We start from the raw sequence: 56,273 nt of genomic DNA, 5'->3' as shown, positions 1-56,273 counted from the left end.
AGGCGTAGACGCGGCGCCATTCCGTTTTCATGTCCACGACCGTCCAGCCGCTGCGGCGCGCTTCGTCCAGCGCACGGTCCAGCCGGCCGATGTCGGAATCGCGGTCGTAAGCCCATTCGCGCTGGGCGTCGGTGTGGTGGACGATGCCAGCAAAGCGCTTGCCGGGGCCGGCGGCGGTCCACTGCAGCATCTGCAGGTCCCCGTCCGAGTTGCCGAACGCCAACAGCGGGCGCCGGCCGATGTAGCGCTGGATGGCCACCGGCTTGCCGGGGCCGTCGTCGTTGAATTCCAGCTTGCCCTGGCGCCACAGCACGGGCTGGCCGCCGCGCTGCTCGAACGTGGTGACGAAGCTGCTGCCGATGACCTGTTCGGGCGGTATGCCGTAGGCGGCCTGGGCCCAGGGGCGCATGAATTCCGTTTCGCCGCCGGACACGATGTAGGTCTTGAAACCCTTCGCGCGCAGGTAATCCAGCAATTCGCGCATCGGCGCATAGGTCATCGCGGTATAGGGCTGGTTGAAGCGCGGGTGCCGGGCGGTGGCCGTCCATTGGGTGACGCTTTGGGTGAAGTCGTCGACGCTCATCTGCGTGTGGGTGGCGCCGATGATCTTGAACAGGCCCGCCTGGCCCGACTTGGCCAGGGCGGCCTTATCGCCTTCGATGGCCGCCTTGAACGGCTGGCGGGTCGCCCATTCGGGATGCTGCGGCGCCATGGCCTTGATGCGGTCCAGGGCGAACAGCACCTGGAAGTACAAGGGCTGTTCGGACCACAGCGTGCCGTCGTTGTCGAACACGGCAATGCGCGCGTCGGTCGCCACGAAGTCGGGGCTGCCCGGCTGCGTCACGGCCTGCACGAATTCGAGGATGGCAGCGCGCGACGGCCCCTCGTTCCAGGAGGGCAGTTCCGCGGCGGGCGTCGCCGCTTTCTGGGGCGAGGCGCAGGCAGCCAGCAGCAACATCGCCGCGATGCCGGCCCATCGTGCCGCCCAGCGCCATGCCCGCCGTTCAAGGGTCGCTTGCATCATGCACTCCCATGCGCCTCGCGGCGCGGTTGCGGTTCGCCAGGCGCTTGCGGATTCAACGCGTCGGGCAAGGAATAAGGGGCAATCGGCCTGCGCCGCGTGCGCCAGGTGCGTCGCCAGGCACGCGATGCGCGGGACAGCGCGTGGCGCCACGCTGCGTTCTTGGACGGTTCGGCATAGGCGCCCCGCAACGCATCGGCCGCCGTGCGGCGGGCGTCATCCCCCAAGGGCGCCACGCCCGAGCGCACGTCGGGCGCGGCGGCCGCCAGGCGCAGCCAGCGATAGAAGGCGCTCAACGAGGCGGTCTGGCCGCGCGCCTCGCGCTGCCAGGCGCGCCAATGCCAGGCTTCGCTCGCGCGTCTCGCCGCCAGCGCGTGTTGGACACGCTGGCGCGATCGGCTGCCCAGCCGCCGCCAGCGCGGCCCGGTCAGCCACACCACGACAATGGCCGCCAGCAGCGCCGCGCCCCATTGCAACCCAGCCGCCGGAATCACCCAGCGCAAGCCATGGCGCAGGTGGGCCAGGTCATCGGCCAAGGAGAATGGCGGCGCTGCCGTGGGCGCGGCAGCGACGGTGAATTCGCGGCCAGGCAGCTCCGCCTGCGCCGGCTGACCGGTGGCCTCATCGCGCCACCGCAGGGTGATCGCCGGCAGGCGGTAGGTACCGGCTTCCTGTGCCACATAATCGGCGCGGTCGACGCGTTGCCCACCCAAGAATTGGCCACGGCCGTCGTTCAGCGGCGTCACCAGGGGCTCAAGCGGATAGCGTTTGAATCCCGGCACGTCGGGCATGACGGCCGCGGACAGCATCAGCGCGGGCACGCCGGGCGCGCGCTGAGTGATGGAGCGCGTGACGCGGCCGCCGACCACCAGCGGATCGGGCGCCAGCGAAAAGTCTTGCGATACCGTCAGCTGGGTCGATACCAGGCCGGGCGCTTCGGTCGCGGCCGGCGCAGCCACGGCAAACGTCAGGGCTTGGCTCGTTCCTGACGCGATCTCGTTGTGCGGTCCGACCTGGGCGGTCACCGCCAGCTCCGGCACCTGCACGGCGCCCGCCGCCGTCGGGCTGAGCAGGTAGGTGTAGCGCAGCCCGCTGTAGGCCACGCCATCGATGGTGTCGCGCCGCAATTCGCCCTGCCCCGTCGGCGGCGTGACCGCGATGCCCGGCAGGTTCAGCGCGGGCAACTGCGGCGGCTGCGTGAACCAGGTGGACGTCATGACATCCAGGTGCAGTTGCAACGTCGTGCCGATGCGCACCTGGGCCGGCGCTTGCAGGCTGGCGGTCACGCGCAAGGCGGGCGCGGGCTGGGGCTGGGCCAGCGCGGGTTGGGCGAACGCAATGCCGAATAGCGCCAGCGCCAGGAAGCACGCCAGGTTGCGCCACGGCCAGGGTCCGCGCCAGGTCGTCATGGGCGGACCCCCGCGGCGTTTGTGGCGGCATCTTCCACCGCGAACCGGCCGCGCAGGAACCGGGCTGGCGACAGTGTCAGGTTGTTGAGCCATTGCTCTTCGGACGCCGCCTGCGCCACGGGTGCGGCGGCCTTCTGGCCCTGCTTGGCAGACTTGTCGGCGATGGTCTGGTCGGGCCGCTCGGCCTGGTCACCCTGAGCCTCCTGAGTCATCGACGCCAGCAGTCGCTCGACGATGCCGCGGTTGACCAGGGCGGCGTCCCAGCCCGGCGCCAGGGCCAGCGCACGGTCGTAGGCGGCCAACGCGGCGTCGTACTGACGCAGCCGTGTCTGCGTGTTGCCGACGTAGAACTGACTTTGGGCGCTATCCACCTTGGAAAACGCGGCGAGCGCGGTGGGGTAGTCCCCGGCCTGGTACGCCGCCCGGCCTTTCCAGTACGGGTCCTGGAAGTGTTGCGCGGCGGCGTCGTAATGGCCTTGATCGAATGCCAGGCGGCCTTGCTGGTCCGGGGTCAGGAAGGCATCGGCCAGCGGATTGGCGCGCGTGTCGGCGGGCGCGGCCAACGATACGGCCACCAGCACGGCGGCCGTCCAGCCGACATTCCAGCCACGCCGCACTGCCAGCAACGCCAGCAAGGCCAGCGGCCAGCACAGCCAATAGCCAGCGTCGCGCCAATGAATGGCGCCCGACCGGGCATCCTGCACCGCCTGGAAATGCTGCTGGGCGTGCAGCGAAATCCAGTCCAGGTCGTCGGGGCTGCGCGTCAGGCTGCCCAGCGGCGCACCTGCGGCGCTGGCCAGGCCCCGCAGCGCAGCCTGATCCAGCCCGGTCTGCCCCACGGCCATCACCAGCACCTGCAGGTCATCCGCTTTCTGCGCGCCCTGACGCACCGCGTCGAACTGGCTGGCATCTGCGCCGTCGGTGAGCAGCAGCAAGGTACCGCCGGCACGTTCGGCCGCCAGCACTTGCGCTGCCAGCGCAATGGCGCCGGCCGCATCCCTGCCCTGCGGCCCGATCAGGTCCGACGCCAACGCCTGCGCAAACAGGTCCAGCAGATGCGTGTCGTCCGTGGGGGGCAAGACCAGGTGGCTGCTGCCGGCATAGGCGATCAGGCCGGTCTTGGCGCCCGCGCGCCGGGCGGCCAGGTCGCGTACCAGGTGCTTGGCCGCTTCCAGCCGCGACGGCGGCACGTCGGCGCCGTCCATGGACGGCCCCAAGGCCACCGCGGCGATCAGTGGCGCCACGTTGTCCAGGAAATCGGGCTGGTCGCGCTGCCACGCCGGCCCGGCCGCGGCCAACGAACCGACGGCCAGGATGGCGGCCAGCGCATCGATGGGACGCGGCCCGCGGCTGCCCGGCGTGCGCACGAGCAGGTACGGCAGCAGCGCGGGCGCGATCCGGCTGCCCCGGCCGGCGGCGTCCCGGTCGCCCCGGCCGGACCCCCATGCCAGGGCGGCCGCCAGCAGGCCCAGCAGCCACCACGGGCGCAGGAAATGAAAGGCGCTCAGGTCGACGTCCATGAGGCCTCCTGGTTGGGTACCCGCCGGTCGGCGCGCGGGCGTCGGCCCGCCAGCGCGGCAATGCCGTGCCAGGCTATCAACAGGGCCAGCGCCAGGCCAAGCGGCAGCCAGAAATAGTCGCGCTTGGGTTGGTGCCGCAGCGTATTCACTTCCTGCGGGGTAATGCGGTCCAGCGTGGCGTACACCGCCTGCAGGCTGGCCAGGTCCTGTGCCTTGAAGAATTGCCCGCCCGTCGTCCGGGCAATGCCCTGCAGCACATTGAAATCCACCCGGTCTTCGCCGGTGGCGGCCGGGTCGCCGATGCCGATGGTGTGCACCGTGATGTGATGCCGGGCGGCCAGGGCCGACGCGCGCGCGGGCGGCACGGCGCTGCCGGTGTCGTTGCCGTCGGTCAGCAGGATCAGCACTTTGTCCCGTTCCTTGGCCGCATCGAGCATGCGGATGCCCAGCCCGATGGCATCGCCCAGCGCCGTGTTGGGCCCCGCCATGCCGACCTCGGTGCGGTCCAGCAGCAGGCGCAGCGCAACGTGGTCTTCGGTCAGCGGCGCTTGCGGATAGGCGCCCGTGCCGAACACGATCAACCCCAGCCGGTCGTTCGCCCGTTTGTCGATGAAGTCGGCCACCACCGCTTTTACAGCCCGCCAACGACTTTGCGCCCGCCCCTGCGGGTCGTGGAAATCGGCAGTGTCCATCGACTGCGAGATATCGACGGCCAGCAGCAAGTCGCGCACCGCCTGCGTGTGCGTCAGCGGCGGCTCGACCCACTGCGGTCGCGCCAGCGCCAGCACCAGCAGCAGCCACACGGCCACGTTCAGCCAGAGCTGGCCGCGCCGGATGCGCACGCCAGGCCGCGACGGCGTCTGGCCGGTGAGCGTGGCGACGGTATCGAAGAACGGCACGCGCAACGCGCTGCGGGGCTGCACATAGACTGGCAGCCAGCGATAGGCCGCCAGCGCCAGGGGCGCGGCGGCGAGCAGCCAGGGGTAATCAAGGCGCCACATGGTGATTCACCATCCAGGCACGACAGGACTGGATCAACTGCGCCAGCGCGGCGCGGTCCAATTGACGAACGGCCTCGTCCGGCGCATAGGCCAATTGGGTCAGCAACTGCGGCGCGTCGCCTGGGAAGCTCTGCCCCGCGCCGCGTTCCAGGTACGCAAGCCAGGCTTCGCTGCCCAGCGGCGCCACCTGGGCGCGCGCCGTGGCGGGTTGCGCCGCCAGCGCCGTGCGCTTGAGCAAGGCCGGCAGGCCGCGCGCCGCCAAGGGGTCGCTGGCCGCGTCCCGCGCCAACTGCTTCAACGCCGCCAGGCCTTGGCGCCGATAGCGGTTGCGGCGATGGCGGCGCCAACCGGCCAGTGCGGCCCAGGCGCCGCCGGCCAGCAGCAACAACCCCACCACGGCCCACCCCCAGGTTTGCGGCCAATAAGACACGGCGGGCGGCAGCGGCAGCTCCTGCAATTGATCCAGGCCGGGCAGCGCGTCGCTCATGGCCGCGCCCCGTTCGGACCGACCCCAGCCGGCATCGCCACCTGCTTGCCGAGTTCGCGGCGCAATTGCACGCGTTCGTCGTCCGCCGTGTCGATGGACAGCAGCGGCACGCGGCTGCGGCGCAGCAGTTGTGCCACCTGCAGCAGGCGGCCGCTGAAGAAATCGGCCAGCGGCTGCCTTTCTCGCCGGCGGCCCACGGCAATCTCCAGCTGCACTTCGCCTTGGGTGACCACCATGCGGCCGGCGCTGGGCAGCTGCTGCGCCATGGGATCGAACACCAGCATCGCCAGCACGTCATTGTGGGCGGCCAACAGGCGCAGCGCGCGCAGCGTGTCCTCGTCGGCGCCCGCGAAGTCGCTGATGACGCAGACCAGGCAATCATGCGGCGCGGTGGCCAGCGCGCCGCGCAGCGCGGCGTTCAAGCCTTGTGCGGCAGGCACATCGGGGCCGTCGGCCGACAACGCCGCGTTGGCGCGCGCCACCTCGGCCAGCAACGCGCGTACCCGGTCGCGGCTGCGCAGCGGCTTGAACGCCTTGATGCCGTGGTCGTCGAACACCAGTCCGCCGACGCGGTCGCCGCCCCGATAGGCGATCCAGGCGGCCAGCGCCGCCAGCCGGGCCGCGACGGCGCATTTGAAGGCGCGCACGGACCCGAAGTACATGCTCATGCGCTGGTCGACCAGGATCAGCGCCGGCCGGTCGCGCTCTTCGGTATAGGCGCGCACCAGCGGCTTGCCATAGCGCAACGAGGCGCGCAGGTCCAGGCGCCGCAGGTCATCGCCGGCCGCATAGCGGCGCAGTTCCGCGAAATCCAGCCCCCGGCCGCGCAAGCGCGATCCGTGCGGCCCGGCCAACACGCTGCTCAAGGGCTGCCGGGCGGTGAACGACAGTCCGACCGCCGCCGCTTCCAGGGCGATCAATTCGGCCAGCGGTGGATGGACGGGATGCGGCGCGGGGCTCATGGCGCTTCCTAGGCCGGGACAGCCACGACGTCCAGCATCCGGTCGATGACCTGATCGGCGGTGACGCCATCGGCCACGGCGTCATAGGACAGGTGCAGGCGATGCCGCAACACCGCGTGGGCGACGGCGCGCACATCGTCCGGCGTGCTGAAGTCCGCGTCCGCCAGCCAGGCATGGGCCCGGGCGGCCCGATCCAGCGCAATCGCGCCGCGCGGGCTGGCCCCCACCTGTATCCAGCGCGCCAGGTCGGCGTCATAGTCGCCGGGCCGCCGCGTGGCGTTGACCAGATCCACGGTGTAGCGGTCCACGGCGGGCGCCACGCGCACGGCGGCCGCGGCCTGGCGGCAGGCCAGCAGCGCGTCCTGCGTCAGGCGCGCGTCGTCGGCTTCGCCGGCCGGTTCCGGCGCGCTACGCAAGAGCGCCAGCATGGCCATCTCGTCCTCGGCGCTGGGATAGTCCAGCCGGATCTTCATCAGGAACCGGTCCATCTGCGCTTCGGGCAGCGGATACGTGCCTTCTTGCTCGATCGGGTTCTGCGTGGCCAGCACCATGAACAGCGCGGGCATCCTGCGGGTGTGGCCTCCCACGGTGATCTGCCGCTCTTCCATGGCCTCGAGCAGCGCGGACTGCACCTTGGCGGGCGCGCGATTGATCTCGTCGGCCAGGATCAGGTTGCCGAACAGCGGGCCGGGCTCGAACGCAATCTGGTTGCGCCCTTGCGCGTCCTGGCGCAGCACGTCGGCACCGGTGATGTCCGACGGCAGCAGGTCGGGGGTGAACTGAATGCGGCTCATGTCCGCCGCCAGGTGCCCGGCCATGGCCTTGACCATGCGGGTCTTGGCCAGCCCGGGCAGGCTTTCGAGCAGCACGTGCCCGTCGGCCACCAGGGCGATCAGCAGGTGGCGCACCACCTGCGCCTGACCCAGCACGTCTCGGGAAATTGCCGCTTCCAACGCCAGAATGCCATTGCGCAACGCCATCGGTATCCCTTCGTCAAACGCACACCTGTACGGGTCGCCCGGGCTGCGGGCGAGGCATCAACGGCTGGCGAGGCGTCCCGGGCGGGACTGGGCCTGCTTCCATTGGTCGGGCGTCATCACCGTGCGAAAGCCCAGGTGCGACATGCCGTTCAATGGATCCGTGCCGCGCCGGGCGCTGGCCCGGTAGCTGATGCAGTACGTGTCGCTGCACAGGAATGAGCCGCCGCGCGTCACCCGCTTGGGGGCTGACACGGGAACGTTGGCGTCATCGGGATCAAAGCTGTCGGCCGGGCCGGCGGGGTCCTGCGGCGGCTGGCGGTATTGCGCCTGGATGCGGAACGCATCCGCGCGATACCAGTCGGCGGTCCATTGCCACACATTGCCGGCCATGTCGTACAGGCCATACGCGTTGGGCGGAAAGCTGCCGACGGGCGTCGTGCCCACCTGGATCTTCTCGTCCTTGACCACCGGAAACGGCTGCTGCTGTTGCGTGTCCCAGATATTGGCCATGGGCTTGCCTTGCGGGCTCAGTTCATTGCCCCAGGCATAGGTGGCCTGTTCCAGCCCGCCGCGCGCGGCGAATTCCCATTCCGCCTCGGTCGGCAGGCGCTTGCCGGCCCATTTGGCGTAGGCCTGCGCGTCTTCGTACGACACCTGCACGACCGGGTGGTCGTCCTTGCCGTCGATGGAACTGCCGGGGCCTTGCGGATGGCGCCAGCTGGCGCCCGGAATGAAGCGCCACCAGCGGCTGTAGTCGCGCAGCGAGACCTCGGACGCCGTGCCGACAAAAACCATGGCGCCAGGCACGAGCAACCGGTCGTCGGGGCGTGGGGTGCCCGGCGGAAGCTGGACCTTCAGGTCTTCCCAGCGCGGTTTCTGCTCGGCCGTCGTGACATACCCGGTGGCGTCGACGAAACGGCGGAATTCCGCGTTCGTCACATCATGGGTGTCCATCCAGAAACCGCTGACGCGCACGCGATGCGGCGGCAATTCATTGGGCTGCGACAGTTTATGGTCGTTGCCCATGCGGAATTCCGCCCCGGGAATCCAGGCCATGCCCGCCGGCCCCTGCTTGCCGTCACCGAGCGTGACGGTCGGCGCACCGGGCTGTGAAGGGGTGCCGGTGCTGGCCACATAGGCGCCCAGGGCGCTTGCGCCAAGCAGTATCCCAACCACCGTTAAACCGACTTTCAGTTGTTGCTTCACGTGCCCCTCCGTACTTCCGTGGAAAATAAACGGGGCGCTCTGGCCGAGCGCTTTTGGGTATCACGAATGGCTTATCGCTTTGAAGCTGAAACAGGACTGCGTCTGGCGGGTCCGGGTTGCGTTGCATTAATGCCGAAATGGCTGCCCACATTATCTGAACGGCAAATGGCAAGGCTGACTTTTGTTAGCGCTCGCAACGCGGGGCATTTTCGGGAATACCCGGGTTTTCCGAGAGAGAATATTGGAAAATTCGGGATTATCTGAATTATTTAGTAACCTTAATAATGCGAATACTGCGCCGGGGTGATCGGGATTATCTGGTGCGGCGATACGGGAGGAATGTGCGGATTATCTCTGCGGCGTGCCGTGCCAGGCTTGCGCCAGCCGCAGATGCGATTGCACCCGGTCTTCGTGGCGATGGGCGTTGGTGGTGACGATCAGTTCGTCGGCCTCTGTGGCGCGCACCAGCGTTTCCAGGCCCTGCACGACGGTATCCGCATCGCCGACGAATTGGGTGCGCGTGCGGTCCTGCACCAGGTCGGCTTCCAGTTCGATGCCTTGGGCTTCTTCCGGCGAAAGGTAGCGCGTGGCGCCCTCGCCCCGACGGATACCCTGCACCCAGGCGCCGTACGGCCTGGCGATGCGCTCGGCGTCGGCGGCATCGCGCCCCACCACCACATCGGCCGATATCATCAGGTAGGGCCGGGCTTGCGTGGTCGACGGCACGAACGCGCGGCGATACGCGTCCACGGCCTGTAGCGCAGTCGCCGGGCTGACGTGGTAATTCACCGCGAACGGCAACCCAAGCCGGCCGGCCAATTGCGCGCTTTCACCCGCCGACGACCCCAGCACCCAGGTCTGCAGCGCGGCGCCCACGCCCGGCGTGGCCTGCACGCGGCTGCCGTCCGCTGCCGCATAGGTGCCGGCCAGCAGGGCAAAGAGCGCATCCACGGCCGCCTCGAATGGCAAGGGCTGCGCCTGCGGTTGCAGCAGGATGGCTTCGCGGGCCAGGCCGCGGCTGGCGCGTTGCGGACGGGAGACCGGCGGCGCGGGGATCAGCAGGCCGTTGATGACGCGATCGCCTTGCGTCGCAGGGGTTGCCTCGCTGGGCGCCGCAGCGGCGGTGCCGCCCGCTGGCTCCCCTGCCCCGCCGGCCTGGGGCGCGGCGCGCCTTGCCGCGGCCAGGCCACGGCCCAATCCCAGGTCGATGCGGCCGGGATGCAAGGCGTCCAGCGTGCCGAAGGCCTCGGCAATGGCCAACGGCGTGTGGTAGCCCAGCAACGTCGCACCGGACCCGACGCGCAGTCGCGTGGTCACGGCGGCGACCTGCCCGATGACGATCGGCGCGGCCGAACTGGCAAGGCCTTCGGACAGGTGGTGTTCGGCCAGCCAATAGCGGAGGTAGCCGGCTTGTTCGGCCCGGCGCGCCAGGTCGACGGTGTTGCTCAGCGCCTGGCGGGCGTCGGACCCCGACGAGATCGGCGCCAGGTCCAGGATGGACAACGGCACGCGCGCCGGGCGCCGGGCAGCCCGGGAGAGAGCGCCGCTCATGCCGGCACCGCCTGGGTCGCCAGGCCCAGATGATCTCGCAGCGTGGTGCCGGCGTAGTCTTGCCGGAACACGCCCTTTTCCTGCAGCAACGGCACCACGCGATCGACGAACTCCTCGATGCCGCTGGGGATCAGGTGCGGCACCAGGATGAAGCCGTCGGACGCGTTCTGCTGCACGTAGCGGTTCATCTCGTCGGCCACCTGAGCCGGCGTGCCGACGAATTGCTGGCGGCCGGTGACCTTGATGATCAGGTCGCGGATGCCCAGGTTTTCACGTTGGGCCAGTTCGCGCCATTGACGCGCGGTGGCCAGGTTGTCGTCGTGTTGGCGGGTGCGGCCCTTGGCGACCGTGGCGGCAGACACGTCGGGATCGAAGTCCGGCAGCGGCCCGTCGGGATCGAAGCCGGACAGGTCGCGGTTCCACAGCTGCTCCAGCAGCACGATGGCGGTTTGCGGGCTGACCTGCTGGCGGCGCACCTCGGCATGGCGCGCGGCGGCGTCTTCGGGGGTGTCGCCTAGCACGAAGCCCACGCCGGGCAGGATCTTCAGGTCGGCCTCGGCGCGGCCGTACCTGGGCAGGCGCGCCTTGACGTCGGCGTAGAAGGCCTGGCCCTGTTCCAGCGAGCCGTGGCGGGTGAAGATGGCGTCGGCGCTGCGGGCGGCGAATTCCCGGCCCTGGCTGGAATCGCCGGCCTGGATGATGATCGGATGGCCTTGCGGCAGCGGCGGCACGTCCAGCCGGCCGCGCACGTTGAATTGCGCGCCCTGGTAGTCGAAGGCGCCATGGCCGTCGTCGCCGCCGTCCCAGAGATGCCGCGCCAGTTCGACGAATTCGCGGGCGCGTTCATAGCGCTGTTCATGCGGCAAGTAGGCGCCGCGGCGAAAATTCTCGCCGGTGAACGCGCCTGGCGAGGTCACCACGTTCCAGGCCGAACGGCCGCCGGACACGTGGTCCAGCGTGGCCAGCTGGCGGGCCAGGTTGTAGGGCTCGTTGAAGGTGGCGTTCAGCGTGCCGGCCAGGCCGATGCGCTCGGTGACCGCGGCCAGCGCCGCCAGCACCACCAGCGTATTGGGCCGCCCCACCACGTCCAGGTCGTGCAACTGGCCGCGCTGTTCGCGCAGGCGCAGGCCTTCGGCCAGGAACACAAAGTCCAGCTTGCCGCGTTCGGCGGCGCGAGCAAAGCGCTCGAAGGATTCGAATTCGATCTGGCTGCCTGCTTGCGGGTCGCTCCAGACCGTCATGTTGTTCACGCCCGGGAAGTGCGCGCCCAGGATCACTTGCTTCTGTGCCATGGTCAACGGGCTCCTTGGCCGGCAGTCGCGTAGCGGTTGGTGGCGGTGGCCAGCCCGAGACGGCCGCGCAGGGAAATCGGCGGGAATGACGCTTCGATGTCGGCTGCCGCCGCCAGGCCGGCGTCTTGCAGCAAGGGCAACAGCACGTCGGTCACGACGGCTACGTCGCGCCGTATGTCGCGCGGGTGCAGACGCACACCGGCGAAGCCGGCGTCGCGCCAGGCCAGAATGCGACGGGCCAGCGCCTGGGCGGTGTGGGGTGCGTCTTCCCGTCCTGCCCTTGGCGCCGCCGCGTCGGCGGCGTCGTCGAACGAAACGCGCACATCCACGACGTAGCGCAGCGGCGCCAGATGGCGCCCGGCCTGCTGCTGGGCGCCGTCCAGCGCCTGGCGCTGCGCCGTCCACGCGGCCGAGTCGGCGGGCTCGGGCACGAAGAGAATGTCGGCATGCCGGGCGGCCCAGGCCAGGTCGCCGTCTTCGCGCCAGGTTACGGCGACGGGCGGCTGCCCTTGCGGCGGCCGCGGCACGATGGACGGGCCGCGTATCGACAAGGTCGGCGTCTTCACGTCCACGTAGTGCAGCTTGTCGCGATCGACGAAACGGCCCGTGGCCACGTCGCGGATGATGGCGCCGTCTTCCCAGCTGTCCCACAGCCGCCGCACGCCGTCCACGGCGCCTGCGGCATCCTGGTACAGGCCGTCGCGGGTCAGCGGCAGGCCATAACTGTCGGCGCCGGCATGGGCGACGGCGGCGTCGACGTCCGGCTGCGCGGGCACGACGGGCAACAGCCCCGCCCTGCCCCGCGTCACGTAGTCCAGGGTGGCGATGGCGGTGGACACATGGAAGGGTTCGGTGGTGCTGACCACCACAGCCGGAATCAGGCCGATGCGGCGCGTGGCCGGGCCGATGCGCGCGAGCAGCAGCGTCGCATCCAGCGGGCTTTGGCCGGGTGAGCCGGAGCGGGCCCACAGGTCTTCAAAGGTGGCGAAATCCAGGCCTGCCTCGTCGGCCTGCCTGATGGCGTCCAGCCAGGGACGCCACGCCTCGGTCGTTTCGGCGGCCGCAACGGCGTGCACACGGATGTCGCTGCCATCACGCGGCGCGGACGGCCCGCCGTTGAACGCCAGGCCGATGGAAAAAGGATTGGGTAGGGTCATGGTGTTGCGGCCTCAAGCCGCCAGGTCCAGGGTCAAGGGCGCAGGCGCGGCAACGGCCGGCAGCGCGTGGCGGCCGCCCGGCGTGTCGCCCAGCAGCGCCTGCGTGTAGGGATGGGCGGGCCGTTCGAACACCTGCTCGACCGGCCCCTGCTCGGCCACCTGGCCGCGCCGCAGCACGACCACATGGTCGGAAATCTGTCGCACCACGGCCAAGTCGTGCGACACGAACAGATAGCTGACGCCCAGGTCGGCCTGCAGGCGCTGCAGCAGCGCCAGGATGCGCGCCTGAACCGACACGTCCAGCGCCGAGACGGGTTCGTCCAGCACCACCAGCTCGGGTTCGATGGCCAGCGCGCGGGCAATCGCCACGCGCTGGCGCTGGCCGCCCGACAGGCGGTTGGGCCGGTCGTCCAGCAGGTCGGGGCTGAGTTCGACCGCGTGCAGCAGTTCGGCCGCGCGTTCGCGGCGCGAGGCCCGGTCGCCCAGGCCGAAGGCGTGCAAGGGCTCGGTAATGATGGCTTCCAGCGTGAAGCGCGGGTTCAGCGAGGCATACGGATTCTGGTAGACCACCTGCACCCGTCGGCGAAAGTCCTGCAACTGGCCGCGGCTGAGCCGGGTGACGTCGCGGCCGTCGAACCACACCTGGCCGGCGTCGGGCCGTTCCAGGCACAGCGCGATGCGCGAGGTCGTGGACTTGCCGGACCCGGATTCGCCCACCAGGCTGGTGGTGCCGTGGCGCGGCACGTGGAACGACACGCCGTCCACCGCCCGCATCTCGCCGAAGCGTTTGACCAGGTTTTGCACCACCAGCAGCGGCGCATGCCCGGGAGGCCTGGCCGGCGCAGGCTGGCCGCCCTGCCGCAAGCCGGGCGCGGCGGCCAGCAGCGTTTGCGTATAGGGATGCGCCGGTCGGTCGCGCAAGGGCCGGGCCGCGCCGGTCTCGACGATGCGGCCGCCCTGCATCACGGCCACGCGGTCGGCGCGGTCGAACGCCACGCCCAGGTCATGCGTGATCAGCAGCACCGCGATGCCCTTGCGGCGCACCAGCGCTTCCAGGTGGTCCAGCACCTGCCGCTGCACCGTGACGTCCAGCGCGCTGGTCGGCTCGTCGGCAATGATCAGCGCGGGCTCGTGCGCCACGGCCATGCCGATCAGCACCCGCTGGCGCATGCCGCCGGACAGTTCGTGCGGAAAACTGCGCGCCACCCGTGCGACATCGGCCAGGCCCACGTCGGCCAGAATGCCGGGCACGCGGCGGCGCGCCTCGGCCTTGGACACGCCGTGCACGGTCAGCGCCTCTTCCAGCTGCGCGCCGATGCGCTTGACCGGGTCCAGCGACAGGCCCGGGTCCTGCGGCACGAAGCCGATGCGGCGGCCACGCAGGTCTTGCCAGACGGACTCCGGCGCATGGGCCAGTTCCACCCCTTCGAGTTCGATGCTGCCGCCGCGCCGCTGGGCGTTATCGGGCAACAGGCCGATCAGGGCCGCGGCCGTGGTGGACTTGCCGGAACCGGATTCGCCCACGAGCGCGACGATCTCGCCCGGCTGGATGGCCAGGGACACGTCGTTGACGGCAGCGCGCCAGGCGCCAGTCGCGGCGTCGCGGTAGGCGACGTCCAGGTGGTCCAGGGCCAGCACCGGGCCAGCGTGGGGGGCGGTCATGACGATTCTCCCAAGTCCTGCGCGTGGCGGGCGATCTGGTTGGCCGACAGCACCACCGCCGCGACCACCATGCCCGGCATGGTCGTGTACCACCAGGCCGCCGCGATGTAATTGCGGCCTTCGGCAATCAACAGCCCCCATTCCGGCGCGGGCGGCGGCGCGCCAAAGCCCAGGAAACTGAGCGAAGACACGGCCAGCACGGCGGCGCCGAATTCCAGCGCGGCCAGCGCCAGCACGGGGCCGGCGGCGTGCGGCGCGATGTGGCGCAGCAGGATGCCGCGCGTGCCCACGCCCGAGGCCACCGCGGCCTCGACGAACACCGCGCCGCGCCAGCGCAGCACTTCGCCGCGCATCAGGCGTCCGAACGTAGCCACGTACGAGAGCCCCACGGCAATGGCGATGTGGACGGTGCCAAAGCCCAGCACGGTCACGATCGCCATCGACAGCAGCAGCGTCGGAATCGCCATCAGCACGTCGGTGGCGCGCATCAGCACCGCATCGACCCGCCCGCCCAGGAAGCCGGCCAGCAGGCCGATGGCCCCGCCCAGGAACAGTGCGATCAGCACGGCCAACGCGGTGGCCTGCAGCGACGTCGACGTGCCATGGACGGTGCGTGCATAGATGTCGCGGCCCAGGTGATCGGTGCCGAACCAGTGGCTGGCCGACGGCGCCAGCAGCGCGTCCTGGGGCACGCCGCGCAAGGGGTCGGCCGAGGTGAAGGCCTGCGGCGCCAGCGCCCAGCCCAGCACCAGCACAATCACGGCCAGGCTCAGCGCCAGCATGGGCTTGGCCCGCAGCGTCGCCAGGAACGCCCACAGGCGGCCAGGGCGTGCGCCGGGCCGGGAAGCCAGGGTTTGCGTCGTCATGCCAGCGCCCTCGCCCGGTTGCGGGTGATGCGCGGGTCCAGCAAGGGATACGCCAGGTCCACCACCAGGTTGACAATGACGAACACGGCGGCCGCCAGCACCACCACGCCCTGCACCACCGGGATGTCCTTGACCGCCACGGCACCCTGCGCCAGCCGGCCGATGCCTTCGCGCGAAAACACGGTTTCCGTGACGACCGAGCCGGCCAGCAGGTTGCCCATGAGCACGCCCGTCATGGTCAGCACGGGGATCGTGGCGTTGGGCAGCACGTGCGTGAACAGCAGCCGCCGGCGCGACAAGCCCTTGGCCCGCAAAGCCGCCACGAAGGGCTGCCCCCACACGGCCGACAGCGAGCGCGACAGCACCTGGGCCACGGTGGCGGCGGTGGGCAAGGCCAGCGTGGCCGCCGGCAGCACCAGCGATTGCCAGCCTTCGTTGCCCATGGCCGGAAACACCGGCAACGTGAACGACAGCCATTGCAGCAGCAACAACCCGACCCAGAACGTGGGCAGGCACACGCCCAGCGACGGCGCCGCCTGCAAGGCCGAACGCAGGCGCGGATGACGCGCCGAACTGGCGGCCAGCGCCAGGCCCAGCCCCAGCACCAGGGCGGCCGCCAGCGCACTGAGCGCCAAGGCCGCCGTGGCCGGCGCGGCCTGCGCCAGCATGGCCGACACCGGCTGCCCGGTCTGGATCGATACGCCCAGGTCCAGCCGCAGCGCCTGCCACAGCGCGATGCCGTACTGCACCACGAGCGGCTCGTCCAGGTGGTATTGGGCGCGCAGCGCCGCCACCTGGGCCGGGTCGACCAGGCTGGCATCGCCCTGGTTCAGCATGATGCTGACCGGATCGCTGGGCAGGATGTACAGGATCGCGAACGATACGGTGTAGGCCGCCCACAGCACGAAGGCCGACTGGGCGGTGCGGCTCAGGGCATAGCGCCAGGCATCCGTCCCGGCAGCGGCCGGCAACACGGTCTGCGTCATGCGGCCTCCCTACTTCTGCAGCCAGGTGTCGTAGAACTGCAGCCGCGACGAGGCGTCGTAGTGCAGGCCCTGGACGTGCTTGCCCGTGGCGCCCACCGTGGCCAGCTCCACCAGCGGAATGGCGTGGCCGTCGGCCACCAGCAGCTCGGCGGCGCGGGCGATCAGCTGCTTGCGCTGGGCCGGGTCCTGCGCGGCGGCGGACTGCGCCAGCACGGCATCCACCTCCGCCGGCGCGCGGAAGTTGACGTTGCGGCCACTGGCCAGGAACACGGTGCGCAGGATGTCCGGGTCGGCGCGCGTCAGGTTGTAGAACTGGATCGGCATCTTGCCCGTGTCGCGAATGGCGTTGACCTGGCCGATGACGCTTTTCTTCAGTTGCAGGTCCACCCCGATCTCGCGCAGCTGTTGCTGGATCAGTTCCAGGTAGGTGACCGACTGCCAGTATTCCAGCCGCACCGTCAGCCGTTCGCCGTTCTTTTCGCGGATGCCGTCCTTGCCGGGCAGCCAGCCGTCGTCTTCCAGCAGCTTGATGGCGCCCTTGGGGTCGTAGGCCAGCGCCTGCGACTGGTCGACATACGATGGCGTGGTCTTGGCCAGCACCGACGTCGCCGGCTGCTGGTAGCGCGACAGGATGGTCTGCAGTTCGGGGCGGTTGATGCCCTTGACCAGCGCGCGCCGCACGGCCGGCGTCGCCCACAGGGGCAGCGATTCGTTCGGGAAGAAGCTGTACACCAGCCCCGGATTGCTGCGTGCCAGAATAGGCAGGCCTTGCGCCAGCAGCACCTTTTCGTCCTGCGGCTGCACGCTGGTGTTCACATCCACCTGGCGCGACAGCAGGCTGCCGTTGCGCACGCCCGATTCCGGAATGATGCGAAATTCAATGCCTTCCAGGTAAGCCTTGTCGCGATGCGTCGCCAACGACGACGGCCAGGCGTAATCGTCGCGCCGTTGCAGCTTTGCGCCCTGGTTGTGCGTGAACGAGGTCAGCACGAACGGCCCCGACCCCACCACCTGGCCCTGGCAGCGTTCTTCGTACGACCTGGCCAGCGTGGCCTTGGACAACAGGCCCAGGCTCATCGTCGACGTGGCCTGCAGGAACTGGGCGTTGGGTTCCTTGAAGACGACCACCACGGTATGCGCGTCCGGCGCCTCGATGCGGTCCACGCCGGCCAGGTAGGTCGACGCCAGCGAGGCGCGCGCACCCATCTTCACGATGCCGTCGAAATTGGCCTTGACCGCATCGGCGTCCAGCTTGCTGCCATCGCTGAAGGTCGCGCCGTCGCGCAGCACGAAGGTGAAGCGGCGGTTGTCCTCTTCGGCCTTCCAGCTCGTGGCCAGCCACGGCACGATGTTGCCCGTCTCGGGGTCCTGGTCGGTCAACGAATCGGTGATCTGGCGGCCGATGTTCAGCGCCGTGTTGTTGCCGGGCTGCTGCGGATCGACGCAAGCGGGGTCGCCGTCCAGCGCCACCTTGAGAATGCCGCCGTACTGCGGCGTGGCGCCATGCGCGGGGGCCGCCACCAAGGCGAAGACCGCCGCGCACAGCGCTGCGCCGACCGGGGCGGCCCACCGGGGCGCGGATGCATCCCGGTGCGGATTCATCAAACTGGCTGTGCTGCGCTGCATTACCCTGATTCCTTGTCTTGAAAGTGAAGCAATCCACTCTAAACAGGGCCGGGGCCGCGGCTAAATACATTCTGCGGATTTTCAAATCCGGCAGAAACTAATGCCGGGAAACGCAGCAGCCGTCGCGGCACTTACCGCGACGGCTGGCCCGCACCGCTTCAAGCGGTTCGTCGCGACGCCGCCAGCCGCTGCACCACCTCCAGCAGGCGGTCGATTTCATCAAAGGTGTTGTAGAACGCCAGCGAGGGCCGCACCGTGGTCTCGACGCCGAAACGGCGCAGGATCGGCTGCGCGCAGTGGTGCCCGGTGCGCACCGCGATGCCCTCTTCGTTCAGTGCATGGCCGACTTCTTCGGTGCTGTAGCCGTCCAGCACGAACGACATGACGCTGGCCTTGTCCGCGGCCGTGCCGATCAGCCGCACGCCCGGGATGGCGCCCAGCCCGCGCGTGCCGTAGACCAGCAGGTCGTGTTCGTAGCGGCCGATGTTCTCGATGCCCAGGCGGCTCACGTAGTCCAGCGCGGCCCCCAGGCCGACGGCGTCGGCGATGTTGCCGGTGCCGGCCTCGAACTTGTTGGGAATCGGCTGGAACACCGTTTTCTCGAAAGTCACGTCGGCGATCATGTTGCCGCCGCCCTGCCACGGCGGCATGTCTTGCAGCACCTCGCGCTTGGCCCAGACCACGCCGATCCCGGTCGGCCCGAATATCTTGTGTCCGGAAAACACGAAGAAGTCTGCGTCCAGGGCCTGGACATCCACCGCCAGGTGCGAGACCGACTGCGCGCCGTCCACCAGCACGCGCGCGCCGGCCCGATGCGCCAGGTCAATGATCTGCTTGACGGGCGTGACGGTGCCCAGCGCATTGGACACCTGCGTCACGGCCACGATGCGGGTGCGGTCGTTGAGCAGCTTCTGGTATTCATCGAGCCGCACCTGGCCGCTGTCGTCCACCGGAATCACGCGCAGCCGTGCGCCGCGGGCGGCGGCCAGTTGCTGCCAGGGCACGATATTGGCGTGATGCTCCAGGTGCGACACGATGATCTCGTCGCCCTCGCCCACGTGTTGCGCGCCCCAGCTCTTGGCCACCAGGTTGATGGCTTCGGTGGTGCCGCGCACGAAGATCACCTCGTTTACGTCGGGTGCGTTGATGAAGCGCCGCACCCGTTCACGCGCACCTTCATAGGCGTCCGTGGCGCGCGCCGCCAGTTCGTGCGCGGCCCGATGGATGTTGGAGTTTTCATGGGCGTAGAAATACGCGATCCGGTCGATCACGCGCTGCGGCTTGTGGGTGGTGGCGGCGTTGTCGAACCACACCAGCGGACGGCCGTTGACGCGTTCCTGCAATATCGGGAAGTCGCGCCGCACGGCGTGCACATCGAAAGGCGGATGCGCGTCGGCGCCGGCCTGGGGCGCCACGCGCGCCTGGGGATGCGCGGGCGTGGTGTAGCCGCTGGGCAGCACCACGGCGTCAACGAAGTAATAGCGCGCGTCCGCCGTGGGCGTGGCGGGGGCCGATAGCGGCGCCGCGGGCGGTGCCGCGCGGGGCGGCGTCAGCGGCAGTCCGGCCAATTCGTCGCTGATCCGGGTGTCGCCCAGCACATTCGGCGATGCCGCCGGGTCAGGCGCCGGCTGGCCATGCCCTGGCGTCAGGAAGTAGTACGGCGGCGGCACGCCCGTCGCGCCCGCGCCGAAGCGGGGTTCGTACGCCGGCACCGTCGCCACGACGCTGTCGGGCGCGCCATTGCCCGCTGGGGCATGCGGCAGCAAGGCCGGCGCGCGATGCGCCAGCGACGGCAGTTGTGCCGGAGACGCCGGCACCAGGTTGGCGCCCGGCGCCACGCCTTGCGGAATCGGCGTGCCTGGCACGCTGGGGCCCAGGCCCGCCGGGCTGACCAGCGGCGAGCCTGGCGGCGCCACGTTCAACGGCGCCTGCACCCCGGGCGGCACCGGCGCGGGCGGGGTGACGCCCACCGCCTGCCCCGGCAGCGCCGTGAAGAAGGCATTGGCCAGGCGCGCCAGTTCGCCCGGGTCGATGGGCGCTTCCGGGGCGCCCGGCACTGCGCCGGAAAGCGCGGCGAAGCGCGCAGAAGAATCGGCTTGAGCCATCGTGCCGCCTACTTGTAGGTATCGGGATAGTCGTGGTACTTGCCGATCTCGACCTCGTCGAGCACCGCCAGCGCATCATCGGCCAGCAGGGCCAGCGAGCAATACAGCGAGATCAGGTAGGACGCGATCGCGTGGTTGTTGATGCCCATGAAGCGCACCGACAGGCCCGGGCTTTGCTCGCCGGGCAGGCCCGGCTGGTACAGCCCGACCACGCCCTGGCGCTTGTCGCCCACGCGCAGCAGCAGGATCTTGGTCTTGCCGTCGGCCACCGGCACCTTGTTCGAGGGAATCAGCGGAATGCCGCGCCAGGTGATGAATTGCGACCCGAACAGGCTGACGGTAGGCGGCGGCGTGCCGCGGCGGGTGGCCTCGCGGCCGAAGGCAGCGATGGCCAGCGGGTGCGTCAGGAAAAAGGCCGGTTCCTTCCAGACGCGGGTCAGCAATTCGTCCAGGTCGTCGGGCGTGGGCGCGCCGGTCAGCGGAAAGAGGCGCTGCTCGTCGGTCACCTGCGACAGCAGGCCGTAATCGGGGTTGTTGATCAGCTCGCTTTCCTGGTTTTCCTTGATGGTTTCGATCGTCAGGCGCAGTTGCTCCTTGATCTGGTCGTGCGGGCTGCTGTACAGGTCCGAAATGCGGGTGTGCACGTCCAGCACGGTGCTGACAGCGTTCAGGAAGTACTCGCGCGGCTGCTCGTCGTAGTCCACGAAGGTGCGCGGCAACTGGTTTTCTTCTTCGCGCGCGGTGCACGTGACTTTGATGTTTTCGGGATTCTTGACCTTGTTCAGGCGGTAGATGCCCGCTTCGACCGGTACCCATTGCAGCAGATGCGTCAGCCAGCGCGGGCTGATGGTGGAGAGCTGGGGTACGGTCTTGGTCGCATTGGCCAACTGCCTTGCGCCGTTGTCGCCCAATGCGACGGTCCCGCCTACGGTGGCACTCATTGAAATCTCCGAAGTGAACAAACAAGCAAAACAGACGAGCAAAAAAACAGGGCCGAAGCCCTACGAGGATGAGCGGGAAGTGCTGCGGGGGCCGGCCTGGGTGACCGTGGCGCCGGGCGCGACGTCATCCGTGATCCAGACGTTGCCGCCGATGACGGCGCCCTGCCCCAGCGTCACGCGGCCCAGGATGGTGGCGCCGGCATAGATGACCACGTCGTCTTCGACAATGGGATGGCGCGCCTGGCCCTTTTCCAGGTTGCCCTCGGCGTCGGTCGAAAAGCGCTTGGCGCCCAGCGTCACGGCCTGATAGATGCGTACGCGCCGGCCCAGGCGCGCGGTTTCGCCGATGACGACGCCGGTGCCGTGGTCGATGAAGCAGCCCGGACCGATCTGCGCGCCGGGATGGATGTCGATACCGGTTTCACCATGGGCGATCTCGGCCGCGATGCGGGCCAGCAGCGGCAGGTCCAGCAGGTACAACTGGTGCGCCAGCCGGTGATGGATCAGTGCATGGATGCCGGGATAGCACAGCAGCACTTCATCGACGCTGCGCGCGGCCGGGTCGCCCTGGTAGGCAGCCAGCACATCGCTGTCCAGCAGGCGGCGTACGTCCGGCAGCGCGGCCGCGAATCGGCGCACGATGGCCGTGGCGTGCTCATCGACTTCGGGATGGTCGGGCGCGTTGCGGCGCAGTTCCAGCCGCGCCTGCTCCAGCAGGCTGCGCAGCGCCGCGTCCAGCGTGTAGCCGACGTAGAAGTTCTCGCTTTCATGGCGCATGTCCACCGGCCCCAGCCGCATCGGAAACAGCGCACGCTTGAATTTGTCGAAGATATCGGCCAGCGCCTCGCGTGACGGGAATTCACGCTCGCCCGGTTCACGCGTGCGCTGCTGCGAGGTTCGCCATTCGGCGCGGATGCCGTCCAAGGCCCGCACCACCCCTTCCAGATCGAACACCGCCATATCAGTCCTGCACCCAGGGCAAGCCGTGAAAGCGCCAGCCGTCGCGCAGGCCGCGATGCTGGTGGGCATCGAGTTCGCCTTCAAAGCCTTCGAACACATTGAAAACGGCCGAAAAGCCCGCCTTGGCGGCGGCCTCGGCGGCCAGGGCGGACCGCTTGCCGCTGCGGCACAACAGCAGCACCACGGCGTCCTTGCCGCCGGCGCTGGCGACCTTGGCTTCCAGCTCGCGCACGAACCGCGGGTTGCGCGTCAGGCTGGTGCCGGTGGCCCACGGCACGTGCACGGTGCCCGGGATATGGCCCACGAATGTGCGCTCTTCGGCCGAGCGTACGTCCACCAGCACGGCTTCGCCGTTCTGCGCGAGCGTCCAGGCGTCTATCGGCGATACGCCACCGGCATAGGTCAATTGACGGTTGCGCGCATCGGCGCGCGCCTGCTCCAGGGTGGCGGGCAATTCGGAGATCGCGGCGTCGGGGGTGTCGTAGCTCATGGCGCAAAGGCCTCCAGGCAGTCATCGCATCCAGTGCGACGGAACCCACAATCTAGGCCTGAAACCGCGGAATCCAAATGAATAAAAAGTCGGAAATTAACAACCCCGAGTTGTGAGGCCGGCGCGGCCACGGCGGGCGCGTGCAACGCGCGGGATCAAACAAGCATATGTCTAGATATTCTTTGTCGCGGGGGCCGGGCTTACGTAGCATGACCGCAAGCTATTTCACGTCATTCGGGACCACCAAGCATGAGTTCGTACAAGAAACTGGCGTCGATCGACACCGCACGCCGGCGTTTGCTGTTTCATATCGGCGCCGCCGCGGCGGCCGGCGCGGCGGGCACCTTGCCCGGCGTCACCCTTGCGCAGGCGCGCGAACAGGCCACCTTGGCCTCGGGCAGCGCGGGCTACACCTGGGCCCTGCCCTTTGTTGCCGAAAGCGGCGGTTACTGGAAGGCGCGCAACGTCGACCTGAAGGTCCTGGACTTTCCCACTGGCCGCGATTCGATGCAGGCCTTGCTGGCAGGGTCCGCCAACTTTTCCACTACCACCGACACCCCCGTGGTGTTTGCGGTGCTGCAAGGCCTGAAGCCCGGCATCCTGGCCAATTTCAGCCGCTATTCCTACGACATGAAGGTGGTGGCGCGCGAAGGCAGCGGCATCGTCGCCGACCAGCCCGCCAGCATCAAGGGCAAGAAGATCGGCACACCCGCCGGCACCTCGGGCCAGTACGCGCTCGCCAAATACCTGGAATTCGCCAAGCTGTCGGCCAGCGACATCACGCAGGTCAACCTGGCGCCCACCGACCTGATCGGCGCGCTGGTGCGCGGCGACATCGACGCGTTCTCATGGACCGCGCAAGCCGGCAACGCCGCCTTGCGCCAAAGTGGCGGCAAGGCCTTCTTCCTGACCCAGGCGGGCTACGAAAAGTACTTCCGCAGCCACCAGTTGCTGCTGGTCAACCAGAACACGCTGGATACGCGCCAGGCCCTGGTCAAAGACGCTATCGGCGCGCTGCTGGACGCCGAAAAGCGCATCGCCCAGGACCCGGCCTGGCCCGAGCTGATCGCCGGCCGCATCCGCAGCACGGCTGCCGACGTCAAGGAAGCGACCTCGGTGTTCGAGTTCAAGGTGGGCTTTGACGACAGCTTCATCGACGACCTGGTCAGCCAGGCCAAATGGGCCATCGACGCCAAGCTGGCGCCCGCCCCGGCCGGCGACCTGCGCACCCTGTTCCGCGCCGCCATCAAGGACGCGCCGTTGTCTGCCGCCGCGCCCGATCGCGTCAAACTGGCCTGACGGCATGGCTGCGTTGATCGAGTTCCAGCGCGTGTCGCAGTTCTTCACGACGCGCGGCGATACGCCGGCCCAGGCCCTGCACCAGGTGTCGCTGGACATCGAGGCCGGCGAATTCGTCTGCCTGATCGGCCCGTCGGGCTGCGGCAAGACCACGCTGCTGCATCTGCTGGCGGGTTTTCTGCAACCCACCGATGGCCAGGTGCGCTTTCGGGGCCAGCGGGTCGAACGCCCCGGCCCGGAACGCGGCGTGGTGTTCCAGGAATATGCGCTGTTTCCGTGGATGACCGCGCGGCAGAACGTCGAATTCGGCCTGCGCGCCCTGGCGGTGCCCGCCGACGAACGGCGCAGCCGGGCGCTGGCTGCCCTGGCGCGCGTGGGCCTGTCGGCCGCCGCCGAACGCTATCCCCACGAATTGTCCGGCGGCATGCGCCAGCGCATCGCCGTGGCCCGTTCGCTGGTGGTCGAGCCCAAGGTGCTGCTGATGGACGAGCCCTTCGCCGCCGTCGACGCCATGACGCGCGCCACGCTGCAGAAAGACCTGCTGCGCCTGTGGCAGGAAACCGGCGTGTCCGTCGTGTTCGTCACGCACAACATCGACGAAGCCATCTTCCTGGCACAGCGCGTCGTGGTCATGGCGCCGCACCCCGGTACCCTCAGCGACGACCTGCGCATCGACCTGGACTATCCGCGCCAACGCGGGTCCGTTGCATTCGCCCAGCACTACAACCGCATCGAAGCCGCCCTGGCCGGCGCTCCTGCAAGGCAAGCCGCATGAATTCCCTGACCCTGGGCCGCGCGCCCGACGCCGCCGAGGCGGCCGATCCGCTGGCGGGCGCCGCCGACGCGGGCCATCCCGCCGCCACCATCGCCGAACGCTTCCAGCAGGCGCATCGCCGCCAGACCCGCGCCCGGCGCCGCCAGCGGCTGCTGCTGAACCTGGCCGGCATCGCGCTGTTCCTGCTGGCCTGGGAAGCGGTGCCCTACCTGTTTCCGTGGATGAACCCGGCGCTGTTCCCGCCGCCGTCGCGCGTGCTGCAAGCCGCGCTGCCCTTGATCGCGTCGGGCGAACTGGCCTCGCACATCATCGCCAGCCTGTCCCGCGCAGCGGCCGGCTTCAGCATTGCGCTGGTGCTGGGCATCTCGGCCGGCATCCTGACGGCCCGCGTCGAGGCGCTGCATCACCTGAGCGAGCCCGTGCTGCACGGCTTTCGTTCGGTACCATCGCTGGCCGTGGTGCCGCTGGCCGTGCTGTGGTTCGGCATCGGCGAACTGCCCAAGATCGCGCTGATCGCCTGGGGCGCGTTCTTCCCGATCTGGATCACCACCTTCATCGGCGTGCGCGACACGAACATCGTCTACTTGCGCTCGGCGGCAGCGCTGGGCGCGGGCCGGGTGCGTACCCTGTTCCAGGTGATCCTGCCGGCCGCCCTGCCCTTCATCCTGGCCGGCGTGCGCCAGGCCATCGCGGTGTCGTTGATCGTGCTGGTGGCCGCCGAACTGTCGGGTTCCACTCGCGGCATTGCCTACATGATGTCGCTGGGCCACCAGCTGTTCCAGGTCGAGATCATGTTCATCGGCCTGGTGCTGCTGGGCGCTTTCGGCTTCGTGGCCGACCGGCTGTTCGTCTGGGTCGTCAAGCGCCTGTTCCCCTGGTATCAAAGCGCGTCCTGACATGCCCACCCATTCTGCGCGGGCGCATCCCCGCCCGCTGGTGCTGCGCAACGCGCGCATCCATACCTTTGACGATACGCGGCCGTCGGCCCGGGCCATTGCCCTGGTCGACGGCAAGGTGGCCGGGTTCGACGACGCGGCCATTGCCCTGGCCGACCGGGGTGCGCGCGCGATCGACCTGCAAGGCGCCACCCTCATTCCGGGCATCAACGATGCCCATGCCCACATGGAACGCGAAGGCCTGAAGACGCTGCGTCCGTCGCTGGCCGATGCGCGCAGCGTGGCGGACGTGCTGCGCGTGGTGCGCGATGCGGCCCGGACGACGCCGCCTGGCGACTACATCATGACCATGCCCGTGGGCACGCCGCCTTATTACTTCGGCGGCGCGGCGCAACTGGCCGAAGGCCGCCTGCCCACCCGGCAAGAACTGGATGCCGCGGCGCCCGACCATCCGGTCTATATTCCCGCGCCCTTCGGCAATTGGGGCAAGCCGCCCGGCACGGCGGCGCTGAACAGCCTGGCCCTGGCCCGCAACGGCCTTACGCCCGATTCGCGGCCGCAATGCGCCGGCATCGTGCTGGAGCGCGACGCGGCAGGCCAGTTGACCGGCCATATCGTCGAACACAATTCGCGCCCCGCCGTGGAATTCGACCTGCTTGCGGACGTGCCGCGCTTTGGCTTCGCCGACCGCCTGAAGGGCCTGCGCGTGTCGCAGCGGCAATACCACGCCAAGGGCACCACCAGCATCTACGAAGGCCACGGCAGCGCGCCCGAAACGCTTTCCGTCTACCGCAAGCTGTGGGAAGACGGTGAACTGACGATGCGCACCACGCTGGTGGTCAGCCCCACCTGGAGCGACCTGGCCGAGGCCGCCCGGGCCATGCGCGACTGGCTGGCCACGGCCCGCGGCCGCGGCCTGGGCGACCCCTGGCTGCGCGTCAGCGGTATCCACATCGCCTATGGCGGCGATCCGGTCACGGCCTGCTGCGCGCGCGCCAACCTGCCCGATACCGGTTGGTCCGGCTTTGTCGAACAGGCGGTGACGCCGGCGGATTTCCGCGCCCTGTGCCTGTTGGCCGCCGAGCATGACCTGCGGGTCAATGTCATCGTGTCGGACAAGCTGCACGAGGTGGTGCCGGTGCTGCGCGAGGTCGATGCCCGCTTCCCGCTGGCCGGGCGCCGCTGGGTCATCCAGCACATTGCCCGGGCGCGTCGCGACGACCTGCTGGCGCTGAAAGCGCTGGACGTGCTGGTGACCACCATCCCCACCTATTTCCTGTGGAAAGGCGGCGCGGCCTACCTGGACGAGCCCGATGGCGGCGACAGCGTCGTGGCGCACAACACGATGCTTGAGTTGGGTCTGCCGCTGGCGCTGGCCACCGACAACATTCCCTACGACCCGTTCTTTTCGCTGTGGGTCGCGGGTGCGCGGCAAGAGCGCCTGACCGGCCGCGTCATCGGCGCGGACCAGGCGCTGTCCGCCCGCGCCGCGCTGCACGCCTTCACGGTGGCCGGCGCCCGCCTGAGCTTCGACGAAGACTGGAAGGGGCCGCTGGCGCCGGGTTTCGCGGCGGACCTGGCCGTGCTGGACCGCGATCCCCTGGACCTGTTGCCGGACGGCTGGCGCGACACGCAGTGCTTGCTGACCGTGGTCGGCGGCCACGTCGTGCACGACGCGGCGGGCATCGCCCGGGCATAGGCGCCCCGGCATTCCGAGGGCGTGGGCGAGCCGCAGCGCCGTTGCCAACGGCGCCGCCCCACGCTATTTACCTGGCCCCCCGCCCAACAGCTTGAACGACTGGTCCGCGACGCGCAGATTGCGCGATTCGCGGGTCCAGCCGATCTGGCGGCGGTAGCTGCCCAGCAAGCCGGCCTGGACCAGCGCGTCTTCATCGACCTGCACCGGTGCGTCCGCATGCGGCGAGACGTACATGGCGTCTTCGGGGCACCAGGCTTCGCACATGAAACAGGTCTGGCAGGCGTCCTGGCGCGCAATCACGGGCGCCGCGCCCTCGACGATGTCGAAGACGTTCACCGGGCAGACCCGCACGCAGATATTGCAGCCGGTGCAGCGGCTCTCGCTGATCAGCTCGATCATGCCGCCAACCTCGCCGGGGCTTGTTGCGCCTGGGGCACGGCGCGCGGCGCCACCCAGACCTCGTCCAGGCCGCCCGACGTCAGGTGGTGGTATTGCGCGGCGTCCTGCTCCAGGAAGTCGTAGCGCTTGTGCATGCCGCGCGTTTCGCGGCGGGCCAGCGCGCTGCGGTACATCCAGCGCGACGTCGCCAGCATGGCCGCGGCCTCACGCGTGGCCAGCAGGTCGGCGGCCGCCGCCGGCGCGGCGGCGCGCAGGGCCTGCCAGCGGGCATCCAGCCGCGCCACCGACGGTTCCAGCACGTCGGCCGTGCGGAAGTAGTTGCGTTCGAACGGCATCACTTCGTCCTGCACCGCGCGCACCAGCGCGGCGGCGTCGGCCGCCTGTGCACCGGACCCGCGCAGGCCGGCCAGGCCGGCGCCTTGCGCCGCCCTGCCGCGGCCGCGCACGTCCAGGGCATGCCGGGCCGCGCCCGCGCCCGCCCACGATCCGGACGAGATCGCCCAGGCCGCGTTGTGGCTGCCGCCGCCGGTAAAGCCGCCGCAGATCGGCTCGCGCGTGGCCGCATCCCCGGCCGCGTACAGCCCGGGCACCGAGGTGGCGCAGTCGGCGCCGGTCAGGCGCAGGCCGCCGGTGCCGCGCACCGTGCCTTCCAGCCGCAGGGTCACGGGGAAACGCTGGGTAAAGGGATCGATGCCGCTGCGATCGAACGGCAGGAAGAAATTGGGTTGCGCGGCGCGCATGGCGGCACGGGTCGCCTCGTCGGCCAGGTCCAGCCGGGCGTAGACCTTCTGGCGCAGGAGTTCGCGAGCAATGACCGAACGCCCGCCCTTGGACGCCGCGCCAGGAATCGGCACGCCCTCGGCATCGGTGAACGTCGCCCAGTTGTAGAACAGCGTCTTGGTGACCGAACCGAATTCCGGCGCAATCGCATAGGCGTTGGAAAATTCCATGCCCGACAGTTCCGCGCCTAGCTCGGCGGCCATCAGCAGCCCGTCGCCGGTCAGCACGTTGCAGCCCAGCGCGCGGCTCAGGAAGGCACAGCCTCCGGTGGCGATGACCACCGCGCCGGCGCGCACCGACCAGGCGCCGCCACGCTGGCGGTCCACCCCGGCGGCGCCCGCCACGGCGCCATCGGCGTCACGCAGCAGTTCCAGTACCGGATGGTGGTCCAGGATCTTGCCGCCCGCCTGCTTGACCTGCTTGCGCATCAGGCGCATGTATTCAGGGCCTTGCAGCGAATTGCGGCGCGACACGCCGGCTGCGTCCTGCGGAAACGGATAGCCCCAGTCGGCCAGGGTATTGATGCCGTCCCAGGTCTGGTCCAGCACGCGGTTCATCCAGCCGGCATCGGCCAGGCGGCCGCCCATCTCGTAGCGGCTGGCCATGGCGGCCTGGCGCTTTTGCGGGTCGGGGTCCACGTACCAGACGGCGGTGCCCGCGGCGGCCGTGGCGCCCGACGAACCACAGTAGCCCTTGTCCGCCAGGATCACGCTGGCGCCCGCCTGTGCGGCCTGGATCGCGGCCCACGTCCCCGCGGGCCCGCCGCCGATGACGAGGACATCCGCCTCGTAGCCCGAATTGGCGCTGCCTTGCGGCGCCGCGTTGCTGACAGCCATGGAACCTCCGATGCGTATCTGCTTGATGCCAAAAATGGGATGGTAGGCCGGTGCGCCGCATCGGCGAACGACGGATCGGCGATTTGCAAATCACTTCGAACGCCGTTGCGCGGCGCGCCTTGCCACAGGGATCAGGCGACCGCCACCGCCCGCACGGGTTCTGGCGCGCCGTGGCCGAACCCGGGGCGCGCCGCCAGCAGTTCACGCGTGTAGGCGTGCTGCGGCGACTGGAACACCTGTTCCACCGGCCCCTGCTCTACCAGCGTGCCCGCCACCATCACCGCGACCCGATCGCTGATCTGCCGCACCACATCCAGGTCGTGCGAGATCAGCAGATAGGTCAGGCCCAGGTCGGCCTGCAACCGTTGCAGCAGCGCCAACACCTGTTCCTGCACGGCCACGTCCAGCGCCGACACCGGCTCGTCGAGCACGATCAGGTCGGGCCGCAGGGCCAGCGCACGGGCGATCGCCACCCGTTGCCGCTGACCGCCCGACAGCGCAGCCGGCTTGCGCGTCAACAGCGCGCGGTCAAGCGCCACCTCGTCCAGCAATTCCAATGCGCGGGCGCGGCGTTCATGGCGGTTGCCCAGGCCAAAGGCCCGCAGGGGTTCGGTCAGGATGTCTTCGAGCGTGTAGCGCGGGTCCAGCGAACCGTAAGGGTTCTGGTGCACGAACTGGATGCGCTGGCGCAGGCGGCGCAGCGGTTCGCCCGTCAAGGCGCCGATGTCCTGCCCGCCGAATCGCACCTGACCGGCCGTGGGCGCTTCCATGCGCACCACCATGCGCGCCGTGGTGGATTTGCCCGAACCGGATTCCCCGACCAGCGCCAGCGTCTCGCCGCGCGCGATCTCGAACGACACGCCCCGTACGGCCTGAAGGCTGGCACCACCCGCCAGGGAAAACGTCTTGGCCAGGCCGCTCACGGCCAGCAGCGGCGGGCTGGCCGGTGCACTGGGCAACCTTGCCGACCGGCGGAGCTGATCCGTGGCCCCGGGCCGGGCCGCCAGCAAAGCCTGCGTATACGCGTGCCGGGGCTGCTCGAACACATCCCGCGCGGCGCCGGTTTCCACGATCTGGCCATGCCGCATCACGATGACCCGGTCGGCACGCTCGGCGGCCAGCGCCAGGTCATGCGTGATCAGCAGCACCGACGTGCCGCTGTCGGCCTTCATGATGGCCAGCTGATCCAGGATGCGGCGCTGCACCGTCGCGTCCAGTGCGCTGGTGGGTTCGTCGGCAATCACCAGCCGGGGCCGGCAGGCAAAGGCAATGCCGATCAGCACCCGCTGGCGCATGCCGCCCGAGAGTTCATGCGGATACTGGCTGGCGCGCAGCGCGGGCTGCGACAGGCCGACCTGATCCAGGATTTCCAGCGCCCGCTGCTGTGCATTGACGCGGTCGGCCAGGCCGTGGATGCGCAGCACCTCGGCCACCTGGTCGCCGATGCGCATGGCCGGATTCAGCGCCACGCCCGGGTCCTGCGGCACCAGGCCCAGGCGGGCGCCGCGCAGCCGGCGCCAGGTGCGTTCGCTGGCGCGGGTCAGGTCTTCACCCTGGAAGGTGATGCTGCCGCGCACGATATGCGCGCCTTGCTGCAGCAGGCCGATGATGGCGTGCGCCGTGGTCGACTTGCCCGAACCCGACTCGCCCACGATGGCCAGCACTTCGCCGGGCAGCACCTCCAGCGACACGCCGCGCACGGCATGCACCGGCTGGCGGCCCGCCAGGTACGCCACGTGCAGGTCACGGATGGTCAACAGGGGCGGCTCGGCCGCCATCATCGCGTTCATCTCGCCTCCCGCAGGCGCAAGCGTTCAAAGGTCTTGCCCAGGCTGTTGGTGGATAGCACCACCAGGATGATCACGCCGCCCGGCATGGCCGTCAGCCACCAGGCGCGCACCAGGTAATTGCGCCCCTCGGCCACCAGCGTGCCCCATTCCGGCGCGGGCGGCGCGGCGCCGAATCCCAGAAAGCTCAAGGCCGACACCGCCAGGATGGCCGCGCCGAATTCCAGGCCGGCCAGCACCAGCACCGGCCCCGCCGCATTGGGCAGGATGTGGCGGCGCAGCACCGAGAACCATCGTTCGCCGCTGCCGAACGCGGCTTCCACATAGGCGTGCGCCTTGATCCGCAGCACCTCCGCGCGCATCAGCCGCGCAAAGGTGGCAATGGTGGCCACGCCCGCGGCCAGGGCCACGTTGACGGTGCCGAAACCCAGCACGGTCACGACCATCAGCGACAGCAGCAGGGACGGAATCGCCAGCAGCACGTCCACCGCGCGCATCACCGCGTCATCCACAGCGCGCCGCGAGAACCCGGCCAGCAGGCCCAGCACGCAACCCGCCGCCAGGCCCAGCGCCACGGCAATCACCGTGGCCTTCAGCGACAGCGCCGCGCCGTGCACCACCCGCGCATACACATCGCGGCCCAGGTAGTCGGTGCCGAACCAGTGGGCCCATGACGGCGGCCGCAGCCGCAATGCCACGCGGGTTTCGAACGGGCTCTGGGCGCTGAACACGTGCGGCAGAAAGGCCCAGCCCAGCGCCAGCGCCACCACGGCCAGCGCCAGTACCAGCGCCACCGTGCGCCGCAAGCTGCCCACGCGCGTGCGCCAGGCGGCGGGCAGCGTCAAAGACGGGCCGGCATCGCCAGGCGCCGCGGGGGCAATGACATGCAGACTGGCCATGGCTACCTCCTAAGCCTCGCGCCGCCGCGCGGCGACGATGCGGGGATCGAACAAGGGATACAGCAGGTCCACCGCCAGGTTCACGGCCACGAAGACCAGTGTGGACAGCACCACCAGCCCCTGCACCATGGGAATGTCCTGCGCCTGCACGGCGATCTGGGTCAGGCGGCCGATGCCGGCCCGCGAAAACACCGTCTCGGTCACCACGGAACCGCCCAGCAGATGCCCGGCGCTCATGCCCACCAGGGTCAGCGCCGGAATCGCGGCGTTGCGCAAGGCGTGGCGCAAATGCACCCGGCGGCGCGATGCGCCCTTGGCGTAGGCCGTGTCGATATAGCCTTGCTGCAACGCGGCCGCCAGGCTCTTGGCCAGTACCTGCGCGATGGCCGCACTGGTCGGAATGGCCAGGGTCAGCGCAGGCAGTATCAGCGAGGCGAAACCGGTATTGCCCGTGGCCGGCAGGAACGGCCAGCCGAACGAGAAAAACTGCAGCAGCACCAGCCCGATCCAGAACGATGGAATGCTGACGCCCAGCGGCGGCAGGCACAGCAGCAATTCGGACAGCCAGCGTCGCCGCGTGTAGGTCGCGGTCAGGGCCACCGCCAGCCCAAGCGTCAGCGACACCGCCAAGGCCAGTGCGGCCAGCGCCAGGGTCTGGGGCAAAGCTTGCAGCACGGTTGCGGCCACGTCGTGGCCGTTTTCGATGGATACGCCGAAGTCGCCCCGCAATGCTCGCGCAAGGCCGCCCAGGTACTGCACGATGATGGGCTGGTCCAGCCCGTAGCGGGTGCGCAGCTGCGCCACCTGCGCCGCGTCCGCCAGCACGCCCTCGCCGCGAGCATCCAGCATGATGGCGATGGGGTCGCCCGGCAGCACGTACAGGATCAGGAACGATACCGAGAATGCGGCCCACACCACGAATACCGCTTGTGCAAGGCGCGACAGCAGATAGCGGCGCATGGCGGGCTACCGGGACGCCGCCAGCCAGGTATCGTGCAGCACCGGCCAGCGCGGCGTCGACAGCCACAGGCCGTGCACGTTCGGCGCCACCGCGAACACCGTGTTGCTCTCCTTGATCGGCACGGCGTAGCCCTGGTCGATGATGCGGTTCTGGATCTGCGCCACCAGCGCGGTGCGCCGGGCCGGGTCCACCGCCACGCTCTGCTGGTCGAGCAAGGCGTCCAGGTCCGGTTCCGCCGCGCCCAGGCCACGCCCGAACTTGCTTGAGAACGCGGCCAGAATCACATCGGGGTCTGGCCGCGTCAGGTCCGACAGCCGCAGGTCATAGTTGCCCGACCGGATCACCCCGCCGATCTCGGCGTCCGACCGCAGGTTCAGGCGCAGGTCCACGCCGATCTGCGCCAGCTGTTCCTTGATGAGCTCCAGCGTGGGCGTGTAGCCCGGAAAGCTCCACGTCACGCCCACCTGCAAGCGCTGTCCGTCGCGGCTGCGGATGCCGTCCTTGCCCGGCTTCCAGCCCGCCTTGTCCAGCAAGGCCCGCGCTGCCTCGGGCTGGTAGGCCAGCTTGGCGGACAGGTCCACGTAGCCCGGCACGGTGGTCGACACCACGCTCGTCGCGGCCTTGTCGTATTCGGTGTAGAGCGCCTCGATGATCTCGGGCCGGTTCACGCCGATGACCAGCGCCTGGCGCACTTCGGCGTGCGACAGCACCGGGCTGGCGATGTTGGGGTACAGCGTGATGCCGATGCCGCCGGCCGACCGCGCCACCACCGTCGCGCCCGCGGCCTTGATGCGTGCCACGTCTTCGGTAGGCAATTCTTCAATCGCGCCGACCTGGCGGCTCAGCAGCGACCCCACCCGCACGCTGCCTTCGGCAATGGTCTGGAACGTCACCTTGTCCAGCCACGCCGGGCCCGGGTGTTCGGCGTTGGGCGAGGCCCATTGGTAATCGGCGCGGCGTTTCAGGACGATCTTGTCGTTCTTGACCACCTGGTCGATCACGAAGGGGCCGGTGCCGATCAGGGCCCCCTGGCAGCGTTCTTCGGGCGTCCTGGCCAGCGTGGCCAGCGCCAGCGGCGCCAGCGTCTTTTCGGTCAGGGCCTGCAAGAATCCGGCCTTGGGATGGTCGAACCGCAGCGCCACCGTCGAATCGTCGATGACGTCCGCACCCAGGTAACCGGTCAGGTAGCCGCCGGCTTGCGGCGCCCGGCCTTCCTTGGCGTACGTCGCCAGCGCGTCGAAGTTCGCCTTCACCGCCTTGGCGTCCAGCGGCTCGCCATTGCTGAACGTCACCCCGCTGCGCAGGTGCAGCCGCAGTGTCTTGCCCTCGTCCAGGTATTCCCAGCGCTCGGCCAGCCAGGGTATGACCTGGCCCGTGCGCTTGTCCTGATCCAGCAGCGTATCCAGCGCCTGGCGGCTGGCGTTCTGGGCGCGTGCGCTTTGGGCCAGGTCCAGGCACGGCGGGAATGAACTTTGCGCCAGGATCAGCGAGCCGCCGGCTTGCGGCTGGGCGTCGGCGGCCTGGGCGGCTGCGCCTGACAGCAGGCCGGCTGCCGCCAACGTCAACGCGCCTGCGCGCTGCCAGGCGGCGCCCACGGCAAAGGAGGGGAATGAGGACGTCATGATTAACCTTACGAAGGCGCGGGACAGGGCACGGGTTTCAGGCAGCTGAGTCACAGGCGAAAGCGCGCCACGCCAAACGGCGCCAGCACGTCGGGGCGCTGGCCGTTCACCAGCCACTCGGCCACCGCTTCGGACACGGCCGGCCCGATGGCAAAGCCGTGGCCGCTCCAGCCTGTGGCGTACAGCACGCTGTCGTGGCCCGGCACGCGGTCGATGATCGGAATCTGGTCCACCGCGCTGGAATCCGCCCGGCTGGCGTCCAGATGGGTCACTTCGGTGTCGGTGGCCGTGCGCGGGAATGTGGCGGTCAGCGCGGTCAGGCTGGCGCTGAGCGTGGACAGGTCGGTGTTGCCGGTTTCGGTCTCGTCGTCCCAACGGCCGACGGCACCGCCCGTTACCGTGATGTGGTCCGCGTCGGCCCGCTTGATCGACAGCGTGCGGTTGCTGTGGTTGATCAGGTAGTCCAGCTTCAGGTCGCGCGACACGCGCAGCTGCGCCACCTGCGGGTTGAACGACCACACCGGCAGTTGCAGGGCGAAGGCCTCGCGCAGCAGCTTGGGCACCTGCGTATTGGCGGCCAGCACCACGGCGCGCCGGGCCGCGAACACGCGGCCATCGGTCAACGTGACCTGCGCCCCGCCCTGCGCCACCGACTGCACGGCCTGCACGTTGGCGCCTTCGATCAGCGTCGTGCCCAACGCCACGGCGGCCTGGGCAAAGGCGCGCGTGGCCACGTTGTGGTCGGCAATGCCGTCGTTGGGGCTGTACAGCGCATAGATCACTTTGTCCGACACGTCGGGCAGCTTTTCTCGCACGCCGGCTGCGTCCAGGATTTCGGTGCGGGCGCCAAAGGCGTTCTGCACCGCGGCGCGCGCGGCCAACGTCACGCGACCATGCGTGCCGCCCACGCGTTCCAGTTCGCCCAGGCTCAAGCCGCCCAGGCGTTCAAAGCCGCTGTCGGTGCCCAGCAGTTCGGTCAAGGTCGGCCAGATTTGCAAGGCCCGCACGGCCAGCGGCAGTTCGCGCAGGTCGCGGTTGTTGGCGCGCACGCCGCGGTGGCCGGGCCCGCCCGACGCGCCGCTGGCGACTTCGCGCCGTTCCAGCACGGTGACAGTATGGCCGGCGCGCGCCAGCGTCCAGGCCAGCGACGCGCCGAAAATGCCGGCGCCGACGATGACGTAATCGGTCGAGACTTCGCTCATGGAATATCCAGGATGGAAAGAAAAAGAGAATGCGAGGGGCGTCAGGCCGCGAACCGGCCGGGCCGGAAGTCGGCCAGCAAGGGAGAGCGCGTGCCGTCGAGGATTTCCCCGGCCAGCAGTTCCGACAGAATCGGCGCCAGCGTGGCCGCGCTGTGGCTGAACGCCACCGACAGGCCGCCCACGCTGCCCACCTCGCCTACCACCGCGCGATGGTCGCCGGGAATGGGACGGTGGCCGATGCCGGTCTGCACGTCGGTAAAGGCCGGGCTGCCGGCCAGCCAACGGGCGGCGGCTTCCGTCACGGCGGTCACCACGTCGGGCGCGACGTGCCAGCCTCGTTCATCGCTGCCCGTGACCTGGGCATCGGCCCATTCCGCATGCAGCGACAGCGTGCCGTCGGCCCGCGGCCGGATCGCGATATCGGGCGCGCGCAGCACCGCCTTGGGTGCGGCGGCGCTGCTGCGCGCCGTCACCAGCAAGGCGGTATTGGTCTGCGCCGGCAGGTTCACGCCCACCTGGCGCAACAGGTCCGGCGTGCCCGCGCCGGCGGCCAGCACCACCGCGTCCGCGTCCAGGAACGTGCGGGCATCCACTTGGACCCCGGTGATTTTTGCCCCCGCCACGCGCAGCGTCGGCGCTTGCGGCAGGGTCACGAACTGGGCGCCGCGCGCCACCAGGCGGCGGCGCAGCTGGTGCAGGTATTCGGGCAGGTCGACCCAGCCTTCGCGCGGCACGTGCACCAGGTCATAACCGTCCAGCGCGGCGCGATCGAGCGCCGGTTCGGCCTGCACCGCCTGGTCCGCATCGAACCAGGCCGCGCCATAGCCCGACCGCGCCAGTTCGGCGGCCCGGGCTTGCAGCGATTCAAGCTTGTCGGCGTCGCGCCAGGTCAGCGCGCCGTCGAACTTCAACCACGGCGTCGGCGACGACTCGGCGGCAATGGCCCGGTAGCGTTCCAGCGACAGCAGCCGCAGGCGGCGGTAGCTTTCCGGCGCTGCGCCAAACGCATTCAGCCACGAGTAAGACCGCAGGGACGCGGTCCGATAATCCAGCGGCGGCGCGGCCAGCACGACCTGTGCGCCCCGATCGGCCACCTTCGCCGCCACGCTCAACCCCAACACCCCTGCCCCCACCACCACGACTTTCTGCACTGCTGGCATCGCAAACCCTTCAACCCCGAATCAAGAGCGATCCATTCTGGGCGCGCACGCGCACGCCGCCAACGACGGAATCCGCATATCGATATCGGATACCCGCCGGGCGCGCAAAGGGAGTTTGAGATGCGCCGCGACACGCAACGTGCCGCGGGCAATGGCGAACGGCCTAGTAGTCGTCGCTTTCGCCGCGGCGATTGCCGCCGGTGATCGGTCCGGTGCCCAGGATGTGCAAGGCCACGGCCTCGGCGACCTTCATGCCGTCGATGGCGGCCGACATGATGCCGCCCGCGTAGCCGGCGCCTTCGCCGGCCGGGAACAGGCCGTTGGTGTTCATGCTCTGGAAGTCGTCGCGGCGCGTGATGCGCAGCGGCGACGAGGTGCGCGTTTCCACGCCGGTCAGCACCGCGTCGCGCATCGCGAAGCCCTTGATCTGGCGTTCGAACGCGGGCAAGGCTTCGCGGATGGCGGCAATGGCGTAGTCCGGCAGGCTGGTCGACAGGTCGGTCAGCTTGATGCCCGGTTTGTACGACGGCGTCACGCTGCCCAGCGACGTCGACGGCCGGCCGTCCAGGAAGTCGCCCACCAGTTGCGCCGGGGCGCAGTAGTCGCGGCCGCCCAGTTCATAGGCACGGGCTTCCCAGTGGCGCTGGAAGTCGATGCCGGCCAGGGGCGACGCCTCGATGCCGGGATAGTCCTTGGGCTGGATGCCCACCACGATGCCGGCGTTGGCGTTGCGTTCGTTGCGCGAATACTGGCTCATGCCGTTGGTGACCACGCCGCCGGGTTCGGACGCCGCCGCCACCACGGTGCCGCCCGGGCACATGCAGAAGCTGTACACCGACCGGCCGTTGGCCGCATGGTGCACCAGCTTGTAGTCGGCCGCGCCCAGCACCGGGTGGCCGGCGCTGGGGCCGAAGCGCGCGCGGTCGATGAGCGACTGCGGATGCTCGATGCGGAACCCCAGCGAGAACGGCTTGGGCTCGATGAACACGCCGCGCGCATGCAGCATGCGGAAGGTGTCGCGAGCGCTGTGGCCCACGGCCAGCGCCACATGGCGCGATGCAATGAATTCGCCGCCCGCCAGACGCACGCCGCGCACCTGGCCATCCTCGATCTCGATGTCGTCCACGCGGCTTTCAAAGCGGAATTCGCCGCCCAGGGATTCGATCTGGGCGCGCATCTGCTCGATCATCTTGACCAGGCGGAAGGTGCCGATGTGCGGCTTGCTGACGTACAGGATTTCGGGCGGCGCGTCGGCCGCCACGAATTCCTGCAACACCTTGCGACCGTAGTGCTTCGGGTCCTTGACCTGGGTCGACAGCTTGCCGTCAGAAAACGTGCCCGCCCCGCCCTCGCCGAACTGCACGTTCGATTCGGGCTGCAGTTCATGCTTGCGCCACAGGCCCCAGGTGTCCTTGGTGCGTTCGCGCACCACGCGGCCGCGTTCCAGGATCAGCGGCTTGAAGCCCATCTGCGCCAGGATCAGCGCGATGAACAGGCCGCAGGGGCCAAAGCCGATCACCACGGGCCGGCTGCCTGGCGGCAGGTCTGCCGGGGCGTGGCCCACGTATTGGTATTCCAGCGGCGGCGTCGGCATCACGGTACGCACGCCAGCCATGCGTTTGAGCACGGCGGCCTCGTCGGCCACGTCGATATCGATGGAGTAAGTCAGCGTGATCGCGCTGCGTTTGCGCGCGTCGTAGCTGCGGCGAAAGATGGTGAGCGACCGCAGGGCCTCTGGGGCGATGCCCAGGCGGGCACAGGCGGCGGTACGCAGGGTGTCGTCGATGTCGTCTTGCGAAGTCGACAGGGGCAGGATGATTTCAGTCAGGCGCAACATGAGGCAAGGGAACCGTGTCAGGGTTCAAGGGCTCGTAAAACGCGTATTAGACCATGGCCGCCGTGGGGTGTTACATCTTTTACGCCAAAGAAACCGCCGTCATTTTGGCCGGGAATAGAATGCGGCCTTTCGGACTAGCCTCAAAGAAGCGCCACAATGTTCCGCCACCTCCCCCGCCCCACTTCAGTCTGCGCGTTCCGCTCGATTTCCCGCCCCGCTTTGCGCCCCATCGCCCTCGGTTCCGTCGCCCTGGGCCTGGCCTTGCTGGGCGGTTGCGTCTACCACCCGCCCGCCAATCAGCTGGACCGCTACGCCCGCAGCATGATCGGCCAGAACCTGGCTTCGGTCACTGCCCAGTTCGGCCCCGAAGACGCGCAAGGCGGCTCGGCCGCCTACCCCAATATCGGCACCCCGCAGAACCCGCGCTACGTGCACACCTGGAGCCGCTTCGGCTCCACCCAGCACCGGCGCTTCGTGCAAACGGGCACCGCCTCGGCAGGCAGCACGCTGGTCACGGTGCTGCCGGCCGGCGGCGGCCAGGGCGCCATTCCGATCTACCAGCAGAACACCGCGCCCACCGGCTACTACACCGAGGAAGGCGAGTCCTGCTACATGTCGTTCACCACCGATGCCAGCAAGCGCATCGTGAGCTACGACCTGCTGGGCGGTTATTGCGACAACCTGTTCCTGGGCGGTCGCTGAATCTACGTCAACGCCGGCTGCTGGTGCGTGACGCAGTGGATCCCGCCGCCGCCCGAGGCAATCGCATCGATGTCCAGCTGCACCACGGTGCGGTCCGGATACAGCGCCTGCAACACCTCGCGCGCCTTGGCATCGGCCTCGCGGTCGCCGAATTCCGGTGCGATCACCGCGCCGTTGATGACGAAGTAGTTGATGTAGCCGGCGGCAAAATCCGGGTTGTCGTCCTGGAACACGCTGGGCCGCGGGTTCAGCGGCGGCGACACGGTGTGCAATTGCAGCCGGTTGCCGTCGGCGTCGGTGGCGGTTTTCAGGATGTCCAGGTGCCGGCGCGTCAGGTCGTAGTCGTACGAATCCGGGTCCATGTCCAGGTTGGCCAGCACCACGCCGGGCCGCACGAAGCGGGCGTAGAAATCCACGTGGGCATCGGTGATGTCGCGGCCCTTGATGCCCGGCAGCCAGATGATCTTGCGCAGGCCCAGGCATAGCTTCAGTTCCGCTTCCACGTCGGCGCGCGACCAGTCCGGATTGCGGTTGCGGTTGATCCAGCTGCTTTCGGTCATGATGCCGGTGCCGCGGCCGTCGACTTCGATGCCGCCGCCCTCGCCCACCAGTTCGCTGCGCACGTGGCGAGCCCGCGCTTCCTTGGCCATGCGCGCGGCCACCAGCGCGTCGGCGTCGTGGTCCTGCTTTTCGCCCCAGCCGTTGAAGTTGAAATCCATGCCGGTCAGGCCGCCCTGCCCGTCCACCAGGAAGTTGGCGCCGATGTCGCGCATCCAGATGTCGTCCAGCTCGGCCGCGAGGAAGGTGGTGTTGTCGGTGCCGCAATGGCGCCGGGCCAGCGCCATTTCATGGGCGCGGCAGAACACGGTGACTGGCTGATAGGCGGCGATGGCGCGGGCGATGCGGCCCAGCGCGGCCTGGACGGCGGGAGTGAAGTCCTTCCAGATAGCCGGCTGCGCGCCGAACGCAATGAACGCCCGCACCTGCTTGTCGCCTTCGTCGGGCATGCGCCAATGCCCCCCGGCGCCGGCCTGGGCGCGCGTGGCCCACAGGCCGGCTCCCGAGGTGGCGGCCAGGCGGGTGGCGGCCAGCGCAGACAGTTGTTTGACGAAATGGCGACGCGTAAACATAAGTAAATCCAATCAGTGGTGACATGCGCTGAAAGCAGGCTTGCTGCTTGGACAGCATCGTAGAGCCACGCGTTCAAGGCGAACAAGCGATATGTTCGGTGGACGCCTGATTCGATTGACTTATCAAACATGGCCGCGGGGGGGCCTGGCCATGCGAGGCGTTGGGGGGACAGAAAGCGATGGCATGAAGGCGGCGGAACCCAGCCCGCGCGCGCAATGCTGGGCCCCGCCCCACTCGCCGGTCAATGCAGGATCCGTTCCAGGAACGCCCGCGTCCGCTCGTGCCGGGGGTTGTCGAAGAACTCCCCCGGCGCGCCCGTCTCGATGATGCGCCCGCCATCCATGAACACCACGCGGTCGGCCACGTTGCGCGCAAAGCCCATTTCGTGGGTCACGCACAGCATCGTCATGCCGTCGTCGGCCAGCGATGTCATCACGTCCAGCACCTCTTTGACCATTTCCGGGTCCAGCGCCGACGTGGGCTCGTCGAACAGCATGATGCGCGGCTGCATGCACAGCGACCGCGCGATCGCCACGCGCTGCTGCTGGCCGCCCGACAGTTGGCCGGGATACTTGCCGGCCTGGTCGGGAATGCGCACGCGTTCCAGGTAGCGCATCGCCAGGTCCACGGCCTGGGCACGCGGCATGCGTCGCACCTGGGTCGGCGCCAGGATGCAGTTTTCCAGCACCGTCAGGTGCGGGAACAGATTGAAGTGCTGGAACACCATGCCGGCATCCGTGCGCACGCCGTCCACGGCGCGCAGGTCATCCGTCAGTTCCACGCCGTTGACGACGATGGAACCCTGCTGGTGCCGTTCCAGCCGGTTGATGCAGCGGATCATGGTGGACTTGCCCGAGCCCGACGGCCCGCAGATCACCAGGCGTTCGCCCGTCTGCACTTGCAGGTCGATGTCCTGCAGCACATGAAAGTCGCCATACCACTTGTTCATGCCCGCGATGGTGATCGCGGGCGGCGCCATCACAGGCTGCGCCGCGCCGTTGGCGTGCGGTTTGGTCATCGGAGTTCCCCTTGTTTGTAGCGGTGTTCCAGCCACATCGAATAGCGCGACAGGCCGAAGCAGATGCAGAAATAGATCGATGCGATGAAGAGATAGGTTTCGACGTACGGCGTGGGCCAGGCCGGATCGGTCAAGGCGGCGCGGCCGGCGCTGAGCAGGTCGAATAGGCCCACGATCAGCACCAGGCTGGTGTTCTTGATCATCACGATGGCGGTGTTGGTCAGCGGCGCGATCACCTTGCGCAGCGCCTGCGGCAGCACCACCAGCCGCGTCATCTGCCACCACGACAGGCCCAGCGCGCGTGACGCCTCGGCCTGGCCCGGCGGTATCGCCTGCAAGCCGCCGCGGATCACCTCGGCCAGGTAGGCCGCCGAAAACACCGTCAAGGCGATGCCGGCGCGCAGCAGGCTGTCGATCGTCATGCCGGCGGGCAGCATGATGGGCAGCACGATGGACGCCATGAACAGCAGGCTCACCAGCGGCAGGCCCCGGATCAATTCGATGATGCCCACGCTGATGAAACGCGCGGTGGGCAGGCTGCCGCGGCGTCCCAGCGCCAGCAGCACGCCCAGCGGCAGGCCGGCGCCCAGCGAGCACACCGCCAGCAGCAGCGTCACCGGCAGGCCGCCCCACGAGGCCGTCGGCACCCGCGCCAGGCCGAACACGCCGCCCTGCATCAGCGCGAGGCCCGCGGCCATGCCGGCGATCCACAACACCGCCGTGCGCAGGCGCCAGTGCCGCGGGCTCAGCGAATACACCGTCATGGCCAGGATGAAGCCGCACACGACCGTGGGCCGCCACTGCTCGCCCGGCGGATAGATGCCGAACAGGATCTGGCGCATCTTCTCGCCCAGGAAGGCCCAGCAGGCGCCACTGGCCTGGCGGCAGACATCGCCGGCCGCGCCGGGCCAGACGGCGTCGATCACGGCCCAGTTGAAGAGGCGGCCGGCCGCGGCCAGCACCAGCGCCAGCGTTGCCACGGTGGCCAGCGCGCTGAACAGGCTACCGAACAGCCGGTGCCACACGGTATCGCGACGGTCGCGCGGCGCCTGGCGCGCCGGCTGCGGCGCGGCGGAGGAAAGGGTCAGGCTCATGCGCGTTGCGTCCTCAGAAGGCGGCGGTTGTACAGGTTCATGAACAGCGACACGGACAGGCTGATGCTCAGATACACCGCCATCAGCACCGCCACGCCCTCGATGGCCTGGCCGGTCTGGTTGATGGTGGTCGTGATGACGAACGACAGGTCGGGGTAGCCCACCGCCAGCGCCAGCGTGGTGTTCTTGATGATGGACAGGTACTGGCTGGTCATCGGCGGGATGATCACGCGCAGCGCCTGCGGCACCACGATCCAGCGCAGCGCGGCCGCCGGTTTGAGGCCCAGCGAATGCGCCGCTTCCCATTGGCCGCCCGGCACGGCGTCGATGCCGCCGCGGATGATCTCGCCCGAAAACGCGGCCGAGTAGATCGTCAGGCCCGCCAACAAGGCGGTGAATTCCGGCGTGAAGGCCGTGCCGCCGATGAAGTTCAGGCCGCGCAGCCTGGGGCTGTCCACCTGCAAGGTAGCGCCGCCCCACCCTGCGGCCAACGCCACCACCGCCAGTGCGGCCACCACGCCCAGCGAGCGCCACGGCACGGCCCGGAACGTGCTACGGCGAGCCAGTCGCCATGCGCCCCACAACACCAGCGCCGCCGCCAGCAGCCCGCCCGCCAGCGCCTGCGTATTGCCTTCTACCGACACGCTGGGAAAGAACAGCCCGCGTACCGACAGGAACACGCCCGGCAGCGGTTGCAGCGCCTGCCGCACGGGCGGCAGGTTGAGCGTCACGAGGCTATACCAGAACAGCAGCTGCACCACCAAGGGCGTGTTGCGCACGGCTTCCAGGTACACGGTCGCGATGCCGTTGACCAGCGGATGGCGGCTGCGCCGGGCCAGCGCCAGGCCAAAGCCCAGCACCGTCGACGCCACGATCACCAGCGCCGAGATGTACAGCGTGTTGACCAGCCCCACCACGAAGGCGCGGCCATAGCTGTCGGTGGGCTGGTAGGCGAGCAGGCTTTCCGCCATCGGAAAGCGCGCCGCTTCGCCCAGGTAGTCGAACCCCATGGCAATGCCGCGCTGGGTCAGGTTGGCGTGCGCGTTCCAGGCCAGCCACCCCACCGCCCCGAGAAAGCCGCAGGCGATCAGCGTCTGCATCAGGACGGCCCGGGCACGGCCGTCGAACCAAAATCGCTTGAGCATGATGTGCCTCTACGCAATGCGTCGTCGTGAGCCGCGCCGCGGATCAGTTGAAGACGTAGGGGTACATCAGGCCGCCGTCGCGGTACAGGCGATTCAGGCCACGCTCGAGCTTCATCGGGCTGTCCTTGCCGACGTTGCGCTCGAAGATCTCGCCATAGTTGCCCAGCTGCTTGACGATGTTGTAGGCCCAGCGCTCGTCCAGCCCCAGCGCCTTGCCGTTGCCGGGTTCCACGCCCAGGAAACGGGCGATGCGCGGGTCGGTGGATTTCAGCATCTCGTCCACGTTGGCCTGGGTGATGCCCATGTCTTCGGCCGCAATCGGCACCTGGATGACCCATTTGACGATGTCGAACCAGCGGTCGTCGCCGTGGCGCACCGACGGCGTCAGGGCCTCGCTGTGGCCGCTGGCCGGGAAGATCACGTAATCGTCCGGGTTCTGCGCCTGGGTGGCGCGCACGGCGGCCAAGGCCGACGCGTCGGTGATCAGGCCATCGCAGCGGCCCGAAAAGAAGGCCTGGCGCGAGGCCGCCACGTTGTCGAACAGCACGGTTTTCAGGCCCAGCTTGAACTTGCGCGACAGGTCCGCCACCGTCACTTCATTGGTCGACCCCGTCTGCACGCAGATGGTGGCGCCCACCATGTCCTTGGTCTGCGTGATGCCCAGGTCCTTGCGCACCATGAAGGCGTCGAACTCGTAATAGTTCGGGTAGGTGAAGTTGATGCCGTTGGCATCGCGCCGCAGCGTCCAGGACGTGGTGCGCGGCAGCACGTCGATCTGGCCGGTCTGCAAGGCGGTCAGGCGCTGCTGGCCCGTCAGCGGCACGAAGCGCGCCTTGGACGCATCGCCCAGCACCGCAATGGCGATGGCGCGGCAGGTGTCCACGTCCAGCCCCTTCCAGTTGCCGTCCTTGTCGGGCGCCGAAAAGCCGGTGGTGCCGTGGCCGGACCCGCAGATGACGTAGCCGCGGGCGCGGATCTGGTCCACGGTGGGGCTGTTGGTCTGGGTGACGGCGGCGGCCACCGGGGATGCGCCCGCCGCGGGGGCCTCGGGCGCGGCGGCAGGCGCGGCGGACTGGGCGAATACGGCCGACGGCGCCAGGACGGCCGTCGTGGAGACCACCGCGGCGACCAGGACCCGGCCGCCGAAACGCGAAGTGAAACGAGACAACATGGCAATTCCCCTTGCTATATATAGAGCGCCTTCTGGCGCTTCGAGTCCGCCGCCGGCAAGATGTGCCGGCGGCGGGCGTTCAAACCGGAGCAGGCGATCCGGGCCGCCATGCCGCGAAACGACCGCGCTGCGGCCAAAAAATCAGCGCTGCGCCTGGTACGCCGCCAAGCCCGCGCGCAGGTCATCCTTGAGCACGTCCACGTCTTCCAGGCCGATGGACAGCCGCACGATGGGCCGGTCCGTGGCGGCAAAGGCGCGCCCGGCCTGCAACCCCGCCGGGTAGTACGCGGCCAGGCTGTGCACGCCGCCCCAGCTCGCGCCGATGACGAAATGCCGCAGCGAATCGAAAAAGCCGTTGAAGGCCGATTCGGGCGCGGGCGCCAGCACCATCGAAAACAGGCAGCCGTTGGTCGAGAAATCACGGCGCCACAGCGCGTGGCCAGGGTCGCCAGGCAGCGGCGGATACAGCAGGCGTTCCACCTGCGGCTGCGCCGCCAGCCATTCGGCCACCTGCAGCGTCGCATCACTTTGCGCCCGCACCCGCAGGCCCAGTGTTTCCAGGCCGCGCAGCACCAGGAAGCAATCGTCGGGGCTGACCTGCTGGCCCAGGATGCTCTGGGTCTCGCGCAGCACGGCGTAGTGGTCGGCGTCGTTCATGCTGATGGCGCCCATCAGCACGTCCGAGTGGCCGCTGAAGAATTTCGTGGCCGCCTCGACGCTGAAATCCACGCCGTGCGCCAGGGGCTTGAACCCCAGCGGGCTGGCCCAGGTGTTGTCCATCATCGTCAGCACGCCGTGGCGGCGCGCGGCGGCGGCAATGGCCGGCACGTCGGCCATTTCCATGGTGACAGTGCCCGGCGCTTCGACGCAGATCAGCCGCGTGGTCGGGCGGATCAACGCCTCGATGCTGGCGCCGATCGACGGGTCGTACAGCTCGACGTCCACGCCCATGTGGGCCAGCCATTTCTCGCCGAACGTCTTCAATGCGCCGTAGCAGGCCGCGGAAATCAGCAGGTGGTCGCCGCCGCGCACGAAGCCCATCACCACCGTCATCAGCGCCGCCGCGCCCGACGGCGTGATGACGCAGTGACGCCCGCCTTCCAGTTCGGCGATGCGGTCTTCCAGCAGCCGCGCCGTGGGCGTGCCGGTGACGCCGTAGCTGAAGCCGTCGGGCTGGCGGTGCTTGCGATTGACGAAGTCTTCCAGCGAGCCGAACACCACGGTCGAGGCGCGCTGCACCGACGGCGACAGGCTGGCAAAATCTCTATTAGTCTGGTTGATAGCTTTCATCTACTCTATTCGCTGGGCTTAGAAGGGGATCGGGAACAGCGCCAGTGTCTGCCTTTCGCCCCATTGCCTCAACAATTGAAAATACTCAGTCGATAAGCGGGACTTATAGATGGACATGCGCGAAATCCAGGTCTTCCGGGCCGTGATGCAGGCCGGCACGACCAGCAAGGCCGCCACCCTGCTCGGCATTTCCCAGCCGGCCGTCAGCCAGGCCATCCGCAAGCTGGAAACCTCGTCGGAACTGCGCCTGTTCGAACGCGTGCGCGGGCGCCTGGTGGCCACGCAAGAGGCCGAGGCGCTGATGGAGGAAGTGGACCGCTGCTTTGCCGGCTTCGAACTCATCGAGCACCGCATCCGCAGCCTGAAATCGTTTGGCGTGGGCCGCCTGGCCGTGGGCTCGCTGCCCGCGCTGGGCACCGGCTTCATGCCGCGCGCCATCGCCGCCTTCGGCCTGCAGGACCGCCGCATCCAGATGTCGTTCCAGATCATGAGCTCGCGCGAGGTGCTGCAGCAGGTGGCCGCCGGTCAGCTGGATTTCGGCCTGATGGCCGACGAGCTGTCGGTGGCCGGGCTGGAACACTCGGAATTCGTGCGCATTCCCGGGGTTATCGCGATGCACAACCGCCATCCGCTGGCGGCCAAGCCGCGCATCGCACTGCAAGACCTGATCGACCACCCCTTCATCGCGCTGAACCCCGAAGACGCCAGCCGGCGCCGCCTGGAAACCGCGCTGAACGACCAGGGCCTGGCGCTGCGCCCGATCCTGGAAACGCCCTATTCCAATTCGGTCTGCGAATTCGCCCTGCACGGCCTGGGCATCGGCATGGTGCACCCGGTGATGGCGCTGGACTACCTGGCCCGCGGCCTGACCATCAAGCCGCTGGACCTGGACATCAGCTTCACCTGCCTCTTGGTGTTCCGGCCCGGCACACCGCTGTCGGAAAACGCACGGGCATTGCTCAAAGCAATGCGCATTGAACTGGACCGCGACTTGAAGCGGATCAGGGCGGCGTTGGCGGGGTAAGCCTGTGCCCGGGCCTGATGCGCGGCCGGGGTTTCACCCCGTCGCCGGCACGCCCCGCAATCGGCGTCGCCCCGGGTCCGGCCGCGGCACCGCGGCGATCAGCTTGCGGGTGTAGTCCTGCTCCGGCGCCTCGAAGATCCGGTCGCACTCGCCCTCTTCGACCAATTCGCCTGCCGCCATGATCGCCACGCGGTCGGCGAAGTGCCGCACCACGCCAAGATCGTGGGAAATGAAGAGATAGGTCAGGCCGTGCTCGACCTGCAGGTCGGCCAGCAGGTCCAGCACCTGCGCCTTCACCGACACGTCCAGTGCCGACACCGCTTCGTCCGCGATGATGAAGCGCGGCTCCAACGCCAGGGCGCGGGCAATCGCGATGCGCTGGCGCTGGCCACCCGAAAACTGATGCGGAAAGCGCTGTGCGTGGTCCGGTTGCAGGCCCACCCGCGACAGCAGCGCCAGCATGCGGGCGCGGCGCTCGTCGGCGGTGTAGAGCTTGTGGATCACCATGCCGTCCATGATCGCGTCGCCCACCGTGCGGCGCGGATTCAGGCTGGAATACGGGTCCTGGAAGATGGTCTGCACCTGACGGCGAAACGACATCAGCGCGGCGCCCGTCAGATGCCGCACATCGTGGCCGGCCAGCTGAATGCGGCCCGCGGTGGGTTGCAGCAGCCCGGCCAGGCAGCGGCCCAGGGTGCTCTTGCCCGAGCCGGATTCGCCCACCAGCGCCAGCGTGGTGCCCTTGTCCACGGCCAGGCTGACGCCCTTGACGGCCTGCACCCGCCTGGTGGGCCGGCCCAGAAAGTCGCGCGCGGCCACGTAGTCCTTGGCGACGCCATCGGCTTGCAGGATGAATTCGGTCATCGCGTGGCTCCTTCGGCCGACACGTCAGGGGCGGCCGACCCTGCCGCCTTGGGCGCCAGGCGGCGCGCAGGGTCGCGCGGCGCGTCCACGTCGGGCACGGCCGCCAGCAAGGCCTGGGTGTACGGATGGCGCGGCTGGTTGAAGATCTGCGTCACCTCGCCTGTTTCGACCACCCTGCCCGCCTGCATCACGACCACGCGGTCGGCGATCTCGGCGACCACGCCCAGGTCGTGCGTGATGAACAGCACGGCCGCGCCGGTTTCCGCCTGAATGGAAAACAGCAGTTGCAGCACCTGCGCCTGGACCGTCACGTCCAGCGCCGTGGTGGGTTCATCGGCAATGATGAGCTTGGGCGTCAGCGCGCAGGCAATCGCGATCATGACGCGCTGGCGCATGCCGCCCGACAGTTCATGCGGATAGGCCCGGGCGCGTTGCGCCGGTTCGCGGATGCCCACCCGATCCAGCAATGCCACCGCGCGTTCCCACGCCGCGCGGCGGCCCAGCACGCCATGGATGCGCAGCACTTCGGCGATCTGGCTGCCGACCGTGCGGCCCGGATTCAGCGCAGTCATGGGTTCCTGGAACACCATGGCGATGTCCTTGCCCCGCAGCGCGTCTTTTTCGCGTTCCGACGCCCGCAGCAGATCGCGGCCGTCAAACTGCATGGCATCGGCGGCGACGCGCCCGGGCGGGTCCACCAGGCCCATCAAGGAAAAGCCCGTGACCGACTTGCCCGAGCCGGATTCCCCCACCAGGCACACGACTTCGCCGCGCGCCAGCGTCAGGTCCACACCCTTCACGGCGGCGACGGTGCCGTGGGCGGTGTCGAAATCCACGGTCAGGTTCCTGACCGACAGCAGTACGTCGGATGCGCGCGTCATCGTTGCAGCTCCGGATTCAGCGCGTCCTGCAGCCAATCGCCCAGGACGTTGACGGCCAGCACCGTGAAGAACAGGGCCAGCGCCGGCACCAGCACGGGCCACGGATTGGTGAACAGATAGTCTTTCAGCGACCCCACCATCTGCCCCCACGACGGCACCGGCGGCCGCACGCCCAGCCCCAGAAAGCTCAAGCCCGCTTCCAGCAGCATGGCGAACGAGAACGTGAACGACGCCTGCACCGCAATGATGGACCGCATGTTGGGCAGCACCTCGTGCCAGATGATCCAGCCGGTGCCCGCGCCCAGCGAACTAGCCGCCAGCACGTGTTCGCGCGCCCGGATGCCGCGCGCCACGCCCCAGGCCACCCGGGCGAACTGGGGCGCATACAGCACCCCGATGGTCGCCACCAGCGTCGGCAGGTTGCCGCCGATGAAGGCCAGCACCACCAGCGCCACGAAAATCTCGGGCAGCGACACGAACACGTCCACCACCCGGATGGCGGCAGACTCCAGGCGGCGGCCCAGAAAGGCCACGCCCACGCCGACCGCCACGCCCAGCACGCCGGCCAGCACCACCGCCGCGGCGGCCACGGTGAGCGACACGCGGGCGCCGTATACGGCCCGCGCCAACAGGTCGCGGCCCAGTTCGTCGGTGCCCAGCCAGTGCGCCCGGGTCGGGCCCGACAGCAGATTGGCGGCATCGATCTGGTAGGGATCCGCCAGCCCCAGCGCCGGGCCGAGCACGGCGGCGAGCACCACCACGGCCAAAAAGCCCAGGGCCAGTCGCACGGACAGGCCGCCGCTGGAAGTTCGAAGGAATGCGATCATGCGGACGGCCTGCGGATGCGGGGATCGACAAGGGCCTGGGCCAGGTCGATGACCAGGCTGATCAGGATGAAAAGCGCGAAAATGGCCAGCAGCGAACCTTGAATGACCGGGTAGTCGCGCGAAAACGCCGCGCTGACCAGCAGCGAGCTCAGGCCCGGCCAGTCGAACAGCGCCTCGATGATGACCGTGCCGCCCAGCAGGTTGCCCGCGCGGATGCCGATGATGGCAATCACCGGCACCAGCGCGTTGGGCAGCGCGTGGCGCAGGATCGCCTTGCCGCGCGGCAGCCCCTTGGCCCGGGCCAGCTTCACGTAGTCGCGGCTCATCACGTCGGACAGGCTGGCGCGTGTCATGCGCGCCACCACGCCCATGAAGTTCAGGCCGATGGTCAGCGACGGCAGGATCAGCGACAACAGGTGCTGCACCGGGTCATCGGCAAACGAGACGAAGCCGGACGATGGCAGCCAGCCCAGCGCCAGGCTGAACACCAGCACCAGCAGGATGCCCAGCACAAATACCGGGGCCGAAAACCCCGCCACCGCCAGCACGGACGCCGCCATGCCGGCCAACCGGCCGCGCGAACGCGCCGCCACCACGCCCAGCGGCACCCCCAGCACCACCGCCACCAGCAGTCCGGCGCCGATCAGTTCCAGGCTGCGCGGAATGCGCCGCGCCAATTCGTCGGCCACCGGTTCGCCGGTGCGCAGCGACACGCCCAAGTCGCCGTGCGCCAACGCGCCGGCCCAATGGGCGAACTGCGTGCCCAGCGGCAGGTCCAGCCCCAGCTGGCTGCGCACACGCGCCACCGCCACCGGGTCGCTGCCCGCCTGGTCGCCCAGCATGATGGCCACGGGGTCGCCGGGCAGCAGATGAATCGCGATGAAGACCACCCCCGCGGCCAGCGCCAGGGTGACCAGCGCCGACGTCAGGCGCCTCAGCAGGAAAGGCAGCATGCCGGCGCGCTCAGTTCAGCCACATGGTGGGCAGCGAGATGCCGGGGCTGCTTTCGCTCAGCGCCCCGCCCAGCTGCGTATAGCCGTGCACCTTGCGCAGGTAGCCCTGGCCCTGTTCGCGCCAGCTCACGAAGACCCACGGGCTGGTGTCCAGAATGCGCTTTTCGGCCTGCTGGTAGATCGGCTGGCGGGCCTTGGGATCGGTCAGCGCGCGGCCGTCGGCCAGCAGCTTTTCCAGTTCGGGGTCGCGATAGCCGACCGGCTTGGCCCAGTAGCTGGAATCGCCGCCCAGGTAGTAGGCATAGGCGTCCGGGTCGGGCAGCTTGACCGACACGCCGTAGATCATGGATTCATAGTCGCCGCGGTTCTTGCGTTCGACCAGCGTGGCCCATTCCACGGGTTCCAGCTTCAGGTTGATGCCGACTTCCTTCAGGTTGGCCTGCACCACCTGCGCCATGGTCGTGTAGATGCCCAGCCCCTGGAACACCACCATCGACGCGTCCACGCCATTGGCATAGCCGGCTTCGGCCAGCAAGGCGCGCGCCTTGGCGGGGTCGCGCTTGTAGGTGCCGTCCAGCGCCTTGTCGTAGTACGGCGAATCGTCCGGCGTGGGTGCGCCGTAGATGGGCTTGCCGTAACCGAAGAACGCGGCCTTGGACACGGCTTCGCGGTCGATCGCGTACGACACCGCGCGGCGCACGCGGGCGTCGTCGAACGGTTTCTTGCTGGTGTTGAACCAGACGCTCATGAACGCACCGCCGGCCGTGTCGATCTTGATGCCGGCGTTGCGGCGCAGCACGTCGATGTCTTTCCAGGGCACGAAGTCGATCATGTCGAGCGACTGGCTGCGCAGTGCGTTCACGCGCGCGTCATCGCTCTTGATCATGCGGAAATCCACCCCGTCCAGGTAGGGTTGCCCCGTGACGAAATAGTGCGGATTGCGCACCAGATTGGCGCGCACGGCGGGCTCGTAGCTTTTCAGCTGGAACGGGCCGGTGCCGTTGGCGGACAGCTTCAGGTTGGCGCCGCCCTGTACCCACTTGCGCGACACGATCGCCGCTTCGGGCAATGCCAGCACGCTCAGCATGGTGGCGTCCGGCGAGGGCTTTTCGACCTTGACGGTGGCCGCGTCCACCACGGTGACCGTGGCGCCCTGCAGGTTCGAGCGCAGCGTGGCGCCCGTGGCCGGGTCCAGGATGCGGTCCAGCGAGAACTTCACGTCGTCGGCCGTGACCGGCGTGCCGTCCTGGAACGTCACGTCCGGGCGCAAGTGAAACACCAGCGTGCGGGCGTCGGGCTGGTCCCAGCTTTTTGCCAGCCGCGGTACGATCGCGCCGCTCTTGTCGTAGCCTGCCAACGGGCTGTACAGCGCCTCGATCAGCACCTTCCAGGCGCTGCCGCCATACACATGCGGATCGAGCGACACGATTTCGGACACGGTGCCGTAGCGCAGCGTGCCGCCGGGCTTGGGCGTGTCGGCAGCGACGCCGCTGGAAGCCCAGGCCGTCAGGGCGCAGGCGCCCAGGGCTAGCGCCAGCCGGCGCCAGGGTTGCAGGATTGCCATGGTGTTCCCCTTGTTCATGATGGTCAGCCTGTGCGCGGCGCGCCGTCAGGACGGCAGCGCCTCGACCAGGCGGTCGATGTCATCGGTATCGTTGTAGTAGCTGGGCGAAATGCGCAGGTTGCCCCCGCGCACCGCCAGGTCAACGCCGGCCTCGCGCAGCCGTTCGGCCAGATCTTGCGCATCGTGGCGGGCATGCTTGAACGACAGGTTGCCCGAGGCCTCGCCCGGCACCCGCGAGCTGACGATCTGGAAGCCCTTGCGCTGCAGCGCCACGGCGGCGTGGTCGGTCAGTTCCAGGATGTGCGCCTCGATGCGGGCCGGCGTCAGCGCCAGCTGGATGCGCACGGCCGCATCCAGGCCCCAGATGCCGGTGAAGTTGGCCAGCGCTTCCTCGAAACGGCCGGCGTTGGGCCGGTATTCCAGCAGATAGTGCATGTGGTCTTCGGTGCTGTCGACGCTGTGATAGCCCACGCTGGGCGGGTCCAGCAGGCCCAGCACGCTCTTGCGGCAATAGAAGTAGCCGGTGCCGATGGGCGCCAGCATCCACTTGTGTCCGCCCACCGACAGGAAGTGCACGCCCAGCCGTTCCACGTCCAGCTCCAGCGCGCCGGCCCACTGGATCGCGTCCAGGTTCAGGTACACGCCGCGTTCGTGGCACAGGTTCGAGGTGGCCTCCAGGTCCTGCCGGAAGCCGTTCGAAAATTGCACCGCGCTCAGCGACACCAGGCGGGTGCGGTCGTCCATCAGCTTGCGGATATCGTCCACCAGGATGCGGCCGTTGCGGTTCTTCACCCAACGGATCGTAACGCCGCGCGCCGCCAGCTTCATCCAGCAATACACGTTGGACGGGTACTCGATGTCGGGCAGGATCAGGTTGTCGCCGTCGCGCCACGGAAAGCCGTTGGCCACGTTGACCAGCCCTTCCGTGGTGTTCTTGACGTACGCGATCTCGTCGCGCCCCGCCCCGATCAGCCGGCCGATGCGGGCCTTGATGGTTTCCTCGGCGTAGCGACACCACTCGGGATAGGCGTTGCGGCCGTTGTCGCGCACGTCCTCCATGAAGCGATTCACCGCCGCCACCACCGGCAGGCTCAGCGCGCCGATCGACGCGTTGTTCAGGTACGCCCGCCGCTGCTTGATCGGGAACGCCTGCCCGATGTTGCTCCAGTCGAGCTGCTCGATGCCATTGCGGTCATCGGGAAACAGTGCCGCGGGTCCGCCCACGGAAACCGATTTGTCCAGGATATTCACGCCGCGCCTCTTTCATTGAAGGTGGGATGATCCTAAGATTGCGTGAATCCATGCGTCAATTTCGTTTGGAGTATCGATTCATGCACTTTTGTAATGTATCGCGGCGGCCTGGCCGCTTTCTCCTATGGCGCAGCGGGAACGGCCCAAGTTTGTCCCTGCCCGCCCTTTCGGGTTTGTCCCTATGCGCCTGAACCGCCTGCAAGCCCTGCGCGCCGTCATGGAAACCGGCAGCGTGACCGAGGCCTCGCGCCGCATCCACCGCACCCAGCCCCAGATCAGCCGCCTGATCTCGGCGCTGGAAGAAGAAGTCGGCTTTTCGCTGTTTTCGCGCCAGGGGCGCGGGCTGATACCCACCCAGGAATGCCTGCGCTTCTACGAGGGCACGCGGCACATCCTGGCCGGTTTCGAAGAGGTCGATCGAATCGCCGGCAACATCCGCAATCAGCAGGACGCCTGGCTGCGCATCCTGACCCAGCCCTACTTCGCCTACAGCGCCATGCCCGGCGCCATCGCCGAATTCGGCCGCAGCCATCCGCAGGTGCGCATGTCGCTGGAAGTGCGGTCGCGGGTGGACGTGGGGCTGTGGATGTCGGGCCAGCAGTTCGACCTGGGCGTGGCGGCGCTGCCGATCGATTTCCCGGGCATCACCAGCCGCACCTTCGCCCAGGTGCGGCTGGTGATCGCCATGCCCGAAGGCCACCGTCTGGCGGCCAGGCGCGTGGTCACGGCCGCCGACATCCAGGACGAACCCTTCATCGCGCTGCGCCCCTACACCCTGCTGCGCCAGCACATCGACGATCTGATGGAAAAACGCCGGCTGCCGCTGCGGCTGGTGATGGAAACGTCGTCCGGCCAGTCCGCCTGCCAACTGGCGGCGCTGGGCATGGGCATCGCCCTGGCCGACCCGATCCTGGCGGCCAACGTGCCCGGCATCGTGCTGCGCGACTTCGAACCGCGTTTGACCATGCCGTATGGCTTCCTGCTGCCCAGTTCGTATGCGCCGTCGGAGCAGGCGCGGGAATTCGCGCGGCTGCTGATCCGGCGGGTGAAAGAGATGGCGCCGGAACGGGTGGACCTGGTGCCGCAGGATGCCGCCGAGGGCGATGGCGGCATGGCGTTTCCGTAGACGAACAGGGCCCGTCCACACGACAAGGCGCCTCGCACCGGCCCTAGCCGCCCGGCGTCGGCCGGGCCACCCAGCAGAACCAATTCAGGCGCGGCACCGAGCCGGCCAACGCGGGATCGTCGTGTTCGAAGCCGACCTCTATTCCACCTGACGTGGTGACCAGAAAGGCATAAGGCGGCGCGTGCGGCCGCACGTCGCCGACCGCGATACCGCGGCGCGCCGCGTTGTCCAGAAAGCGCGCCAGGGGCGTGCCGGCCCGCAGGATGCCGGTGTCCGTCAATGCCAATGGACCGCCTCGGACATACCCGCCCCGCCCGCTGAAACCGTCCACGAACACCGTGGTCAAGGCCGTCTCGGATTCGAAATGGAATTCGATGTCGCCGTAGCCGACGATCAGCGGAAAACAGCGTGCGTCTCCGCGCCGATAGGAGCGGTCCAGGTCCGTGGGGGTGTAGACCTCATCGGGCGGCCCCAAGGCGGCGAAGACCGCTTGCGGCGTGCTGTCGGCGCCGGGGCGCCACGGCCCGATCCGGCCATGCTGGAGGAAGGCGATTAGTGAAATCATCGCGGCATTATCGCGCAGCCCGCAGGATGCGCCAGCCCTTGCCCCTGCCGGTGCCTACGCCAGCCGTTCGAACTTCTGCACCAGGAAATCGACGAACACCCGTACCCGCGCCGGCACCAGCCGCGACGCGGTCATGACGTACAGCGGAATCGGGTCCAGCTGCCAATCCGGCAGCACCCGCACGATCTGCCCGGCTTGCAGCAGCGCCGACGCCTGCGTGCGGCTCAACTGGCCGATGCCCATGTCCTGCCGGATCAGCTGGCGGATCAGCGACTGGCTGTTGGTGACCAGCAGCGGGGTGGGCCGTACCACCACGGCATCGTCGCCGTTGTGCAGCGTCCAGCCGGCGCCGGCCTCGGTCTCTGACGTGAACAGGCACTGGTGATGTTCCAGCTGGGCTGGCGCCAGCGGCGTGCCGTGCGCGGCCAGATAGGCCTTGGTGGCATACAGGTGGCGCCGCACCAGGCCGACCCGCCGCGCCACCAGGCGCGAGGCCGCGGGCGGGTCGCCGGTGAGGATGCTGACGTCGTGCCGCTGCGTCATCAGGTCGGGCAGCAGCGAGGTCAGGAAGATGTCGAAGCTGATCTGCGGATAGGCCGCGTGGAACTCGGCGAAATGCGCGTCGGCGAAATAGGTGGCGAAGTCGTTCGACATGCTGACCCGCAGCACGCCCGACGGGTCGGATATCTCGCTGTTCAACTCGTCGTTGACGGTCTTGGCCTGCTGCACGATGTCGTCGATCTGCTGCAGGTAGCGCGCGCCGGTCTCGGTCAGCGTCACGCGGCGGGTCGAGCGGTTGAACAGCTTGATCTTGATGTCGGCTTCGAATTCGGTGATGCGGCGCGACAGCGTGGACGTGGGCACGCCCAGCGCCTGCGAGGCTTTGGTGAAGCTGCCCTCTCGGGCGACCGCCGCGAAAAACGCCATGTCCCGCAGGCGGTCTATGTCTCTGCTCATCGTCTACCTCTTGCTGCGTCGTTCTTGAAATTAGATGACAACTCATCTATATTAGATGATAAGTCATTTAATTCGCAAACCCTGCCATGTCCCAGGAAACCGCCGCCCCGCCCCAAGGCCGGCTCAGCACCAAGATCGGCGTCGTCGCGCGCCAGTGGCGCCGCGCCGTCGATCAACGCCTGCAACCGTTCGACCTCACCCAGGCCACCTGGCTGCCGCTGGTGCAACTGGCCCGCGCGCCCGGCCCGATGCGCCAGAAAGACCTGGCGGCCGCCCTGTCGCTGGACAATTCCGCCGTGGTGCGGGTGTTGCAGAACCTGGAAGCCAACGGTTTCA

Annotated in this window: 50 protein-coding genes (2 of these 50 running past the window's edge); 8 read left to right on the top strand and 42 right to left on the bottom strand. The window is 68.9% G+C overall.

All coding sequences use genetic code 11. From position 1 onward, the window contains the following. From AC3WMR_RS11870 to AC3WMR_RS11780, 19 genes are all read right to left on the bottom strand, one after another. Positions 1-1,021 carry the 5' portion of an HAD family hydrolase gene (locus AC3WMR_RS11870; RefSeq protein ID WP_492263316.1) on the bottom strand. It extends 14 nt beyond the left edge of the window, so the window shows 1,021 of its 1,035 coding nt (coding positions 1-1,021); the start codon lies at positions 1,019-1,021; its stop codon lies beyond the left edge, outside the window. Next, the gene (locus tag AC3WMR_RS11865) at positions 1,021-2,430 is read right to left on the bottom strand and encodes a BatD family protein (RefSeq protein ID WP_492263266.1); all 1,410 of its coding nucleotides are present in this window, start codon (positions 2,428-2,430) and stop codon (positions 1,021-1,023) included. The genes AC3WMR_RS11870 and AC3WMR_RS11865 overlap by 1 nt, the downstream gene beginning before the upstream one ends. Beyond that, positions 2,427-3,950, bottom strand: a complete 1,524-nt coding sequence (locus AC3WMR_RS11860) for a VWA domain-containing protein (protein WP_492263265.1) — start codon at positions 3,948-3,950, stop codon at positions 2,427-2,429. The genes AC3WMR_RS11865 and AC3WMR_RS11860 overlap by 4 nt, the downstream gene beginning before the upstream one ends. Beyond that, positions 3,935-4,951 carry a vWA domain-containing protein gene (locus AC3WMR_RS11855; protein ID WP_492263264.1) on the bottom strand — a complete coding sequence of 339 codons (1,017 nt, stop codon included), beginning with the start codon at positions 4,949-4,951 and terminating at the stop codon, positions 3,935-3,937. The genes AC3WMR_RS11860 and AC3WMR_RS11855 overlap by 16 nt, the downstream gene beginning before the upstream one ends. Further along, a complete protein-coding gene (locus AC3WMR_RS11850) occupies positions 4,938-5,438 on the bottom strand; it encodes a DUF4381 domain-containing protein (RefSeq protein ID WP_492263263.1) in 501 nt (166 codons plus the stop codon). Before AC3WMR_RS11850 ends, AC3WMR_RS11855 begins: the two co-directional genes overlap by 14 nt. Then, positions 5,435-6,400 carry a DUF58 domain-containing protein gene (locus AC3WMR_RS11845; protein WP_492263262.1) on the bottom strand — a complete coding sequence of 322 codons (966 nt, stop codon included), beginning with the start codon at positions 6,398-6,400 and terminating at the stop codon, positions 5,435-5,437. Before AC3WMR_RS11845 ends, AC3WMR_RS11850 begins: the two co-directional genes overlap by 4 nt. Before the next feature lie 8 nt (positions 6,401-6,408). After that, positions 6,409-7,380, bottom strand: a complete 972-nt coding sequence (locus AC3WMR_RS11840; protein ID WP_492263261.1) for an AAA family ATPase — start codon at positions 7,378-7,380, stop codon at positions 6,409-6,411. 57 nt (positions 7,381-7,437) lie between these two features. Further along, positions 7,438-8,586: a formylglycine-generating enzyme family protein gene (locus AC3WMR_RS11835; RefSeq protein WP_492263260.1), complete on the bottom strand. Its 1,149-nt coding sequence runs from the start codon at positions 8,584-8,586 to the stop codon at positions 7,438-7,440. A 348-nt stretch (positions 8,587-8,934) separates the two neighbouring features. Then, positions 8,935-10,137, bottom strand: coding sequence for an LLM class flavin-dependent oxidoreductase (locus tag AC3WMR_RS11830; RefSeq protein WP_492263259.1), 1,203 nt, complete (start codon positions 10,135-10,137; stop codon positions 8,935-8,937). Continuing rightward, positions 10,134-11,429, bottom strand: coding sequence for an NtaA/DmoA family FMN-dependent monooxygenase (locus tag AC3WMR_RS11825; RefSeq protein ID WP_492263258.1), 1,296 nt, complete (start codon positions 11,427-11,429; stop codon positions 10,134-10,136). Before AC3WMR_RS11825 ends, AC3WMR_RS11830 begins: the two co-directional genes overlap by 4 nt. Positions 11,430-11,431: 2 nt before the next feature. Continuing rightward, complete coding sequence (locus tag AC3WMR_RS11820; RefSeq protein WP_492263257.1) at positions 11,432-12,586, bottom strand: LLM class flavin-dependent oxidoreductase; 1,155 nt, start codon at positions 12,584-12,586, stop codon at positions 11,432-11,434. A 12-nt stretch (positions 12,587-12,598) separates the two neighbouring features. Continuing rightward, positions 12,599-14,248, bottom strand: coding sequence for a dipeptide ABC transporter ATP-binding protein (locus AC3WMR_RS11815; protein WP_492263256.1), 1,650 nt, complete (start codon positions 14,246-14,248; stop codon positions 12,599-12,601). After that, on the bottom strand, positions 14,245-15,114 hold the full coding sequence (locus AC3WMR_RS11810; RefSeq protein ID WP_175218481.1) for an ABC transporter permease: 870 nt from the start codon (positions 15,112-15,114) through the stop codon (positions 14,245-14,247). The genes AC3WMR_RS11815 and AC3WMR_RS11810 overlap by 4 nt, the downstream gene beginning before the upstream one ends. Beyond that, on the bottom strand, positions 15,111-16,100 hold the full coding sequence (locus AC3WMR_RS11805; RefSeq protein WP_492263255.1) for an ABC transporter permease: 990 nt from the start codon (positions 16,098-16,100) through the stop codon (positions 15,111-15,113). The genes AC3WMR_RS11810 and AC3WMR_RS11805 overlap by 4 nt, the downstream gene beginning before the upstream one ends. A 9-nt stretch (positions 16,101-16,109) precedes the next feature. After that, a complete protein-coding gene (locus AC3WMR_RS11800) occupies positions 16,110-17,726 on the bottom strand; it encodes an ABC transporter substrate-binding protein (RefSeq protein WP_492263254.1) in 1,617 nt (538 codons plus the stop codon). Positions 17,727-17,884: 158 nt separating this feature from the next. Beyond that, positions 17,885-19,831 carry a family 2A encapsulin nanocompartment cargo protein cysteine desulfurase gene (locus AC3WMR_RS11795; protein ID WP_492263253.1) on the bottom strand — a complete coding sequence of 649 codons (1,947 nt, stop codon included), beginning with the start codon at positions 19,829-19,831 and terminating at the stop codon, positions 17,885-17,887. Between the two features lie 8 nt (positions 19,832-19,839). Further along, complete coding sequence (locus AC3WMR_RS11790; RefSeq protein WP_492263252.1) at positions 19,840-20,772, bottom strand: family 2A encapsulin nanocompartment shell protein; 933 nt, start codon at positions 20,770-20,772, stop codon at positions 19,840-19,842. A gap of 60 nt (positions 20,773-20,832) precedes the next feature. Continuing rightward, on the bottom strand, positions 20,833-21,732 hold the full coding sequence (gene epsC, locus AC3WMR_RS11785; protein ID WP_492263251.1) for a serine O-acetyltransferase EpsC: 900 nt from the start codon (positions 21,730-21,732) through the stop codon (positions 20,833-20,835). Position 21,733: 1 nt separating this feature from the next. Continuing rightward, positions 21,734-22,222, bottom strand: a complete 489-nt coding sequence (locus AC3WMR_RS11780) for a rhodanese-like domain-containing protein (protein ID WP_492263250.1) — start codon at positions 22,220-22,222, stop codon at positions 21,734-21,736. 249 nt (positions 22,223-22,471) lie between these two features. Between AC3WMR_RS11780 and AC3WMR_RS11775 the strand changes: the two genes are divergently transcribed. From AC3WMR_RS11775 to AC3WMR_RS11760, 4 genes are read left to right on the top strand one after another with little or no spacing between them, the layout of a single operon-like run. Beyond that, complete coding sequence (locus tag AC3WMR_RS11775; RefSeq protein ID WP_492263249.1) at positions 22,472-23,521, top strand: ABC transporter substrate-binding protein; 1,050 nt, start codon at positions 22,472-22,474, stop codon at positions 23,519-23,521. A gap of 4 nt (positions 23,522-23,525) precedes the next feature. Continuing rightward, on the top strand, positions 23,526-24,296 hold the full coding sequence (locus tag AC3WMR_RS11770) for an ABC transporter ATP-binding protein (protein ID WP_175196525.1): 771 nt from the start codon (positions 23,526-23,528) through the stop codon (positions 24,294-24,296). Further along, entirely contained in the window at positions 24,293-25,192 is a 900-nt protein-coding gene (locus AC3WMR_RS11765; RefSeq protein ID WP_492263248.1) for an ABC transporter permease, read from the top strand. The genes AC3WMR_RS11770 and AC3WMR_RS11765 overlap by 4 nt, the downstream gene beginning before the upstream one ends. A 1-nt stretch (position 25,193) precedes the next feature. After that, positions 25,194-26,891 (top strand): amidohydrolase, encoded by a 1,698-nt coding sequence (locus AC3WMR_RS11760; protein WP_492263247.1) that lies wholly within the window; start codon positions 25,194-25,196, stop codon positions 26,889-26,891. 63 nt (positions 26,892-26,954) lie between these two features. On the opposite strand, the gene AC3WMR_RS11755 is transcribed toward AC3WMR_RS11760, so the two are convergent. The 9 genes from AC3WMR_RS11755 to AC3WMR_RS11715 form a co-directional block, all read right to left on the bottom strand. Beyond that, positions 26,955-27,290, bottom strand: a complete 336-nt coding sequence (locus AC3WMR_RS11755; RefSeq protein ID WP_492263246.1) for a 4Fe-4S dicluster domain-containing protein — start codon at positions 27,288-27,290, stop codon at positions 26,955-26,957. Continuing rightward, positions 27,287-28,906 carry an FAD-dependent oxidoreductase gene (locus AC3WMR_RS11750; RefSeq protein WP_492263245.1) on the bottom strand — a complete coding sequence of 540 codons (1,620 nt, stop codon included), beginning with the start codon at positions 28,904-28,906 and terminating at the stop codon, positions 27,287-27,289. The genes AC3WMR_RS11755 and AC3WMR_RS11750 overlap by 4 nt, the downstream gene beginning before the upstream one ends. Positions 28,907-29,037: 131 nt before the next feature. Next, entirely contained in the window at positions 29,038-30,696 is a 1,659-nt protein-coding gene (locus tag AC3WMR_RS11745; RefSeq protein WP_492263244.1) for a dipeptide ABC transporter ATP-binding protein, read from the bottom strand. After that, on the bottom strand, positions 30,693-31,592 hold the full coding sequence (locus tag AC3WMR_RS11740) for an ABC transporter permease (RefSeq protein ID WP_492263243.1): 900 nt from the start codon (positions 31,590-31,592) through the stop codon (positions 30,693-30,695). Before AC3WMR_RS11740 ends, AC3WMR_RS11745 begins: the two co-directional genes overlap by 4 nt. Positions 31,593-31,601: 9 nt before the next feature. Then, positions 31,602-32,552: an ABC transporter permease gene (locus AC3WMR_RS11735; protein ID WP_492263242.1), complete on the bottom strand. Its 951-nt coding sequence runs from the start codon at positions 32,550-32,552 to the stop codon at positions 31,602-31,604. Between the two features lie 6 nt (positions 32,553-32,558). Further along, positions 32,559-34,175: an ABC transporter substrate-binding protein gene (locus AC3WMR_RS11730; protein WP_492263241.1), complete on the bottom strand. Its 1,617-nt coding sequence runs from the start codon at positions 34,173-34,175 to the stop codon at positions 32,559-32,561. Between the two features lie 50 nt (positions 34,176-34,225). Then, on the bottom strand, positions 34,226-35,377 hold the full coding sequence (locus tag AC3WMR_RS11725; protein ID WP_492263240.1) for an NAD(P)/FAD-dependent oxidoreductase: 1,152 nt from the start codon (positions 35,375-35,377) through the stop codon (positions 34,226-34,228). 41 nt (positions 35,378-35,418) lie between these two features. Beyond that, positions 35,419-36,537 (bottom strand): NAD(P)/FAD-dependent oxidoreductase, encoded by a 1,119-nt coding sequence (locus AC3WMR_RS11720; RefSeq protein ID WP_492263239.1) that lies wholly within the window; start codon positions 36,535-36,537, stop codon positions 35,419-35,421. Positions 36,538-36,700: 163 nt separating this feature from the next. Then, a complete protein-coding gene (locus AC3WMR_RS11715; RefSeq protein ID WP_492263238.1) occupies positions 36,701-38,374 on the bottom strand; it encodes an NAD(P)/FAD-dependent oxidoreductase in 1,674 nt (557 codons plus the stop codon). Between the two features lie 156 nt (positions 38,375-38,530). On the opposite strand from AC3WMR_RS11715, the gene AC3WMR_RS11710 reads away from it, so the two are divergent. Further along, entirely contained in the window at positions 38,531-39,076 is a 546-nt protein-coding gene (locus tag AC3WMR_RS11710) for a hypothetical protein (RefSeq protein WP_492263237.1), read from the top strand. A gap of 2 nt (positions 39,077-39,078) precedes the next feature. On the opposite strand, the gene AC3WMR_RS11705 is transcribed toward AC3WMR_RS11710, so the two are convergent. From AC3WMR_RS11705 to metC, 6 genes are all read right to left on the bottom strand, one after another. After that, on the bottom strand, positions 39,079-40,206 hold the full coding sequence (locus AC3WMR_RS11705; protein ID WP_492263236.1) for an agmatine deiminase family protein: 1,128 nt from the start codon (positions 40,204-40,206) through the stop codon (positions 39,079-39,081). Between the two features lie 242 nt (positions 40,207-40,448). Beyond that, on the bottom strand, positions 40,449-41,186 hold the full coding sequence (locus AC3WMR_RS11700; RefSeq protein WP_492263315.1) for an amino acid ABC transporter ATP-binding protein: 738 nt from the start codon (positions 41,184-41,186) through the stop codon (positions 40,449-40,451). A gap of 35 nt (positions 41,187-41,221) precedes the next feature. After that, on the bottom strand, positions 41,222-42,319 hold the full coding sequence (locus tag AC3WMR_RS11695; RefSeq protein WP_492263235.1) for an amino acid ABC transporter permease: 1,098 nt from the start codon (positions 42,317-42,319) through the stop codon (positions 41,222-41,224). Continuing rightward, positions 42,316-43,464 (bottom strand): amino acid ABC transporter permease, encoded by a 1,149-nt coding sequence (locus tag AC3WMR_RS11690; protein ID WP_492263234.1) that lies wholly within the window; start codon positions 43,462-43,464, stop codon positions 42,316-42,318. Before AC3WMR_RS11690 ends, AC3WMR_RS11695 begins: the two co-directional genes overlap by 4 nt. Positions 43,465-43,507: 43 nt before the next feature. Beyond that, positions 43,508-44,635: an amino acid ABC transporter substrate-binding protein gene (locus tag AC3WMR_RS11685; protein ID WP_492263233.1), complete on the bottom strand. Its 1,128-nt coding sequence runs from the start codon at positions 44,633-44,635 to the stop codon at positions 43,508-43,510. A 141-nt stretch (positions 44,636-44,776) separates the two neighbouring features. Beyond that, positions 44,777-45,925 (bottom strand): cystathionine beta-lyase, encoded by a 1,149-nt coding sequence (metC, locus tag AC3WMR_RS11680; RefSeq protein WP_492263232.1) that lies wholly within the window; start codon positions 45,923-45,925, stop codon positions 44,777-44,779. A 109-nt stretch (positions 45,926-46,034) separates the two neighbouring features. On the opposite strand from metC, the gene AC3WMR_RS11675 reads away from it, so the two are divergent. After that, complete coding sequence (locus tag AC3WMR_RS11675) at positions 46,035-46,949, top strand: LysR substrate-binding domain-containing protein (RefSeq protein ID WP_492263231.1); 915 nt, start codon at positions 46,035-46,037, stop codon at positions 46,947-46,949. Positions 46,950-46,982: 33 nt separating this feature from the next. Here the strand turns inward: AC3WMR_RS11675 and AC3WMR_RS11670 are convergent, their stop codons facing one another. The 6 genes from AC3WMR_RS11670 to AC3WMR_RS11645 are packed head-to-tail and all read right to left on the bottom strand — an operon-like array spanning position 46,983 to position 53,289. After that, entirely contained in the window at positions 46,983-47,813 is an 831-nt protein-coding gene (locus AC3WMR_RS11670) for an ATP-binding cassette domain-containing protein (RefSeq protein WP_492263230.1), read from the bottom strand. Beyond that, positions 47,810-48,694, bottom strand: coding sequence for an ABC transporter ATP-binding protein (locus AC3WMR_RS11665; protein ID WP_492263229.1), 885 nt, complete (start codon positions 48,692-48,694; stop codon positions 47,810-47,812). Before AC3WMR_RS11665 ends, AC3WMR_RS11670 begins: the two co-directional genes overlap by 4 nt. Next, the gene (locus AC3WMR_RS11660) at positions 48,691-49,521 is read right to left on the bottom strand and encodes an ABC transporter permease (protein WP_492263228.1); all 831 of its coding nucleotides are present in this window, start codon (positions 49,519-49,521) and stop codon (positions 48,691-48,693) included. The genes AC3WMR_RS11665 and AC3WMR_RS11660 overlap by 4 nt, the downstream gene beginning before the upstream one ends. After that, on the bottom strand, positions 49,518-50,474 hold the full coding sequence (locus AC3WMR_RS11655) for an ABC transporter permease (RefSeq protein ID WP_175195011.1): 957 nt from the start codon (positions 50,472-50,474) through the stop codon (positions 49,518-49,520). Before AC3WMR_RS11655 ends, AC3WMR_RS11660 begins: the two co-directional genes overlap by 4 nt. 10 nt (positions 50,475-50,484) lie before the next feature. Beyond that, a complete protein-coding gene (locus tag AC3WMR_RS11650) occupies positions 50,485-52,038 on the bottom strand; it encodes an ABC transporter substrate-binding protein (protein WP_492263227.1) in 1,554 nt (517 codons plus the stop codon). 45 nt (positions 52,039-52,083) lie between these two features. Further along, a complete protein-coding gene (locus AC3WMR_RS11645; protein ID WP_492263226.1) occupies positions 52,084-53,289 on the bottom strand; it encodes an aminotransferase class V-fold PLP-dependent enzyme in 1,206 nt (401 codons plus the stop codon). A 181-nt stretch (positions 53,290-53,470) separates the two neighbouring features. Here AC3WMR_RS11645 and AC3WMR_RS11640 point away from each other — a divergent pair, with 181 nt between their 5' ends. Then, positions 53,471-54,415, top strand: coding sequence for a LysR family transcriptional regulator (locus AC3WMR_RS11640; RefSeq protein ID WP_492263225.1), 945 nt, complete (start codon positions 53,471-53,473; stop codon positions 54,413-54,415). Between the two features lie 43 nt (positions 54,416-54,458). On the opposite strand, the gene AC3WMR_RS11635 is transcribed toward AC3WMR_RS11640, so the two are convergent. After that, complete coding sequence (locus AC3WMR_RS11635) at positions 54,459-54,980, bottom strand: hypothetical protein (protein ID WP_492263224.1); 522 nt, start codon at positions 54,978-54,980, stop codon at positions 54,459-54,461. A 54-nt stretch (positions 54,981-55,034) separates the two neighbouring features. Then, a complete protein-coding gene (locus AC3WMR_RS11630) occupies positions 55,035-55,937 on the bottom strand; it encodes a LysR family transcriptional regulator (RefSeq protein WP_492263223.1) in 903 nt (300 codons plus the stop codon). A gap of 86 nt (positions 55,938-56,023) precedes the next feature. Between AC3WMR_RS11630 and AC3WMR_RS11625 the strand changes: the two genes are divergently transcribed. Next, positions 56,024-56,273, top strand: the 5' portion of a protein-coding gene (locus tag AC3WMR_RS11625; protein WP_492263222.1) for a MarR family winged helix-turn-helix transcriptional regulator. The gene runs 221 nt beyond the window's last position; the window shows 250 of its 471 coding nt (coding positions 1-250); it begins with the start codon at positions 56,024-56,026; its stop codon lies off the right edge, out of view.

It is taken from the genome of Achromobacter sp. FW305-C-28, assembly GCF_058783235.1.
This window is presented reverse-complemented; position numbering and strand designations above follow the sequence as displayed.

Bases quoted from the DNA above. Each gene is read 5' to 3' on its own strand.
- AC3WMR_RS11865 (WP_492263266.1), bottom strand. From the start codon at position 2,430: ATGACGACCTGGCGCGGACCCTGGCCGTGGCGCAACCTGGCGTGCTTC.
- AC3WMR_RS11860 (WP_492263265.1), bottom strand. From the start codon at position 3,950: ATGGACGTCGACCTGAGCGCCTTTCATTTCCTGCGCCCGTGGTGGCTG.
- AC3WMR_RS11855 (WP_492263264.1), bottom strand. From the start codon at position 4,951: ATGTGGCGCCTTGATTACCCCTGGCTGCTCGCCGCCGCGCCCCTGGCG.
- AC3WMR_RS11850 (WP_492263263.1), bottom strand. From the start codon at position 5,438: ATGAGCGACGCGCTGCCCGGCCTGGATCAATTGCAGGAGCTGCCGCTG.
- AC3WMR_RS11845 (WP_492263262.1), bottom strand. From the start codon at position 6,400: ATGAGCCCCGCGCCGCATCCCGTCCATCCACCGCTGGCCGAATTGATC.
- AC3WMR_RS11840 (WP_492263261.1), bottom strand. From the start codon at position 7,380: ATGGCGTTGCGCAATGGCATTCTGGCGTTGGAAGCGGCAATTTCCCGA.
- AC3WMR_RS11830 (WP_492263259.1), bottom strand. From the start codon at position 10,137: ATGAGCGGCGCTCTCTCCCGGGCTGCCCGGCGCCCGGCGCGCGTGCCG.
- AC3WMR_RS11825 (WP_492263258.1), bottom strand. From the start codon at position 11,429: ATGGCACAGAAGCAAGTGATCCTGGGCGCGCACTTCCCGGGCGTGAAC.
- AC3WMR_RS11820 (WP_492263257.1), bottom strand. From the start codon at position 12,586: ATGACCCTACCCAATCCTTTTTCCATCGGCCTGGCGTTCAACGGCGGG.
- AC3WMR_RS11815 (WP_492263256.1), bottom strand. From the start codon at position 14,248: ATGACCGCCCCCCACGCTGGCCCGGTGCTGGCCCTGGACCACCTGGAC.
- AC3WMR_RS11810 (WP_175218481.1), bottom strand. From the start codon at position 15,114: ATGACGACGCAAACCCTGGCTTCCCGGCCCGGCGCACGCCCTGGCCGC.
- AC3WMR_RS11805 (WP_492263255.1), bottom strand. From the start codon at position 16,100: ATGACGCAGACCGTGTTGCCGGCCGCTGCCGGGACGGATGCCTGGCGC.
- AC3WMR_RS11800 (WP_492263254.1), bottom strand. From the start codon at position 17,726: ATGCAGCGCAGCACAGCCAGTTTGATGAATCCGCACCGGGATGCATCC.
- AC3WMR_RS11795 (WP_492263253.1), bottom strand. From the start codon at position 19,831: ATGGCTCAAGCCGATTCTTCTGCGCGCTTCGCCGCGCTTTCCGGCGCA.
- AC3WMR_RS11790 (WP_492263252.1), bottom strand. From the start codon at position 20,772: ATGAGTGCCACCGTAGGCGGGACCGTCGCATTGGGCGACAACGGCGCA.
- epsC (WP_492263251.1), bottom strand. From the start codon at position 21,732: ATGGCGGTGTTCGATCTGGAAGGGGTGGTGCGGGCCTTGGACGGCATC.
- AC3WMR_RS11780 (WP_492263250.1), bottom strand. From the start codon at position 22,222: ATGAGCTACGACACCCCCGACGCCGCGATCTCCGAATTGCCCGCCACC.
- AC3WMR_RS11775 (WP_492263249.1), top strand. From the start codon at position 22,472: ATGAGTTCGTACAAGAAACTGGCGTCGATCGACACCGCACGCCGGCGT.
- AC3WMR_RS11770 (WP_175196525.1), top strand. From the start codon at position 23,526: ATGGCTGCGTTGATCGAGTTCCAGCGCGTGTCGCAGTTCTTCACGACG.
- AC3WMR_RS11765 (WP_492263248.1), top strand. From the start codon at position 24,293: ATGAATTCCCTGACCCTGGGCCGCGCGCCCGACGCCGCCGAGGCGGCC.
- AC3WMR_RS11760 (WP_492263247.1), top strand. From the start codon at position 25,194: ATGCCCACCCATTCTGCGCGGGCGCATCCCCGCCCGCTGGTGCTGCGC.
- AC3WMR_RS11755 (WP_492263246.1), bottom strand. From the start codon at position 27,290: ATGATCGAGCTGATCAGCGAGAGCCGCTGCACCGGCTGCAATATCTGC.
- AC3WMR_RS11750 (WP_492263245.1), bottom strand. From the start codon at position 28,906: ATGGCTGTCAGCAACGCGGCGCCGCAAGGCAGCGCCAATTCGGGCTAC.
- AC3WMR_RS11745 (WP_492263244.1), bottom strand. From the start codon at position 30,696: ATGAACGCGATGATGGCGGCCGAGCCGCCCCTGTTGACCATCCGTGAC.
- AC3WMR_RS11740 (WP_492263243.1), bottom strand. From the start codon at position 31,592: ATGGCCAGTCTGCATGTCATTGCCCCCGCGGCGCCTGGCGATGCCGGC.
- AC3WMR_RS11735 (WP_492263242.1), bottom strand. From the start codon at position 32,552: ATGCGCCGCTATCTGCTGTCGCGCCTTGCACAAGCGGTATTCGTGGTG.
- AC3WMR_RS11730 (WP_492263241.1), bottom strand. From the start codon at position 34,175: ATGACGTCCTCATTCCCCTCCTTTGCCGTGGGCGCCGCCTGGCAGCGC.
- AC3WMR_RS11725 (WP_492263240.1), bottom strand. From the start codon at position 35,377: ATGAGCGAAGTCTCGACCGATTACGTCATCGTCGGCGCCGGCATTTTC.
- AC3WMR_RS11720 (WP_492263239.1), bottom strand. From the start codon at position 36,537: ATGCCAGCAGTGCAGAAAGTCGTGGTGGTGGGGGCAGGGGTGTTGGGG.
- AC3WMR_RS11715 (WP_492263238.1), bottom strand. From the start codon at position 38,374: ATGTTGCGCCTGACTGAAATCATCCTGCCCCTGTCGACTTCGCAAGAC.
- AC3WMR_RS11710 (WP_492263237.1), top strand. From the start codon at position 38,531: ATGTTCCGCCACCTCCCCCGCCCCACTTCAGTCTGCGCGTTCCGCTCG.
- AC3WMR_RS11705 (WP_492263236.1), bottom strand. From the start codon at position 40,206: ATGTTTACGCGTCGCCATTTCGTCAAACAACTGTCTGCGCTGGCCGCC.
- AC3WMR_RS11700 (WP_492263315.1), bottom strand. From the start codon at position 41,186: ATGGCGCCGCCCGCGATCACCATCGCGGGCATGAACAAGTGGTATGGC.
- AC3WMR_RS11695 (WP_492263235.1), bottom strand. From the start codon at position 42,319: ATGAGCCTGACCCTTTCCTCCGCCGCGCCGCAGCCGGCGCGCCAGGCG.
- AC3WMR_RS11690 (WP_492263234.1), bottom strand. From the start codon at position 43,464: ATGCTCAAGCGATTTTGGTTCGACGGCCGTGCCCGGGCCGTCCTGATG.
- AC3WMR_RS11685 (WP_492263233.1), bottom strand. From the start codon at position 44,635: ATGTTGTCTCGTTTCACTTCGCGTTTCGGCGGCCGGGTCCTGGTCGCC.
- metC (WP_492263232.1), bottom strand. From the start codon at position 45,925: ATGAAAGCTATCAACCAGACTAATAGAGATTTTGCCAGCCTGTCGCCG.
- AC3WMR_RS11675 (WP_492263231.1), top strand. From the start codon at position 46,035: ATGGACATGCGCGAAATCCAGGTCTTCCGGGCCGTGATGCAGGCCGGC.
- AC3WMR_RS11670 (WP_492263230.1), bottom strand. From the start codon at position 47,813: ATGACCGAATTCATCCTGCAAGCCGATGGCGTCGCCAAGGACTACGTG.
- AC3WMR_RS11665 (WP_492263229.1), bottom strand. From the start codon at position 48,694: ATGACGCGCGCATCCGACGTACTGCTGTCGGTCAGGAACCTGACCGTG.
- AC3WMR_RS11660 (WP_492263228.1), bottom strand. From the start codon at position 49,521: ATGATCGCATTCCTTCGAACTTCCAGCGGCGGCCTGTCCGTGCGACTG.
- AC3WMR_RS11655 (WP_175195011.1), bottom strand. From the start codon at position 50,474: ATGCTGCCTTTCCTGCTGAGGCGCCTGACGTCGGCGCTGGTCACCCTG.
- AC3WMR_RS11650 (WP_492263227.1), bottom strand. From the start codon at position 52,038: ATGGCAATCCTGCAACCCTGGCGCCGGCTGGCGCTAGCCCTGGGCGCC.
- AC3WMR_RS11640 (WP_492263225.1), top strand. From the start codon at position 53,471: ATGCGCCTGAACCGCCTGCAAGCCCTGCGCGCCGTCATGGAAACCGGC.
- AC3WMR_RS11635 (WP_492263224.1), bottom strand. From the start codon at position 54,980: ATGATTTCACTAATCGCCTTCCTCCAGCATGGCCGGATCGGGCCGTGG.
- AC3WMR_RS11630 (WP_492263223.1), bottom strand. From the start codon at position 55,937: ATGAGCAGAGACATAGACCGCCTGCGGGACATGGCGTTTTTCGCGGCG.